This window comes from Leifsonia sp. CL147, assembly GCF_900114565.1.
GTDB lineage: Bacteria > Actinomycetota > Actinomycetes > Actinomycetales > Microbacteriaceae > Leifsonia.
Window position 1 is genome coordinate 55,051 of sequence record NZ_FOTM01000005.1, and the last position, 57,671, is coordinate 112,721.

48 protein-coding genes and 3 tRNA genes (2 of these 51 only partly in view) are annotated in these 57,671 nt (G+C 67.8%); 15 read left to right on the forward strand and 36 right to left on the reverse strand.

Annotated features, from left to right (window positions below):
* The 5 genes from BM287_RS06225 to BM287_RS06245 form a co-directional block, all read right to left on the reverse strand.
* On the reverse strand, nt 1–463 hold the 5' portion of the coding sequence (locus BM287_RS06225) for an SRPBCC family protein (RefSeq protein ID WP_090037029.1). It extends 11 nt beyond the left edge of the window; 463 of the gene's 474 nt are visible here — the first part of the coding sequence; the start codon lies at nt 461–463; the stop codon falls past the left edge of the window.
* A 113-nt stretch (nt 464–576) separates the two neighbouring features.
* Complete coding sequence (locus BM287_RS06230; protein ID WP_090037031.1) at nt 577–1,131, reverse strand: dihydrofolate reductase family protein; 555 nt, start codon at nt 1,129–1,131, stop codon at nt 577–579.
* Nucleotides 1,132–1,194: 63 nt separating this feature from the next.
* Nucleotides 1,195–2,133, reverse strand: coding sequence for an RNA polymerase subunit sigma-70 (locus BM287_RS06235; protein ID WP_090037033.1), 939 nt, complete (start codon nt 2,131–2,133; stop codon nt 1,195–1,197).
* Nucleotides 2,134–2,371: 238 nt separating this feature from the next.
* Nucleotides 2,372–2,734, reverse strand: coding sequence for a YciI family protein (locus BM287_RS06240; protein ID WP_090037035.1), 363 nt, complete (start codon nt 2,732–2,734; stop codon nt 2,372–2,374).
* Between the two features lie 93 nt (nt 2,735–2,827).
* Nucleotides 2,828–3,235, reverse strand: a complete 408-nt coding sequence (locus BM287_RS06245) for a RidA family protein (RefSeq protein WP_090037036.1) — start codon at nt 3,233–3,235, stop codon at nt 2,828–2,830.
* 323 nt (nt 3,236–3,558) lie between these two features.
* On the opposite strand from BM287_RS06245, the gene BM287_RS06250 reads away from it, so the two are divergent.
* Nucleotides 3,559–4,047 (forward strand): FBP domain-containing protein, encoded by a 489-nt coding sequence (locus BM287_RS06250; protein WP_090037038.1) that lies wholly within the window; start codon nt 3,559–3,561, stop codon nt 4,045–4,047.
* Nucleotides 4,048–4,071: 24 nt separating this feature from the next.
* Here BM287_RS06250 and BM287_RS06255 read toward each other — a convergent pair whose 3' ends face one another.
* From BM287_RS06255 to BM287_RS06280, 6 genes are all read right to left on the reverse strand, one after another.
* Nucleotides 4,072–4,914 (reverse strand): class II glutamine amidotransferase, encoded by an 843-nt coding sequence (locus BM287_RS06255; protein WP_090037040.1) that lies wholly within the window; start codon nt 4,912–4,914, stop codon nt 4,072–4,074.
* A 30-nt stretch (nt 4,915–4,944) separates the two neighbouring features.
* Nucleotides 4,945–5,376, reverse strand: coding sequence for a VOC family protein (locus tag BM287_RS06260; RefSeq protein ID WP_090037042.1), 432 nt, complete (start codon nt 5,374–5,376; stop codon nt 4,945–4,947).
* Nucleotides 5,377–5,488: 112 nt separating this feature from the next.
* Entirely contained in the window at nt 5,489–6,556 is a 1,068-nt protein-coding gene (locus tag BM287_RS06265; RefSeq protein ID WP_090037044.1) for a zinc-ribbon domain-containing protein, read from the reverse strand.
* Nucleotides 6,557–6,624: 68 nt separating this feature from the next.
* Nucleotides 6,625–7,377, reverse strand: coding sequence for a methyltransferase (locus tag BM287_RS06270; protein ID WP_090037046.1), 753 nt, complete (start codon nt 7,375–7,377; stop codon nt 6,625–6,627).
* Between the two features lie 105 nt (nt 7,378–7,482).
* Entirely contained in the window at nt 7,483–9,777 is a 2,295-nt protein-coding gene (locus BM287_RS06275) for a glycoside hydrolase family 3 C-terminal domain-containing protein (protein WP_090037048.1), read from the reverse strand.
* A 46-nt stretch (nt 9,778–9,823) separates the two neighbouring features.
* Nucleotides 9,824–11,152 carry an MFS transporter gene (locus BM287_RS06280; protein WP_090037050.1) on the reverse strand — a complete coding sequence of 443 codons (1,329 nt, stop codon included), beginning with the start codon at nt 11,150–11,152 and terminating at the stop codon, nt 9,824–9,826.
* A 98-nt stretch (nt 11,153–11,250) separates the two neighbouring features.
* Here BM287_RS06280 and BM287_RS06285 point away from each other — a divergent pair, with 98 nt between their 5' ends.
* A complete protein-coding gene (locus tag BM287_RS06285) occupies nt 11,251–11,844 on the forward strand; it encodes a TetR/AcrR family transcriptional regulator (RefSeq protein WP_090037052.1) in 594 nt (197 codons plus the stop codon).
* 291 nt (nt 11,845–12,135) lie between these two features.
* Here BM287_RS06285 and BM287_RS06290 read toward each other — a convergent pair.
* Nucleotides 12,136–12,208 (reverse strand) — tRNA-Val (locus BM287_RS06290).
* Nucleotides 12,209–12,337: 129 nt separating this feature from the next.
* Nucleotides 12,338–12,808 carry a peroxiredoxin gene (locus BM287_RS06295; RefSeq protein ID WP_090037053.1) on the reverse strand — a complete coding sequence of 157 codons (471 nt, stop codon included), beginning with the start codon at nt 12,806–12,808 and terminating at the stop codon, nt 12,338–12,340.
* A 199-nt stretch (nt 12,809–13,007) separates the two neighbouring features.
* Here BM287_RS06295 and aceE point away from each other — a divergent pair, with 199 nt between their 5' ends.
* The 6 genes from aceE (at nt 13,008) to BM287_RS06325 (ending at nt 20,648) form a co-directional block, all read left to right on the forward strand.
* The gene (gene aceE, locus BM287_RS06300; protein ID WP_090037055.1) at nt 13,008–15,734 is read left to right on the forward strand and encodes a pyruvate dehydrogenase (acetyl-transferring), homodimeric type; all 2,727 of its coding nucleotides are present in this window, start codon (nt 13,008–13,010) and stop codon (nt 15,732–15,734) included.
* 8 nt (nt 15,735–15,742) lie between these two features.
* Nucleotides 15,743–16,957: a PucR family transcriptional regulator gene (locus BM287_RS06305; RefSeq protein ID WP_090037057.1), complete on the forward strand. Its 1,215-nt coding sequence runs from the start codon at nt 15,743–15,745 to the stop codon at nt 16,955–16,957.
* A gap of 85 nt (nt 16,958–17,042) precedes the next feature.
* On the forward strand, nt 17,043–17,963 hold the full coding sequence (locus BM287_RS06310) for an ACP S-malonyltransferase (protein ID WP_090037059.1): 921 nt from the start codon (nt 17,043–17,045) through the stop codon (nt 17,961–17,963).
* A gap of 22 nt (nt 17,964–17,985) precedes the next feature.
* Nucleotides 17,986–18,990 (forward strand): beta-ketoacyl-ACP synthase III, encoded by a 1,005-nt coding sequence (locus tag BM287_RS06315; protein WP_090037061.1) that lies wholly within the window; start codon nt 17,986–17,988, stop codon nt 18,988–18,990.
* Between the two features lie 59 nt (nt 18,991–19,049).
* Nucleotides 19,050–19,301, forward strand: a complete 252-nt coding sequence (locus tag BM287_RS06320; protein WP_018190963.1) for an acyl carrier protein — start codon at nt 19,050–19,052, stop codon at nt 19,299–19,301.
* A 108-nt stretch (nt 19,302–19,409) separates the two neighbouring features.
* The gene (locus tag BM287_RS06325) at nt 19,410–20,648 is read left to right on the forward strand and encodes a beta-ketoacyl-[acyl-carrier-protein] synthase family protein (RefSeq protein WP_090037063.1); all 1,239 of its coding nucleotides are present in this window, start codon (nt 19,410–19,412) and stop codon (nt 20,646–20,648) included.
* A 131-nt stretch (nt 20,649–20,779) separates the two neighbouring features.
* Here the strand turns inward: BM287_RS06325 and BM287_RS06330 are convergent, their stop codons facing one another.
* Nucleotides 20,780–21,283, reverse strand: coding sequence for a DUF3145 domain-containing protein (locus tag BM287_RS06330; protein WP_090037064.1), 504 nt, complete (start codon nt 21,281–21,283; stop codon nt 20,780–20,782).
* A gap of 184 nt (nt 21,284–21,467) precedes the next feature.
* On the opposite strand from BM287_RS06330, the gene BM287_RS06335 reads away from it, so the two are divergent.
* Nucleotides 21,468–22,067 (forward strand): PadR family transcriptional regulator, encoded by a 600-nt coding sequence (locus BM287_RS06335; protein ID WP_090037066.1) that lies wholly within the window; start codon nt 21,468–21,470, stop codon nt 22,065–22,067.
* Between the two features lie 230 nt (nt 22,068–22,297).
* On the opposite strand, the gene BM287_RS06340 is transcribed toward BM287_RS06335, so the two are convergent.
* Together BM287_RS06340 and BM287_RS06345 are read right to left on the reverse strand one after the other, a co-directional pair.
* Complete coding sequence (locus BM287_RS06340; RefSeq protein ID WP_090037068.1) at nt 22,298–23,158, reverse strand: DUF1684 domain-containing protein; 861 nt, start codon at nt 23,156–23,158, stop codon at nt 22,298–22,300.
* Between the two features lie 67 nt (nt 23,159–23,225).
* Nucleotides 23,226–24,941, reverse strand: a complete 1,716-nt coding sequence (locus tag BM287_RS06345) for a bifunctional 3'-5' exonuclease/DNA polymerase (protein WP_090037070.1) — start codon at nt 24,939–24,941, stop codon at nt 23,226–23,228.
* Between the two features lie 111 nt (nt 24,942–25,052).
* Here BM287_RS06345 and BM287_RS06350 point away from each other — a divergent pair, with 111 nt between their 5' ends.
* Entirely contained in the window at nt 25,053–25,412 is a 360-nt protein-coding gene (locus BM287_RS06350) for a hypothetical protein (protein WP_090037072.1), read from the forward strand.
* 47 nt (nt 25,413–25,459) lie between these two features.
* Here the strand turns inward: BM287_RS06350 and BM287_RS06355 are convergent, their stop codons facing one another.
* Nucleotides 25,460–25,918, reverse strand: coding sequence for an NUDIX domain-containing protein (locus tag BM287_RS06355; protein ID WP_090037074.1), 459 nt, complete (start codon nt 25,916–25,918; stop codon nt 25,460–25,462).
* 76 nt (nt 25,919–25,994) lie between these two features.
* Between BM287_RS06355 and BM287_RS06360 the strand changes: the two genes are divergently transcribed.
* Nucleotides 25,995–26,474, forward strand: a complete 480-nt coding sequence (locus BM287_RS06360) for an NUDIX hydrolase (RefSeq protein WP_090037076.1) — start codon at nt 25,995–25,997, stop codon at nt 26,472–26,474.
* A gap of 64 nt (nt 26,475–26,538) precedes the next feature.
* Entirely contained in the window at nt 26,539–26,901 is a 363-nt protein-coding gene (locus BM287_RS06365; protein ID WP_090037078.1) for a hypothetical protein, read from the forward strand.
* 108 nt (nt 26,902–27,009) lie between these two features.
* Here BM287_RS06365 and BM287_RS06370 read toward each other — a convergent pair whose 3' ends face one another.
* The 10 genes from BM287_RS06370 to BM287_RS06415 all read right to left on the reverse strand — a co-directional run bounded on the left by BM287_RS06370 (nt 27,010) and on the right by BM287_RS06415 (nt 44,728).
* A complete protein-coding gene (locus BM287_RS06370; protein ID WP_090037080.1) occupies nt 27,010–27,555 on the reverse strand; it encodes a hypothetical protein in 546 nt (181 codons plus the stop codon).
* 33 nt (nt 27,556–27,588) lie between these two features.
* Entirely contained in the window at nt 27,589–29,814 is a 2,226-nt protein-coding gene (locus tag BM287_RS06375; RefSeq protein ID WP_090037082.1) for a glycosyltransferase, read from the reverse strand.
* A 109-nt stretch (nt 29,815–29,923) separates the two neighbouring features.
* On the reverse strand, nt 29,924–31,168 hold the full coding sequence (locus tag BM287_RS06380; protein WP_090037084.1) for an MATE family efflux transporter: 1,245 nt from the start codon (nt 31,166–31,168) through the stop codon (nt 29,924–29,926).
* Nucleotides 31,169–31,586: 418 nt separating this feature from the next.
* Complete coding sequence (locus BM287_RS06385; RefSeq protein WP_090037086.1) at nt 31,587–32,183, reverse strand: hypothetical protein; 597 nt, start codon at nt 32,181–32,183, stop codon at nt 31,587–31,589.
* Entirely contained in the window at nt 32,180–38,425 is a 6,246-nt protein-coding gene (locus BM287_RS18210; RefSeq protein WP_170857453.1) for a putative toxin, read from the reverse strand. The genes BM287_RS06385 and BM287_RS18210 overlap by 4 nt, the downstream gene beginning before the upstream one ends.
* 44 nt (nt 38,426–38,469) lie before the next feature.
* Complete coding sequence (locus BM287_RS06395; RefSeq protein ID WP_170857454.1) at nt 38,470–41,430, reverse strand: LamG-like jellyroll fold domain-containing protein; 2,961 nt, start codon at nt 41,428–41,430, stop codon at nt 38,470–38,472.
* A 540-nt stretch (nt 41,431–41,970) separates the two neighbouring features.
* Entirely contained in the window at nt 41,971–42,240 is a 270-nt protein-coding gene (locus BM287_RS06400) for a DUF4190 domain-containing protein (RefSeq protein WP_090037093.1), read from the reverse strand.
* Between the two features lie 82 nt (nt 42,241–42,322).
* Nucleotides 42,323–42,396, reverse strand: a tRNA-Ile gene (locus BM287_RS06405).
* Nucleotides 42,397–42,415: 19 nt separating this feature from the next.
* Nucleotides 42,416–43,669 carry a glycosyltransferase gene (locus tag BM287_RS06410; RefSeq protein WP_170857455.1) on the reverse strand — a complete coding sequence of 418 codons (1,254 nt, stop codon included), beginning with the start codon at nt 43,667–43,669 and terminating at the stop codon, nt 42,416–42,418.
* 93 nt (nt 43,670–43,762) lie between these two features.
* Nucleotides 43,763–44,728, reverse strand: a complete 966-nt coding sequence (locus tag BM287_RS06415; RefSeq protein WP_090037095.1) for a DMT family protein — start codon at nt 44,726–44,728, stop codon at nt 43,763–43,765.
* Between the two features lie 40 nt (nt 44,729–44,768).
* Here BM287_RS06415 and def point away from each other — a divergent pair, with 40 nt between their 5' ends.
* Nucleotides 44,769–45,335, forward strand: coding sequence for a peptide deformylase (gene def, locus BM287_RS06420; RefSeq protein ID WP_090037097.1), 567 nt, complete (start codon nt 44,769–44,771; stop codon nt 45,333–45,335).
* 7 nt (nt 45,336–45,342) lie between these two features.
* Here the strand turns inward: def and BM287_RS06425 are convergent, their stop codons facing one another.
* Together BM287_RS06425 and BM287_RS06430 are read right to left on the reverse strand one after the other, a co-directional pair.
* Nucleotides 45,343–46,218 carry a sensor histidine kinase gene (locus BM287_RS06425; protein ID WP_090037098.1) on the reverse strand — a complete coding sequence of 292 codons (876 nt, stop codon included), beginning with the start codon at nt 46,216–46,218 and terminating at the stop codon, nt 45,343–45,345.
* A 184-nt stretch (nt 46,219–46,402) separates the two neighbouring features.
* Nucleotides 46,403–46,714 carry an SHOCT domain-containing protein gene (locus BM287_RS06430; protein ID WP_090037101.1) on the reverse strand — a complete coding sequence of 104 codons (312 nt, stop codon included), beginning with the start codon at nt 46,712–46,714 and terminating at the stop codon, nt 46,403–46,405.
* Nucleotides 46,715–48,166: 1,452 nt separating this feature from the next.
* Between BM287_RS06430 and BM287_RS06440 the strand changes: the two genes are divergently transcribed.
* Both BM287_RS06440 and BM287_RS06445 read left to right on the forward strand, forming a co-directional pair.
* Nucleotides 48,167–49,429, forward strand: coding sequence for a sensor histidine kinase (locus BM287_RS06440; protein ID WP_090037105.1), 1,263 nt, complete (start codon nt 48,167–48,169; stop codon nt 49,427–49,429).
* Complete coding sequence (locus BM287_RS06445) at nt 49,426–50,088, forward strand: response regulator (RefSeq protein ID WP_090037316.1); 663 nt, start codon at nt 49,426–49,428, stop codon at nt 50,086–50,088. The genes BM287_RS06440 and BM287_RS06445 overlap by 4 nt, the downstream gene beginning before the upstream one ends.
* An 86-nt stretch (nt 50,089–50,174) precedes the next feature.
* Here the strand turns inward: BM287_RS06445 and BM287_RS06450 are convergent.
* The 7 genes from BM287_RS06450 to BM287_RS06480 form a co-directional block, all read right to left on the reverse strand.
* A tRNA-Asn gene (locus BM287_RS06450) sits at nt 50,175–50,247 on the reverse strand.
* A 79-nt stretch (nt 50,248–50,326) separates the two neighbouring features.
* Entirely contained in the window at nt 50,327–51,340 is a 1,014-nt protein-coding gene (locus BM287_RS06455; RefSeq protein ID WP_090037107.1) for a D-isomer specific 2-hydroxyacid dehydrogenase family protein, read from the reverse strand.
* Nucleotides 51,340–52,206, reverse strand: coding sequence for an ATP-binding cassette domain-containing protein (locus tag BM287_RS06460; RefSeq protein WP_090037109.1), 867 nt, complete (start codon nt 52,204–52,206; stop codon nt 51,340–51,342). The genes BM287_RS06455 and BM287_RS06460 overlap by 1 nt, the downstream gene beginning before the upstream one ends.
* Before the next feature lie 10 nt (nt 52,207–52,216).
* The gene (locus BM287_RS06465) at nt 52,217–53,905 is read right to left on the reverse strand and encodes an ABC transporter ATP-binding protein (RefSeq protein WP_090037111.1); all 1,689 of its coding nucleotides are present in this window, start codon (nt 53,903–53,905) and stop codon (nt 52,217–52,219) included.
* Nucleotides 53,902–54,975, reverse strand: coding sequence for an ABC transporter permease (locus BM287_RS06470; protein ID WP_090037113.1), 1,074 nt, complete (start codon nt 54,973–54,975; stop codon nt 53,902–53,904). Before BM287_RS06470 ends, BM287_RS06465 begins: the two co-directional genes overlap by 4 nt.
* A 1-nt stretch (nt 54,976) precedes the next feature.
* Complete coding sequence (locus BM287_RS06475; RefSeq protein WP_090037115.1) at nt 54,977–56,080, reverse strand: ABC transporter permease; 1,104 nt, start codon at nt 56,078–56,080, stop codon at nt 54,977–54,979.
* Nucleotides 56,081–56,174: 94 nt separating this feature from the next.
* Nucleotides 56,175–57,671 carry the 3' portion of an ABC transporter substrate-binding protein gene (locus tag BM287_RS06480; protein ID WP_090037118.1) on the reverse strand. Its footprint extends 129 nt past the window's final position, so the window shows 1,497 of its 1,626 coding nt (coding positions 130–1,626); the start codon falls outside the window, past its right edge — the gene reads right to left on this strand; it ends in the stop codon at nt 56,175–56,177.

Below are 57,671 nucleotides of genomic sequence, written 5' to 3' on the forward strand. Positions count from 1 at the left end.
GGAGCTCGTCGAGCTTCTCGTAGCCTTCCCGGACGCCGTACTCCATGCCGGATGCGATCATCGCCTCCAGCGCTTCCGCGGAGGTGAAGACCGACCGTCCCGCCAGGCGGGAACGGCCCCCGGGCAACGCCTCGAAGCGCATTCGGTCGAGGCTGACTTCGTTCAGCGCGCCGAGGTACTCGAAGGTCTGGATGATGAGCTCGTTGTCGACGATCGTGTGGAAGACGCCGCGGAATCCGAAGGACTGCCCGGCCGTGTCGCGCTGCTCGAAGCCGTACCCTCCCCCACTCCGGAAGTCCCAGCGGGTGATCTCCGTCTCCAGGGCTCGTGGACCGATCCACGTGGCGTAGAGGCCGGCGTCGGCATGAGCGCGGAAGAGCGCCTCCACCGGAGCGTCGAACTCCCTGGTGAGGTCGGCGTAGTTGGTGCCGGGAACGGCTTCGATGATGACCGGGTTGCCCATGATCGTCCTCAACAATCTGTTTACTCAACAATTCCGTTGGATACGACGATAGGCGGCTCGGTCCCCCGCGTCAAGCATCATCGCCGCCGCTCCCGGCCCGAAGCCCGCCGATGTCAGCCGCGCGGGTCCAGCACGCTCAGCACGGCCGGCCCGGACTGCTCCGCCGACCTCAGGCCGAACCGCGCGCCCGCACCGAACAGGCGGCGGCCCGACCCGACCGCGACGGGGAAAGTGAGCAGCCGGTACTCGTCCACTGCGTCCGCCTCGACCAGGGCAGGCAGCAACGATCCGCTGCCGATGACCGCGACATCCTTCGACGCGAGCGTCTCAGTGAGCCACCCCTGAAGAGTCCCGGCCACCGGCGTCGAGTTGGCCCAGGTGCCGCCCGGGAGCGGACGGCTGGTCACGACCGCCTTCCTCGCCCGGTTCATCAGCTGCGAGAACTCGTCGTCCCGCGTCGGCCACAGTGTGCTGAAGTGCTCCCAGCTCCGCCGGCCGAGCAGCAGCACCCCGGACTCCAGGATGCTCGCCAGGGAGAACTTGTCCCCGGCGATCGCCGCCGGTCCGAACTGCATCGCCCAGCCGCCGAACGGCGTGCCGTCGCTGCCGTCCGGGTCCTCGACTACACCATCCAGCGTGATGAACTGCGTCACGATCAGTCGTCCCATCTCCGTCTCCTTTGTTCGTGAAGGGGATCCTTCATCAGGACATACGGATGGGATGCGCCGAAATCATCGCAGAACGGATGCTGTGGACGCGAAAAGGTCGAACAGCCGCGCATCCTGGTACACGAGAACGTGCCCGATGGCGCCGGATGCGTCTCCATCGAGCAGGTGGACGGTGTGCGGCGTACGCCCATCGGGGGTGACCCGATACAGCAGGATGGCCGGCTGGCCGTTCGCCGAGACCGACGTCGTCGACCACCCCGTTCCGCGCCAGACGAACAGGTGCGCCATAAAGGCGGCGTACGAATCGCGCCCGATCGACCACTGCGGCACCGGCGGCATCTCGAAGACCACGTCGTCGGCGACCACCGAGGCGAGGGCAGCGGCGTCCGCCTCCTCGATCGCGCGGGCGTATCGTTCGACGACACCGTCGGCGACGGGATGCGCACGCTGCGTCCCGGCACGGATGGCCGCACGTGCGCGCTGGAGGGCCGAGTTCGCCGAGGGCACGGAAACCTCCAGCACGGCGGCCGCCTCCACCGCGGAGAGCCGCAGGATGTCGCGCAGCACGAACGCGCCGCGCTGCGCCGGCGACAGCGACTGCAGCATGGCGGTGACCGCGAGCCGCACCTCCTCGCGACGCTCGGCGACCGTTTCGGCCTCCGATCCGCCGGCCCAGCCGGTCGGTGCCGGCAGCAGCCACGGGACGTCGAAGGCCGGGACGAGCGGCGTGCCGACCTCCAGTCCGGGATCGCGCAGATCCCGCGGCAGAGGGCGGCGCGGAGTCTCGCGCAACCGGTCGACGCACACGTTCCGCGCGATGCGATAGGCCCACGTGGCGAAAGAGGCGCGGGCCGGGTCGAAGGTCGAACGAGCGCGCCAGACCCGCTCCATCACATCCTGCGCGGCATCCTCCGCCTCGAAGGGCGACCCGAGCAGCTGGTAGCAGAACGTCACCAGCCCGCGCCGGATGCGGGAGAGCTCCCCCTCGTCGAATTCCGCCATGCGGCGAGCCTAGCCACGCCCGGCGACATTCCGTCCGGCCTCCCCGTCAATTCTTGACGGTTTCTGTCCTCATAATTGAGGACAAGCGTCCGGATCGCTAACGTAGAGGGCGCCCGGGGATGCCGGCCCTACGCGGAAACGAATTCCTAGCGAAGACGTCTCAACCCGACGCGGACGGAACGGCATCCCGGGAAGCTCTCCCCGTGCCGTCCCGCCCGCCGCCGGCTCCGCTACCGGCTCATGCGGCGCTGTGGTCGACCAACGGCTGGACCTGGACCCCGCTGTGATCGTGGCGGGCCTCCGCAAGCCCTGAGGCGAGCTCGACGGCAGCCGCCTGATCGGGCACGTCGATGACATAGAACCCGCCGACCACTTCCTTCGCCTCGGTGAACGGACCGTCCACCGTCGTCGGCTCGCCGTCGGTTCCGCGGCGGACGGTGACCGCCGTCCCGGGGCCCTGCAGCTCGCCCGAGGCGATGATCGAGTCCTCCGCTTTCGCCCAGAACTCACGGTGCGCGGCATCGATCTCCGCGCGCTCCTGCTGGGACATCTCGCGCCAGCGCTTCTCGTCGCCGTAGATCAGGATCATGAATCGGCTCATCGTGCACATCCTCCCGTTGTGTGGATCATCTCGTGTGAATGCGTCGAACGAAGGCGCCCGATTTCGACACGGCCGCAGTGGCCAGCCGGAATTTCAGCGTGGAACCGCGGCCACAGCGTCGATCTCGACGAGGGCGCCCGGTCGCGCGGGCGCCACTGCGAGCACGGTCACCGCGGTGCGCCGGTCGCCCCAAACGGTCCGAGTCGCCGCGTAGGCGGCGGTCGGATCGATGCCGGGAGTCAGGTGGATGTTCAGCTTGACCACCTGCTCCGGCCCACTGCCCGCTGCCGCGAGCACGGCCAGGAGGTTCCGCAGCGCCTGCTCGGTCTGCGCCTCCAGACCCTCGAGAAGCGCGCCCTCCGCATCCACCCCGTTCTGGCCGCCCACGAAGAGCGCCGGGCCCTCGGGGAGGATCATTCCCTGGGCGAAGGCCGGGCTGCGATACAGCTCCGGTGGGTCGATCTGGGTCGGCAGGGGCGTGTTCGTGTTCGATTCGGTCATGGTGCAATTTTGGTGCGGACCACCGACATCCGACGGACATGCCGGGACCGTCGGTACCATGGAGCTGTGAACCCGCTCATCTCGCAGCCCACGGCTCCGCGCTCCGCGGCCGGGCGTCTGGAGGTCGCCGGCGCCCTCTGCGCCGGCGCGAGATAGCGCTGACCCTTCTCGGCGATTCCGCGCCTCTGCGCGCTTCCGTGCGCCGCTGCGCGCTTCCGTGCGCCGCTGCGCGCGCTCCGTCGCTTCGGCGTGCCCGGCGACGGCCTTCCCGGACGGATCCCGTCCGGGTACTGAACCGATTCTCGACAGTCAGGCGTTCATCCATGCTTTCCATGACCGAGCAACAACTCCGCTCCTCCTTCGTCAACGCGTCCCAGCGCGAGCGCAAGGAGCTCACCCTCCCCGACCTGGCGCAGGTGCGCTGGGACGACATCGACTATCTCGGCTGGCGCGACCGCAAGCTCCCCACCGTGGGTTACGTCGTCGCCGAGATCGACGGCGCGCCCGTCGGCGTGCTGCTGCGCCAGGCGGACGGGCGCGCCCGCTCCCGTCCGCAGTGCTCGTGGTGCGAGGACGTGCACCTGCCCAACGACGTCCTCTTCTTCATCGCGAAACGCGCCGGCACGGCGGGTCGCAACGGCAACACTCTCGGCACGCTGGTCTGCGCCGAGTTCCAGTGCTCGGCGAATGTGCGCAAGCGGCCGCCGACGGCGTATGTCGGCTTCGATGTCGAGGCGGCGCGACTCCGGCGGATCGAAACGCTCCGCGAGCACGTCGACGCCTTCGTGCGCAAGGTGCTGGACGGAGACTGAGCCCTGCGCGAGGCGGCCTGCCGGTCAGGCCGCCTCGCTCAGGAACGGCTCATGCCGGTAGCCGTCGTCGTCCAGGATCGCCACCGTCGACTCCGGCACCTCGAGGAAGGCGCCCGGCATGTCGTTGAGCGGCTCCGAGACGACGACTTTCGCGTGGTCGCCGAAGAGGTCGAACTGCGCCGCATCCGGGAACATCTCCCGCAGCTCCGGGACGGCGACGGAGTGGAACAGCGTCCGGCTCTGATGCGAGGTGGAGTAGCGGAACGCCCACAGCGTGCGCCCGTCCGACAGGGCGAACGTGCCCTGCACCGGGAACCGGATCCCCTTGCGTTCACCCATCCCCTCGACGAAGCGGATCGCCTTCGCCATCCCCTCGACCGGGTCATCGCGCAGGCCGAAGGTGAGTGCCAGGTAGAAGAGCACCTCCGAATCCGTGGTGCCGTGGATGAGCGGGAAGAGCGACTCGTCCACGGCCATCGCGAGGTCGCGCTTCAGCTGGACGAACCCGTTGAGGAAGCCGTTGTGCATGAACATCCAGTTCTCGTACCGGAACGGGTGGCAGTTCGTCTGCTGGATGGGCGGTCCGGCCGCGGCGCGAACGTGGCCGAAGAACAACGGGCTGGCGATCGCGTCCGTCAGCTCCCTCAGGTTCTCGTCGTGCCAGGCCGGCTCGATGCTGTGGAACAGCGCGGGTGTGCTTCCCGTCGAACGATCCGCCGGATACCAGCCGAAGCCGAAGCCGTCGCCGTTCACGGTCTCCGCCCCCAACGGCGAGTTCAGGGACTGGGCCACGAGCGAGTGCTGCGCGTCCAGAATCAGATAGGCGGGCTTCAGGGGCTCTCCCGAGTATGCGAGCCAACGGCACATGACGACCTCCCCGCATCGGCGCCGGTCGCGCTACTCCGCCGCCGCCTCCGGTTTCGCCCCGGCGATGTTCACCAGCCATTGGATCCCGAACCGGTCGATCGCCATACCGAAGCTGTCGCCCCACGGCGCCTTGGCGAGCGGTTCGACGACCGTTCCGCCCTCGGTGAGCTTCTCGTAGTAGCCCGTGAGCTCCGCCTCGTCGTCGCCGCTGAGAGAGATGCTGATGTTGCTGCCCGCGTTCAGCTCCATGTGTGCCGGGACGTCTGCGGCCATGATCGTGAAGCCGCCCGGGGTGGTCAGCTGCGAGTGCATGATCAGGTCGTTGTCGGCCGGATCCTGCGCCATCTGGAACTCGGCGAACGTGCTGCGCTGCACCTCCCCGCCGAACACGGACTGGTAGAACTCCATGGCTTCCCGCGCCTGGGTGCGGAAGTTGAGGTACGGGTTCAGGATCGACGGCATGATGTCCTCCTCAGGAGAGTTGGTGGATTGCTCGTTCGCGGCCCAGCGTAGCCACCGGCCGAGTGGATGTGCCAGAGGCCATACGCCCGGAAATGTCGGCGAAGCGGTCTCGTCAGCGCAGGTAGGCGGCGACGAAGAGCTCGCCGCGGATCTCCCCCAGTCGTGCGACGATCCGGTCCACCAGCGTGTCCGTGATGCTGCCGGCCGTCAGATCGTACGGTCCGATCGGCTGCAGCTTGCCGCAGCGCACGCGCACGACCTCCCAGCCGACCGCCCTCAGCAGGCGGTCCTTGCGTAGATCCGACGCCTCGCGGGGGCCGACGTGCTCGAGCCCGTGACGCCCCGTCGTGTCGTACTCGAGGGCGACGTTCAGCTCGGGAAAGAGGATGTCCGGCCACACCTCCAGGTGCGAATGGAACGGTTTGGCGACGCGCACCGCGTTCATCCCGAAGTCGAACTCGAAGCGCAGGCCCAGACGCCGCTTCAGCTCCGGCTCCGCCGCGGAAGCAGGCGCGGGAGCCCAGCGGCTGACGAACGCCTCCCCCACCGCGACGGCGTCGGCGCCTCCGCGGGCATGCCGGCAGATCGGGCACCGCCTTCCGCCGAGGATGCGCTCGATGCTCGCCTGATAGGCGGGGTGGCCCGCCTCGCACTGCCAGGAGTGCTTCGCCGCCGTGCCGTTGTCGGCGGACACCGCCACCCGGGACCCCGGCGCCGCCATGGTGACCAGCTGTTCGCGCGTGAGCGGCTCGCGGTCGAGGCGGCGGCAGAGGTAGCACCGGTCGTCGTCCGGCTCGCTCTCGATCCGCCGCGGATCGCGGGCATGACCGCAGACGTGCACGCCGGCGTCCGGAACCGCGGTCCGCACCGGACGCGGCGCCGCCGCCTCGGCGCACTCGGGACACCACGCGGACCGTCGCCGCGTCCCGCCGGGTCGCGACCGCTGCTCCTCGGGCGTCGCGACGAAGCGGTGCCCGGAGTCGCACTCCCACACCAGGTACACGTCGGCGGCCGGCGGAACCTGGGTCAGCGTGATCCCGTGGTTGAGGTCGGGATGGTACTGCCGGATCAGCACCGGGTACCGCTCCCAGTCGCTCCGGTACCGGCCGACGGGGTACGGCACCGCGACGCCCTTCGACCACTGGCGGCGCGCCCACCACTGCTCGACGTTCTCCGGCACCTGCGCATCCCTTCGCTCTCCGCCAGCGTAGGCACGACCACCGTCACTCGTCGCGCATCCTGCGCGGGTCAGAGCACGAAGGGAAGGAGCGCCCGGCGCTCCGGCGGGTAGTCCGGGAAGGTGGACCGATACCACCGATGGTTGGCGACCGCCCGCGGGCCCAGGTTCGCGATCGTGTACAGCGCGAACGCCGTCCCGGCCAGCGACCACGTCGCGATCGCCCATCCCGTCCACTCGATCATCTCGCCGAGGTAGTTCGGGCTCGAGACGTAGCGGAATCCGCCGCCGTTCGGGATGCGGTACCCGCCTCCCGCGCGCCTCAGCCGCCGCAGCGTCCGGTCCGACCGCGCGTTGAGCGTGAGGCCGCCCGCGAAGAGGGCCACGCCGATCCAGAACCGCGGATCGGCCACCCAGGCGACCGGATACGACCCGTATTCCGAGATCCAGCGCGCGTTCACCCACGCGTTCAGGGTGTTGAAGGCGATCGCGAGCGCCATGACGAGCACCGGCATGCGCGATCCCGACCGCATCAGGAACGGATACACGAACGCGCGATAGACGTAGTGCACCAGCCAGAGCGCCAGGAACACGAGCGGAACGAGTTGCGCCCGGCGCGAGCCGAGAAGGAAGAACGCGACGAACAGAACGGGGGCCGGCGCCTCCATCACGATCCAGCCCACACGTGCCGGGACGGTCGGTCCCCACCCCACGCGGCCGTGCCGCCCGCCGTAGGGCGCGACCACGAACAGCAGGGCGACGAACGTCACCAAGGCCAACGCCAGCTCGGCGTAGACGAACCAGCGGTACGCTCCCTCGGGCATGCGGCCCAGGCTAGCCGCCGCCCGCCGCCCAGCCGTCGACGACTGGTCCCGACACGCCGTCACGTCCGCAGTCGAAACGGCGTGCCGGGACCAGTGGATGCGGTCCTACGACTGCGCGTTGGCCGCCGCGAGCAGTCCGTCGATCATCTCGGGTGTCACGCCCTCGCCGGCCATCATGCCGATGCGTCCGATCGGGAACGAGCCCATCATCCGTTCCATCGAGACGCCCTCCGGCATGATCGACGCAGCGCCCTCCATCATCTCCCCCATGCCGGCCAGCGCGCCCTGCAGCATCGGCCCGGCCACCGGATTCGCGAGCACCTCCGCGAGCGACGAATCGCGCGTCAGCGGGAGCCGCAGCTCGTCGCCGTCGATCGAGACCGTCGCGGACGACCGCAGATCACGGCTCGACGACCCCACCTCGATCCGGTAGTCGCCTCCCTCGACGACCCACCGCTCGGCGGTCACATGCCAGTACGCCAGGTCCTCGCGGCGCACGGTGACGACGACCTCGCGCGCTTCGCCGGCCGCGAGCTCCACCGAGGCGAACCCCTTGAGCTCGCGCGGCGCGCGCTGCACGCGCGATCCCGGCAGCGAGGTGTACACCTGGACGACCTCGCGCCCGGCCCGTCCACCGCTGTTGGTGACCGTGACGCGCACCTCGAGGTCGCCGTCCGCCGAAATGGATGCGCCGGCCGCGCCGTACCCGAACGTCGTGTACGAGAGGCCATGGCCGAACGGGTACTCCACCTCCAGACGCCGCGCGTCGTACCAGCGGTATCCGACGAACAGACCCTCCCCGTACCGGACGTGCCCCTCCTCGCCCGGGAAGTTGAGGAAGGCGGGCGTGTCCTCGATCCGGCGCGGGACGGTCTCCGTGAGCTTGCCCGACGGGTTCGCGGCACCGAACAGCACGTCCGCCGTCGCCGACCCTCCGGCCTGGCCGAGCAGCCAACCCTCGACGATCGCGGGAACGCGACCCGCGAAGGGCAGGGTGACGACGCCGCCGTTCGAGAGCACCACGACGGTCCGCGGGTTCGCCTGGACCACCGCGTCGATCAGCGCCACCTGGTCGGCCGGGAGGTCGATGTCGTCGCGGTCGTAGCCTTCCGACTCGAGCCGCGCCGGAAGCCCCGCGAACACGACCGCGACCTCGGCGGAGGCCGCGGCCTCGACGGCCTCGCGCTGCAGTCGCGCGGTCTCGGACGGGTCGGCGTCGACCGCGAGCGAGAACCCCGGCGCGTAGGTCACGTCCTGCGCAACGTCCCGGATGGCCGTGAGCGCGTCATCCAACCGGGTCGGCCGGATCATGGACGAACCGGCGCCCTGGTACCGCGGCTTCTGGGCGAACGCACCGATCACGGCGATCCGCTGCCCGGACGCGAGCGGCAGCACGGGCTCGGAGCCGTCCGCCGCGGCATCGTTCTTCAGCAGCACGATGGAGCGCGCCGCCGCTTCGCGGGCGAGTGCGTGGTGCGCCTCCACGTCCAGCGGACCCTCGATACGCGCAGTCGCCGCCCAGCGGGTCGCGAGCGTCGCGATCCGCCGGGCCGACGCATCCAGGAGCGCCGCATCCAGAGAGCCGTCGGCGACAGCGGCGACGACCTCCCGATCGGTCCGGCCGCCGGTGCCGGGCATCTCGAGATCGAGTCCCGCGCTCAGTGCCGCGACCCGGTCGCCGACCGCTCCCCAGTCCGAGACGACCAGCCCTTCGAAGCCCCATTCGTCGCGCAGCACGTCCGTGAGCAGCCAGCGGTTCTGCGAGGCCGGCACGCCGTTGATCCGGTTGTACGAGCACATGACCGTGTACGGCTGGGCGTCCTCGACGACACGCTGGAATCCGCGCAGGTAGATCTCACGCAGCGGACGCGGGTCGATGTCGGACGAGGAGCGCATCCGGTCGTCCTCCTGGTTGTTGGCCGCGAAGTGCTTCAGCGACGCACCGACGCCCTGCGACTGGATGCCGCGCACGAGCGCCGCGCCGAGCACGCCGGAGACGATCGGGTCCTCGCTGAGGTACTCGAAGTTGCGTCCGCACAGCGGAGAGCGCTTGATGTTGATGCCGGGACCGAGGAGGACCGCGACGTCCTCGATGGACGACTCCACGCCGAGGGCCGCACCGACCCGCTCGACCAGCTCCACATCCCAGGAGGAGCCCAGTGCGACGGCGGGAGGGAAGCAGGTCGCCGGGATGCTGTCGCCAATGCCCAGGTGGTCGCCCTCGTCCTCCCTCTGCTTCCGCAGGCCGTGGGGCCCGTCCGTGAGCATGACGGACGGGATGCCCGCCCGCTCCACTGCTTTCGTGCGCCAGAAGCTCGCGCCGCTGGTCAGCGACGCCTTCTCCTCGACCGTGAGTCCCGAGATGGCGTCGGCGACCTCCGCCGTGATCGTGTCGGTCATGTGTTTCCTTACTGTCATTCGACGATGTGGTGGATGGATGGTCGGTTCAGCGCGTCGCCTTGATGGGCCACACGGCCAATGCCCCCAGGATGCCCAGGACGATCCCGATGGGGAAGAGCCCCGCGTATCCGAAGCTGAGGACGATGGCGCCGGCGACTCCCGGAGCGAGGGTCTGCGGGAGGGTCGCGGCGATGTTGACGATGCCGAGGTCCTTGGCGAACGACTTCGCCGACGGCAGCACCTGACTCATGAGCGCGGTGTCGACGGCCTGGAACATCCCGAATCCGAACCCGGAGACGATCGTCATCACGACCCAGGCCGTCAGGTCGTGCCACATCCACGGCAGGAGGAACGCGAGTCCGACCACGGCCGCGGACGCGAACACGAACGGCTTGCGGCGGCCGAAGCGGTCGGACAACGGTCCCGAGACGATCGTGGAGACGAGGATGCCGACCAGGCTGAGCAGGCCCAGGATCGGGATCACCTGCTCGGGATGCGCGACGTGGAAGTAGTCGGTCAGCAGGTAGAGCTGGAATCCCGTGACCGCGAAGTAGCCGGTGTAGAGCAGCAGCCGGCCGGTGAACGCCCAGAAGAAGTCCGGGTAGCGGACGGGATTGACCCAGAAGGTCTTGAGGAACTGGACGAAGGTGAAGGGGTCGCGCTCGATCCTCGCACTGGAGTGATCCGGGTTGGTGAGCAGGAACAGGCTCAGGACGATCACGGCGAACACGGCGAAGAAGATGTAGCCGGCAGCGACGTTGTCGAAGAACCGCGACCCGACGATGGTGCCGCCCAGGGCGCCCACCATCAGGCCGATCCCCATGAGGGCGGCGAAGGTGCCGCGGCGCTTGAGCGGGACGCGGTCGGGCATCACCGCGGTGAGTGGTCCCTGCGCGAAGTTGTACGAGATCTGCACCAGAGTCCAGGCGATGATCAGCCCGACCAGGGAGTTCGCGAACGCGAGGCCGACGAGCGACAGTCCGCCTACCAGCGAGCCGATGAGGATCCAGGGAGCCCGGCGCCCGAACCTCGATCGCGTCCGGTCCGAGAGCTGACCGGCGATCGGCTGCGCGACCATGGCCGAGAACGCCCCGATCGTTGCGACGATCGTCAAATTGACGACATGGTCGCGCTGGCCGAAGAGCAGCGTGATCTGCTGCGGCAGGAGGATGCCGGGCACCGCTCCCCAGATCAGGTAGATGCCGATGTTCGCCGGGATGATCCATCCCATCAGGCGCCGGAGGCCCTTCGGTGGCGCGGGCGGATCGTCGCTGCCCGAGGCGGTGCCGACGAAGGTGTTCGTCGTGATCGCGTCGATCGGGTCGTCGGGTCCGGTCATCGGATCGCCCGTGGGCACGGAGGTGTCTGACGTCATTGTCGAAGGGTTCCTCTCACCATCCACCGTGGACAGTGGCAAAACCTTACGTCATTCGGTTTTCAGAAATCAAGCGGCGTTCGGTTTATCCTCGGGGCATGGCACGACGAGGGTCCTATGCGAAGGGCGTGGCGAAGCGGGACGAGATCCTGGAGGCCGCGCTGGAAGTGATCGCGCGCGAGGGATACCGCGGCGCGTCCGTGAAGGAACTCGCCGAGGCGGTCGGACTCAGCCAGGCGGGCCTGCTGCACTACTTCGACAGCAAGGACGAGCTGTTCACGGCGATCCTCCGCAAGCGCGACGAGGTGGACTCGCGCCGGTTCGGTGCGATGGACGACGACGCCCCCCTGGAGCGCATCCGCGACGGCTTCGTGGATGTCGTGCGCCACAATGCCGAGGTCCCCGGCCTGGTGCAGCTGTTCTCCCGGCTCGCCGTCGAGGCCGGCGACCCGGAGCACCCCGCCCACGCCTACTTCGTGGAGCGGACGGACTCCCTCCGCCGCACCTTCGCCGACGCCCTCGAGCGTCAGCAGCAGGAGGGACGCATCACCGGCCGCGTGCCCGCCGAGACGCTCGCGCGCATCGTGCAGGCCCTGGCCGACGGCCTCCAGCTGCAGTGGATGCAGGACCCGAGCGTCGACATGCCGGCGACCGTCGCCTCCCTCTTCGACCTGCTCGCCCGCGAAGCCTGACGCCCGCGTTGGGGTGGCGACATTCGTCACGAATGTGCGCCTACCCGCGGGCCTGCGCGACATTCGTCACGAATGTGCGCCTACCCGCGGGCCTGCGCGACATTCGTCACGAATGTGCGGCTACGCACGCCCTAACGCAACATTCGTCACGAATGTGCGGCTACCCGCGCCCTAACGCAACATTCGTCACGAATGTGCGCCTACCCGCGCCCCAAGGCAACATTCGTCACGAATGTGCGCCTACGCACGCCCCAACGCAACATTCGTCACGAATGTGCGCGAGCTGAGGGGTGGGCCCTGCCGGGATCGAACCGACGACATCCACGGTGTAAACGTGGCGCTCTACCAGCTGAGCTAAAGGCCCGGGATGCGCACTAGCTTAGCCGGTCGGAATCGGAGGGGATCCGGCGCGGCGCGCCGCCGCGGGCGGGAAGCGGAGGAGGAAGCGCCGGCGAGAGCGACGAAGCTCCTCCGTTTCCGCCGGCCGGGCGGGTCAGACGTGGGCGGGCAGGCGGTCCAGGGCCGCGCGGTACGCCTCGATGGAGCGGGCCTCACCCGGCGCCGTGATGAAGGAGGAGCGGATGATGCCGCGCTCGTCGATGAGGAAGGTGGCCCGGTTGGCGAAGCCCTTCTCGGGGAGGAACACGCCGTACTCCTTCGCGATCTCGCCATGCGGCCAGAAATCGGCCAGCAAGGAGAACGTGTAGCCCTCCTGCTCCGCCCAGGCCCGCAGCGAGTACTTGGAGTCGACGGAGATCCCCAGCAGTTCGACGCGGTGGTCCTCGAACAGCGCCAGGTTGTCCCGCAGCGCACACAGCTCGCCGGTGCAGGTGCCCGAGAAGGCGAGCGGGAAGAAGACCAGCGCGACCGCTTTGCGGCCGCGGAAGTCGCTCAGCCGCACGGTCTCGCCGTACTGGTTGAGCAGCTCGAAATCGGGAGCCTGAGTGTCGTTCTCGAGGGCCATGGTTCGTCCTTTCACGCCGGCGCGGCGTGGCTCGACGCAGGCACGAGCACACAGCCTAGACCCGCACCGCCGGCATGCCAAGCGACGTCAGCAACGGCCGTGGAGTGCGGCTAGGCTGGACGATGGTGCCCGCGCTTGTCGAGACCCGACAGCGCTCCGGCCAGTCCACGATCCATCCGACACAAGAAAGAGGTCGAGGGTGACTGTAAACGACCAGGACCCGTACTCGATGAATAACATCGATTCGGACCCGGAGGAGACCGCCGAATGGCGGGAATCCCTCGACCAACTGGTTGCGGCCCATGGCCATGAGCGTGCTCGCGAGATCATGCTCAGCCTGCTCAAGCGCTCCAAAGAACTGCACGTCGGCGTCCCGATGGTCCCGACGACGGACTACATCAACACGATCTCCCCGGAGAACGAGCCCGACTTCCCGGGCGATGAGGAGATCGAGCGCCGCTACCGCGCCTGGATCCGGTGGAACGCCGCCGTCATGGTGCACCGTTCCCAGCGTCCCGGCATCGCCGTCGGCGGCCACCTCTCCAGCTACGCCTCCAGCGCGACGCTGTTCGAGGTCGGCTTCAACCACTTCTTCCGCGGCCAGGACCACCCGGGCGGCGGCGACCAGATCTTCTTCCAGGGCCACGCCTCCCCCGGCGTCTACGCCCGCGCCTTCCTCGAGGGCCGCCTGAGCGCGGACCAGCTCGACGGCTTCCGGCAGGAGAAGTCGCACGCCGGCGGCGGGCTCTCCAGCTACCCGCACCCGCGGCTCATGCCGGACTTCTGGCAGTTCCCGACGGTGTCGATGGGCCTCGGCCCGATCAACGCCATCTACCAGGCCCAGCTCAACAAGTACCTCACCAACCGCGGCATCAAGGACGCCTCCGACCAGCACGTCTGGGCGTTCCTCGGCGACGGCGAGATGGATGAGGTCGAGTCGCGCGGCCAGCTGCAGGTGGCGGCCAACGAGAAGCTCGACAACCTCACCTTCGTCATCAACGCGAACCTCCAGCGCCTCGACGGGCCGGTGCGCGGCAACGGCAAGATCATCCAGGAGCTCGAGAGCTTCTTCCGCGGAGCCGGCTGGAACGTCATCAAGGTGATCTGGGGCCGGGAGTGGGACGACCTGCTCGCCCGCGACACCGAGGGCGCCCTGGTGAACGTCATGAACCAGACGCCGGACGGCGACTACCAGACCTACAAGACCGAGAGCGGCGCCTACGTCCGCGAGAACTTCTTCGGACGCGACCCGCGTGCCCTGGAGCTCGTGAAGGACTTCACCGACGACCAGGTCTGGAACCTCAAGCGCGGCGGCCACGATTACCGCAAGGTGTATGCCGCCTTCAAGGCCGCCGTCGAGCACACCGGCCAGCCGACCGTCATCATCGCCAAGACCATCAAGGGCTACGGTCTCGGGCCGTCGTTCGAGGGCCGCAACGCGACCCACCAGATGAAGAAGATGACGCTGGACAACCTCAAGGCGTTCCGCGACGCCATGCGCATCCCGGTCTCGGATGCGACGCTCGAGGAGAACCCGTACCTCCCGCCGTACTACAACCCGGGCGCCGAGGACGAGACGATCCGCTACCTGCACGAGCGCCGCCGAGACCTCGGCGGCTACGTGCCAGAGCGCCGTACCAAGTACACGGAGCTCAACCTCCCGGAGGACTCCGCGTACGCGATCTCGAAGAAAGGCTCGGGCACCCAGGAGGTCGCCACCACCATGGCGTTCGTCCGCCTGCTGAAGGACCTGCTGCGCTCGAAGGACTTCGGACACCGCATCGTCCCGATCATCCCGGACGAGGCCCGCACCTTCGGTATGGATGCGTTCTTCCCGAACGCGAAGATCTACAACCCGAACGGCCAGCACTACACCTCGGTCGACCGCGAGCTGCTCCTGGCCTACAAGGAGAGCCCGCAGGGCCAGATCATCCACGTGGGCATCAACGAGGCGGGCGCGGTCGCCGCCTTCACCAACGTGGGCACCTCGTACTCGACGCAGGGCGAACCGCTCATCCCGGTCTACGTCTTCTACTCGATGTTCGGCTTCCAGCGCACCGGCGACGCCCTGTGGGCCGCGGGCGACCAGATGGCGCGCGGCTTCCTCATCGGAGCGACGGCCGGACGCACGACGCTGACCGGTGAGGGCCTCCAGCACGCGGACGGCCACTCGCCGCTCCTCGCCTCGACCAACCCGGCGGTCGTCTCGTACGATCCCGCGTACGGCTACGAGATCGGGCACATCGTCCGCGCCGGCCTCGATCGGATGTACGGCGGGACGCATCCCGACCCGAACGTCATGTACTACCTCACCGTGTACAACGAGCCGATGGTCCAGCCCGCCGAGCCGGAGCAGGTGGATGTGGACGGCATCGTCCACGGCATCCACCGGGTGAGCAGCTCGGACGTGGCCGGCCCGAAGGCCCAGCTGCTCGCGTCCGGCGTCGCCGTTCCGTGGGCCCTCGAGGCGCAGCATCTGCTCGCGCAGGACTGGGGCGTGTCCGCCGACGTCTGGAGCGTCACGTCGTGGGGCGAGCTGCGTCGCGACGGGCTGAAGGCGCAGGAGCACAACTTCCTCTACCCGCAGCAGGAGAAGCAGGTCCCGTACCTGACGCGCAAGCTGCAGGATGCGGACGGGCCGTTCGTCGCCGTCACCGACTACGAGCACGCCGTGCCGGACCAGATCCGGCAGTTCGTCCCGGGTGAGTACGCCACGCTCGGCGCCGACGGCTTCGGCTTCTCGGACACCCGCCCGGCGGCGCGCCGGTTCTTCAAGATCGACGGCCCGTCGCTCGTCGTCCGCACCCTCGAGCTGCTCGCAGACCGGGGTCAAGTGGACCCGAACGCGCCGGCCTGGGCGATCGAGAAGTACCTGCTGCACGATGTCAATGCGGGGACCACGGGCAGCGCGGGCGGCGAGTCCTAACGCCCGCCGTGCCCGCCCGACCGGTGGAGAGGACGAAGCCCGAGACGCTCGCGTGGCTGCGCAAGATCTCGGGTGAGCTGGCCACGACCACGCTCAAGAGGCTCGAAGACACCCTCCCGTGGTACCGCGACATGCCACCGGGCCGGCGCAGCGCCGTCGGCCTGGTGGCGCAGGCGGGCATCTCGTCGTTCATCTCGTGGTACGACGACCCGCGCTCGACGCCCTGGATCGCCGCCGATGTGTTCGGTGCCGCCCCGCGGGAGCTGCTGCGCAGCGTCAGCCTGCAGCAGACCCTCCAGCTCATCAAGATCACCGTCGAGGTCGTCGAAGAGCGCGTGAAGTCCGCGGGCGGGGAGGATCTCCGCGAGGCGATCCTCCTCTATTCGCGTGAGATCGCCTTCGCCGCGGCGGACGTCTACGCCCGCGCCGCCGAGGCCAGGGGCCTCTGGGACGCGAGGCTGGAGGCGCTGGTCGTCGACAGCATCCTCACCGGCGAGTACGACGACGAGCTGCCCAGCCGCATCGCCGCGCTCGGCTGGCACGGCCACGGCGAGGTGAGCGTCCTCGTCGGCACCGCCCCGAAGATGCTCGACGTCGACCAGCTGCGCCGCATCGCACGGCACATGTCGGCCGATGTGCTGATCGGCGTGCAGGGCAGCCGTCTGGTGCTGGTGATCGGCCGCGCCTGGCCCAGCACCAGCGCGCCGGAGGATGCGATCGGGACGGCGCCGCTCGTCCCGTTCCTCGAGATCGCGCAGCAGCTGGAACCCGGCTTCGGCCCCGGTCACCTGGTGCTCGGCCACGAAGTGCCGAGCCTGGTGGATGCGTCCAAGAGCGCGAAGGCCGCCCTCGCCGGGTTCGCGGTGGCGAAGGCGTGGCGCAACTGCCCGCGTCCGGTGCACGCCGACGACCTGCTCCCCGAGCGCGCGCTCGCGGGCGACGGCCTCGCGCGGGCCACGCTGATCAGCCGCATCTACCGACCGCTGCAGGCCTACTCGGCCGAGCTGCTCACCACGCTGTGGTGCTACCTCGACAACGGCCGCTCGCTGGAGGCCACCGCGCGGGAGCTGTTCGTGCACCCCAACACCGTCCGGTACCGCTTGAAACGCGTCTCCGAGGTGATCGGCTGGGATGCGACCGGCGCGCGCGAAGCGCTCATCCTGCAGGCCGCTCTCATCGTCGGCTCCATCAACGAACCCGATTCGCAACGCCGCGGCGGCTGAGTTGTAGACAACCGCACAGCATTCCCGAAAGACTTCGTACCGAATCGACACATCCGCGTTGCGGAAGATTGGCAGACTGGAAACCGTGATCGTCATCGTGTGCCCGGGCCAGGGATCCCAGACCCCCGGCTTCCTCGGCCCCTGGCTCTCCGAGTCCTCGTTCCGCGATCAGCTCAGCGGCATCTCGGAGGCGGTCGGCATCGACCTGGTCGCCCACGGCACGGTGAGCGACGCCGACACCATCCGGGACACCGCAGTGGCCCAGCCGCTGATCGTCTCCGCAGGCCTGCTGACACTGTCGGCGCTGCTCGCGGACGGGCGTCGCGACCGGATCGGCGGCATCGCCGGCCACTCGGTCGGCGAACTCACCGCCGCGGCAGGGGCCGGAGTCCTCAGCGCCACGGATGCCGTCGCCTTCGTGCGCGAGCGGGGCGTGGCCATGGCCCGCGCCGCGGCCGAGGCGCAGACCGGCATGAGCGCCGTGATCGGCGCGGACGAGACCGAGCTGCTCGCACGCCTCGACGAGCTCGGCCTCTCCCCCGCCAACTTCAACGGCGCCGGCCAGATCGTGGTCGCAGGGGCGGTGGATGCGCTCGCGCAGCTGGCCGAGAACCCGCCGGCTCGGGCGCGCGTCATCCCGCTGCAGGTCGCCGGCGCCTTCCATACGCGGTATATGGCGTCCGCCGTGCCGGTCCTGGACGAGTTCGCGGCCACCCTCCCGACGAACGACCCGACGCTTCGGCTCTGGACGAACAAGGACGGCTCCGAGGTCAGCGACGGCGCCGAGTTCCTGCGCCTGCTGGTCGGCCAGGTCTCCTCGCCGGTGCGCTGGGACCTGGACATGAAGGCCTTCGAGGAGGCCGGCGTCACCGGTCTCATCGAGCTCGCGCCGGCCGGCGCGCTCGTCGGCCTCGCCAAGCGCGGGCTGAAGGGCGTCCCCACCGTCGCCATCAAGACCCCCGACGACCTGCCCGCCGCCTTCGACCTCATCGACCAGGCCGCCTGAGCTGCAAGGAGCACTCCCGACGATGACACACCCCACCCTGCAGCAGTCGCACGGCCCGCAGTACACGCGCATCCTCTCGATCGGAGCGGCGCGCGGGGACCTCGTCGTCCCGAACGACGACCTCGTCGGCCCGATCAACTCCTCCGACGAGTGGATCCGCCAGCGCACGGGCATCGTCACGCGCACGCGGGCGAGCAGCGACATCCTCGCCGTGGATCTCGCCACCGACGCCTCACGCGAGGCGATCCAGAAGTCCGGCGTCGACCCGAAGCTCATCGACCTGGTCATCATCGCCACGATCTCCAACGTGCAGCAGACGCCCTCCATGGCTGCCGTCGTCGCCGACCGGGTCGGCGCCAACCCGGCCGCCGCCTACGACATGAACGCCGCCTGTGCCGGCTACGCCTACGGCATCGCACAGGCCGACGCGCTGATCCGTTCGGGCGCCGCCCACTACGCCCTCGTCGTCGGCGCCGAGAAGCTCTCGGACGTCGTCGATCCGACCGACCGCACGATCTCGTTCCTGCTCGGCGACGGCGCCGGCGCGGTCGTGGTCGGCCCGAGCGACTACCCCGGCATCGCCAAGACGGTGTGGGGATCCGACGGCTCCAAGGCGGACGCGGTCGGGATGGACAACACGCTGATCGAATACCGCGACGCGGGAAAGCCGTGGCCGACCCTCCGCCAGGAGGGTCAGACCGTCTTCCGCTGGGCGGTGTGGGAGATGGCCAAGGTCGCCAAGCAGGCTCTGGATGAGGCGGGCGTCTCCCCCGACCAGCTCGCGGCGTTCATCCCGCACCAGGCCAACATGCGGATCGTCGACGAGTTCGCCAAGCAGCTGAAGCTGCCGGAGACCGTGGCGATCGCCCGCGACATCGAGACGACGGGGAACACCTCCGCCGCCTCCATCCCCCTCGCGACCCACCGCCTGCTCCAGGAACGCCCGGAGCTCAGCGGCGGACTGGCGCTGCAGATCGGCTTCGGCGCCGGTCTGGTGTTCGGCGCCCAAGTTGTCGTGCTGCCCTAGACTGTTCCACGGTCAAAACGACACCCCTCACGGCCACACCCCTCAAGGAGAGAAAAACCATGGCATTGTCCACCGAAGAAGTTCTTGCCGGCCTGGCCGAGCTCATCAACGACGAGACCGGCATCGCGACCGACACGGTTGAGCTGGACAAGTCGTTCACCGACGACCTCGACATCGACTCGATCTCGATGATGACCATCGTGGTCAACGCCGAGGACAAGTTCGACGTCAAGATCCCCGACGAAGAGGTCAAGAACCTCAAGACGGTCGGCGACGCGGTGGAGTTCATCGTCAAGGCACAGAACGCGTAAGGCCCCCGAGCCGAGAAACTTCCGCGCGGGCGGCGCACGTCTGAAGTCGCCGCCCGCGTGTTGCGCTCCAGCGAGAGCGTGTTCGTCCCCTTCACGGAGAGATGTCGTATGAGACCCAAGAAGATCGTCGTCACCGGCATGGGCGCTTCGTCGCCCCTCGGCGGCACCGCCCCCGAGAGCTGGACCGCGCTGCTCGCCGGAGTCTCCGGCACCCGGACCCTCGAGCACGAATGGGTCGCCAAGTACGAACTGCCGGTCACCTTCGCCGCCGAGGCCAAGGTGCGCCCGGAGGAGGTCCTCGAGCGGCCCGTCGCGAAGCGGCTGGACCCGTCCAGCCAGTTCGCGCTGATCTCCGCCATGGAGGCGTGGGAGGACGCGGGGCGGCCGGATGTTCCCTCCGAGCGTCTCGGAGTCGACTACGCCACCGGCATCGGCGGCGTGTGGACTCTGCTGGATGCGTGGGACACCCTGCGCGAGCGCGGCCCACGGCGCGTGCTCCCCATGACCGTTCCGATGCTCATGCCGAACGCGGCCTCCGCCGCCGTGTCGATGCACTTCGAGGCCCGCGCGTTCGCGCGCACGGTCGCCTCCGCCTGCGCGTCGAGCACCGAGTCGCTCGTGAACGCCTACCAGCACCTGCAGGCCGGCCTCGCCGACGTCGTGATCGCGGGCGGCACGGAGTCGGCCATCCACCCCATCACCGTCGCATCGTTCTCGTCGATGCAGGCGCTCTCGCGTCGCAACGACGCACCCGAGACGGCCTCCCGACCCTACAGTGTCGACCGCGACGGGTTCGTCATGGGCGAAGGCGCGGCCAGTCTCGTGCTCGAAACCGAGGAGCACGCACTCGCGCGCGGCGCCCGCATCTACGCCGAGCTCGCCGGCGGCGGCGTCACCGCCGACTCGTACCACATCACGGCGAACGACCCCGAGGGACGCGGAGCCAGCCGCGCCGTCCACCTCGCCCTCGACCGGGCGGGCGCCTCCCCCGACGATGTCACCCACATCAACGCGCACGCGACGAGCACGCCGGTCGGCGACCCGTCGGAGTACGTCGCCCTGCGCGAGGTGTTCGGCGAGCGGGTGCACACGATCCCGGTCTCGGCGACCAAGGCGTCCACCGGTCACCTGCTGGGCGGCACCGGAGCTCTGGAGGCGGTGTTCAGCATCCTCGCGATCCGCGACCGCGTCGCTCCGCCCACGATCAACATCACCGAGATGGATCCGGCCATCCCGCTGCAGGTGGTCGGCGAGCCCCAGCCGCTCGGCGATGAACCGCAGCTCGTCATCAGCAACTCCTTCGGTTTCGGCGGCCACAATGCGGTCGCCGCGTTCCGCAGCTACTGAGGCGCAGCAGTCCTCGGCGGCGGCAAGAGCCGTGCCGTAGCAGAAGGCCCCGGTCGTATGACCGGGGCCTTCTGCGTGTCACCGCGTGCGGGCGGCCCAGCCGGGCCCGTCGCGGGAGTCGGGTGCGGGCGTCAGCCGACGTTGTGCAGCCAGATGACCGAGGTGTCGTCGTGGGCGTGGCGGAACGGCTCCAGCTCGTCGTCCCAGGCCTGCCCGAGCGCGAGCCGCAGCTCGCGGTGCAGCTCCAGCGCGTTGCCTCCGGCGATCTCCATGGCGTAGCGGATGCGGTCCTCCGGCACGACCATGTTGCCCGCCGTGTCCACCTGGGCGAAGAAGATCCCGAGGTCGGGAGTGTGCATCCACCGGCCGCCGTCGGTGCCGTGGCCGGCGTCCTCGGTGACCTCGTAGCGCAGGTGCTCCCAGCCGCGCAGTGCGGACGCGAGGCGCGCGCCAGTGCCCGGGGGGCCATCCCAGAAGAACTCGGTGCGCTGCGAGCCCTTCAGCACCGGCTGTGCCTCCCAGGTGAAGTTCACGGCTCGTCCGAGAGCGCGACCTGCAGCCCACTCGATGTGGGGGCAGAGCGCGCTCGGCGAGGAGTGCACGTAGAGCGCTCCTCGAGCTGCGTGTGCCGACATGGTTCTCCTCCGTTCGTTGGTGCGTCTTCCCCTACGACCAGGAACGGATGAGTACTGCGGCGTATGAAATTGGATGCGCTCACGCGCTTGCCACGATTATGCCCGAGAACCGCGGGGAGTTACAAGATTGTGATTCGGCGATTCGCTCGCCCTGCGAACGGCAGGACGGAATAGCATACCGAGTATGTCGGTGCAGAACGGATTCCTTGCGCTCCTCACCCAGGGCGGGGCCTACGGCTCGCAGCTGCAGAGCGAGTTCCTCTGCCGGGCGGCGCACCGGCGACAGCTCAACCCGGGGCAGGTCTACTCGACGCTCGATCGGATGATCGACCAGGGCCTCGTCGCCTCCGCCGGGGCGACGGACGACGGCCTCCCGCTGTACGAGCTGACGCCGGCCGGACGGGATGCGGCGGCCGCGTGGCTGAGTCACGGTCCCGTGGACAGCCGGCCCGACTGGGACGAGATGCAGGACCAGGTGCTCATCGCCGCCTCCCTCGATGGTCGCAAGGCCCTCGCGATCGTGGACGACTACCGCGCGGCGTTCGAGGAGAAGATCCGCTACCTGAGGCACGAAGCGGACTCCCGGGCCCTCCTCGCCGCGAACCGTGCTGCGGAGTTGGGTGCGAAGGCCGCCATCGAATGGCTGGACGAGGTCGCCGCGATGCTCCGCGCCCATCCGACGGCCCTGGTGAAGCCGCGCTCCCCCGAGCGCCCGCGCCGCGGCCGGAAGCCCGCCGCTGAGTCTGCCGCCGATCCCGCCCCTGCTCCCGCCCCTCGGGACTGACGCGATTCGTCACGAATCGCCGCTTTCCGGCGCTCAGAGTGACCATTCGTCACGAATCGCCGATTGCCCACTGGCGACTCCAAATCGACATTCGTGACGAATCACGGCTTTCCGGCGCTCAGAGTGACCATTCGTCACGAATCACGGCTTTCCGGCGCTCAGCGTGACCATTCGTCACGAATCACTGCTTTCCGGCGCTCAGAGTGACCATTCGTCACGAATGTGCCGGGTCAGTGGAGGAGCTCGCCCTGCTTGTCGAGGACGTTCTTCTCGCCCGCCTCGATCGGCACCGAGAAGCGGTTCTGCGCCGGAGGCAGCGGGCAGTTGAAGTTGTAGCTGAACGCGCACGGCGGCAGCACCGCGAGGTTGAAGTCGAGGGTCACGGTTCCGTCGTCGTTGGGCACGACGAAGAGGAACCGGCCCACCGAGTACGTGCTGTCCCCGTTGGTGCTGTCCGAGAACACCAGCTGGAGCGCGCGGCCCGCCTTGAACGCGGCGAGGTTGTAGTCGACCCCGTCCTTGGTGAACGTGATCTCGCCGGGGATGACCATGTCGCGCGTCGCGCCGTCGTCCTTGAGGTGCTCGAAGCCGACCGTCTTCCCGCCCTCGATCGGGCTGAAGGCCGCCGTGATGATCCACTCGGGGTTGAACGGGAACGCGTCGATGGAGCCGAACTCCTGGATGGCGTCGGAGTTCGCATCCCACACCCGCAGCGCGTAGTCGCCGTCCTCACTGGCGATGACGAAGCCCGTCACCGTGTCGCTGAACCGGATGGCGCCCGGGTTCGGATCGTTCTTGCCGCGAACGATCGCGGAGCCGTCGACGAGCACCTCGTCCACGAAGATGTTGTCGGTCGCCTGCGCGGTGACCTTGAGGCCGGACTGTCCCTTCGGCAGCGGCGACCACAGGCCCGGCACACCCCACACCGGCTGCTCGGACTCCGGGTCGCCGGTGATCCACTGCGTGTTGACGAGAGCGAGGTTGCCCTGAGGCGCGGTGACCGCCTGTTCGCGGCGGGCGCGATAGCGCGCGAGCACGGCATCCGGGTCGGTGCGGTCGGCGTGTTCGCGTGCGGTGGCGGTGTCGGTCATGGTCTCCATCCTCGGTCAGGTACCCCGTCACAACCAACTCCGACACTCGGGCATTCCGCCCGGGACCTCATTTGGCGTCGGCATAGCTGTCCACGACAGCCGCGGTCACCGGGAACTCGACCGGAAACCCTCCGAAGAGCAGCCGGCCGGCCTTCCCGGCGGCGGCGTGAACGGCGGCCACCACCTCCTCCGCGTACTGCTCGGGGGTGTGGACGATGACCTCGTCGTGCAGAAAGTACACGAGATGCGGCGCGTCCGTCAGCACCGCCCCCGGCACCAGGGCCGTGAGCCGGTTGCGCAGCTCGGCCATCCAGCAGAGCGCCCATTCGGCGGCGCTCGCCTGCACGACGAAGTTGCGCGTGAACCGGCCCCAGTCGCGGGCCTGGCTGCGCGCGCGGCGCTCGTCCGCCTCCGTCGAGTCGGGGCCGGATGCCGCCGCCTGCGCCGCGTCCCAGGCCGGTCCCGGAAGCGGCGAGCTCCGCCCCAGCCGGGAGGTGACCTTCTCGCCGCGCTCGCCGGCGCGGGCGGCGTCCTCCACCAGCCGGATGGCGGCCGGGAAGGCGCGGGTGAGCCGCGGCATCAGGCGGCCGCTCTCCCCCGTCGTCGCGCCGTACATCGCGCCGAGCATCGCCACCTTGGCGTGCGCGCGCTCGTCGACGGCTCCGGACGCCACGATGCCCTCGTAGAGGTCCTTCCCGCGGCCCGCTGCGGCCATGGCCTCGTCGCCGGAGAGCGCCGTGAGGATGCGCGGCTCCAGTTGAGCCGCATCCGCCACGACGAGCTTCCAGCCCGGGTCGGCCACGACGGCGCTCCGGACCTGCTTCGGCAGCTGCAACGCGCCGCCTCCGCGCGTGGCCCACCGACCGGTCACCACACCGCCGGGGATGTAGTCCGGGCGGAAGCGGCCGTCCCGGATCCAGGCGTCGAGCCACGCCCATCCATTCGCCGTGAGCAGGCGCGACAGCTTCTTGTAGCGCAGCAGGGGCTCGATGACGGGATGCTCGAGCTTCCGGAGCTCCCAGGACCGGGTGGAGACCGCCATCACGCCCGCACGCTGCAGGGCCTTGAGGACCTCGGGCGGGCTGTCCGGGTTCAGGTCGGGTGCATCCAGGTGTTCGCGGAGCTCGCGCGTGAGCGCCTCGAGCACCGCGGGCCTGCCATATGCGGGGCGCGGGCCGAGAAGCTCGGTGAGGAGCTCGTCGTGGCGGTCCGCGCGGTACGGCAGCCCGGCGTGCTGGAGCTCTGCGGCGATGAGTGCGCCGGCGGATTCCGCGGCGAGCAGGAGGCGCAGGCGTCCGGGATCGGCGCTCGCCGCGATCGCCTCCTCCTGGGCGAGGAGTTCCGTGCGAGCGGATGGGCGTCCGGCGGCCAGCGCGTCCGCGGGCTGCTCGAGGTCGAAGAGAGCGGTGTGAGCGGTGGGCGATTGCTCCAGCTCCGGCTGGAGGGCCACATCCCAGGGGCCCGGCTCGGCGGTCGCCAGCCGGGTGCGGGCCGTCAGAGTGGAGTTGCGGAGGATGACGTGGCACAGCCGCAGGTCGACGCAGCGCTCGACCCGCACGCCGGCGGCCAGGAATGCGGGATACCACGCGCTCGTGTCGTCCCACACCCAGCGCGGGCGCTCATCGCCGGCCTCCTGGGCCTCCACGAATGCGGGCAGGTCGTCGAGGTCGATGTCCGCTGAGCGCTCGGCGGGAGGTTCGGCATCCGCCTCGGCGAAGCGGCTCGGATCGAGCCAGGTCGCCCGAACGACACCGCGGTCGGGCCGCTCGAGCAGGATGTGCACCCTCCTATTGTCAGTGCTGCCGCTGACACCCGAATTGGATGCTTGCGCAGCGCATCCCGGTGCTCGACAATGCGATCAACGACGATGCCGACCCGAAAGGCATGATCGACGATGACTGTATACCTGCACGACAGTCGGGGCGCGTGGATCGCGTTCCGCACCGACCCCGGAGCCCGGGATGTGTTCAATCCCGAGGGCGACTGGATCGGCTGGCTCCCCTGGGGCGACGACGACGTCGTCACCCCGGACGGCGAGTACCTGGGAACCATCCGCGGCGACCGGCTCTTCGCAGAGAGCAGCTGGCGGTACCGGGGAGATCCCGGCTACCCCGGCGCTCCCGCCTACCCCGGCGCCGCTGCGTATCCCGGCGCCGCCCCCTACACGGGCCTCCCCGGCGGCTACGACGACGTCCCCACTGCGCTCCTCCGGCCGCCCGTCCCACTATCGAGTACGCAAAGACTGCACGTTTAGGCGCCCAAAAGCGCAAGTCTTCGTGTACTCGATGGCGGGGGCGTGGGTCAGTCGGAGAGGGCCGTGAGGCGCGCCCTGAGTTGCGGCCACGAGGCGGCGAAGCCGGGGTGCAGCGGGAGTCCGGTGACCTCCGGAACGGCGACCCAGCGCAGCTCGATGCTCTCGACGTCCGCCATGTGCGGCTCGAAGGGACGGATGGCCTGCGCCACCACGGTGGTGTACGACCAGAAGCCGAGATCGAGCACGCTCTCGAACAGCACCCGCACGTCCTCGGGCGGGACGGCCGCCTCCTCCGCCGCCTCCCGCAGAGCGCCCTGCACGGCGGTCTCGTCGGCATGGCGGGCGCCGCCCGGCAGTCCCCACGTCCCCCCGAAATGGCTCCAGTCGGCGCGATGCTGCAGCAGGACGCCGCGGCGCAGGTCGTGGACGAGCAGCCCGGCCGCGCCGAACCGGCCCCAGAACCGCTGGCCGTCCGGCCCTTCCACCCACGCATCTCCCGAGTCCACAGCTCCACGTTAGTCGCCGATCGAGGGCTCCTGTGCGGAGGTGACGCCCGGCGTCGTGAGGTGGCAGTCTGGGGCCATGCCCGTCCGCAGCGCCGCCCTGCTCCTGTACCGCCGCCGTGCCGAGGTCGAGGTGTGGATCGCCCACATGGGCGGCCCGTTCTGGGCGCGGAAGGACGAGGGCGCCTGGTCGTTGCCGAAGGGACTCGTGGAGTCGGACGACCTCGGCGACGAGCTGGTCGCCGCGCAGCGGGAGTTCGCCGAGGAGATCGGCACCGACGCCCCGGATGCGGACTACGTGCCGCTCGGCGAGTTCCGCGGATCAGGGAAGACCATCGTCGTCTTCGCCGCCGAGACCGAGTTCGAGCCGGATGCGGTGCAGAGCAACACCTTCGAGCTGGAGTGGCCCCCGCGATCGGGGCGGATGCAGCAGTTTCCCGAGATCGACGACGCCCGCTGGTTCACCGTGGATGAGGCCCGCACGAAGCTGACGAAGGCACAGCGGCCCATTGCGGACGCGCTGGTCGCACACCTCGCGGAGAACACGGAAACCCACTAGCGCGCACAGCGGTCCAGCGCCGTATGGTTGGCCTCACCGGGGGGTGGAACCCGAAGGAGGGACTGTGGCGAAGAGCAAAGCCGAGAAGGCGGCGGAGAAGGCGCTGGACTCGGCGCGAGTCGCGGTCGGCGAAGCCGAGAAGGCCGTCAAGAAGCTCGACAAGAAGACCCGCCGAGAGGCGAAGGACCTGGCGGACCGGCTGCAGCGAGCGGCGAAGGACGCGAAGAAGGCCGTTCAGAGGGCCAAGAAGACCGCAGCGGATGCCCGCGTGTCGGCGAAGCAGCCGATGGACCAGGTGGATGCGCCCGCGTCGAGCACGGGCATCCCCACGTTCCGGGAACTGCGCGACCGAGCGAAGGACCGCGGCATTCAAGGCTATTCACGGATGAACAAGGCCCAGCTGCTGCACGCGCTGGGCGAGGGCTGACGCCGGCGCGGACGGGATCGGCGTCCGCGCCGGCAGCTGAGGGGCTTGGATCGTCGGCGCTTGGCTCGTCGGTGCTTGGCTCGTCGGCGCCGGACTCGGCGCCCGGTGTCAGGGGCGCGGGCCGGTGCCGTCGTCGAAGCGCGGCGCATCATGCCCGGCCGCGTGTCGTGGCGCGCCGTCGGGGGTCGTGGTCGCGTCCGGCGCCGTCGTCCCGGCCGCCGTGGTCCCGGCCGCCGTCGTCCCGCCCGGCGTAGCCGTGGTTCCCGGCGTTGCCGCAGTCCCATCGCGCGGACCGTCGTCGATCCGATTGCCGTGCCGGTCGGTCCGGACATCCGGGTCGACGTCGTCGGCCTTGCGCCGCGCCTCCTCCGACTCGGATCGCGCGGCAGCGGCGGCGGACTCGCGATCCCCCGCCTCGCGTCGCAGTCGCTCCGCATCCACTTCGGCCTGCTTGGCGTCCGCGGCGGCACGTGCGGCCTTCGCTTCGCGTTCGCGCGCCTCGAGCTCGGATTGAGCGGCCGTCTGCCGCATCTCCTCCGCGCGGTGGCGGTCCGCTTCACGCTTGCGGTTGCGGCCCACCGTGAGGGCGAGGATCACGACCACGACGATCACGACCACCACGACGATGAGAACAATCCATCCGGTTGTGTTCATGCCGCCTCACGGTACCCCTGACGCCCGGAATCGCTAGGGGATTGAACCATCGCGCTGACGGACGGGGCCCGTGTGCAGGGGGACGACCCAGTGCTCGTCGCTGTAGTCGTCCTTGTAGACAGCGAGCCGGGTGAACCCGACGACAGAGCGCCAGGCATCCCCGAAGCGGAACCGGCTGGACCCGGATTCGTGACCTTCGCTCAGCACGACGGGAACCTCGACGACCCGGATTCCCTGCTGCTCAGCGGCCAGGACCAACTCGGTCGTCCACATCAACCCCGACTCGCGGGAGACCATCGCGAGGGAACGACACCAGTCACCGTCAGCCCAGATCGTGCCCTGGCTGTCGCCCACCTTCGACTGCAGCAGTGCTTCTCTCAGGAATCGGAAGATACGCGACTGCACCGCGCGGCGCCAGGAACGGCGGACGCGTGAATCCGGATGGGCCTTCGAGCCGATCGCGACCGTCACATTCGCCGGAAGGCGCTCGAACTGTTCGAGGTCGGACAACCCGAACGGCAGATCGTCGGCCGTCAGCAGCACGCGTCGTCCCCTGCTGCTCAGCACTCCGGTGCGGAGCGCCTCACCCAGCCCCGGCTCGGACCGGCACAGCACGAGCGCCGCGGGTGCCGTCCAGCTGTCCTTCGCGGCTTCCAGCAGCTCCCACGTATCGTCCGTGGACCCGTTCTCGGCGACGATGATCTCGTCCTCGGCGGTGAGCACCCCGGCCAGCGTCGTGAGGGTGTCGCCGAGCACGGCGGACCCATTCCGCGTCGGCACGATCACGCTCAGCCCTACCGAAGACTCTGTCCGCGGCGCTGACGGAAGCGCACGAGTACTCAGCCGGCTTCGCTCGGATGCCCGCACGTGTGCGGGCATGGAGGTCAGGGACCACACAAGCCCTCCGAGCGCGATGGCGACGAGGATGCTCAAGCTGGCAGTGAGCTCCGAGTAGTAGTACAGGAACGGCATCACGAGCACCGGCGGGATGAGACCGAGCAGGATGGTCGGGACCGTGACAGCGAGTGCCGCGCCGAGATGCCTTCGCTGCGGAGCCCGCCGCATGAGCGCCAGCACGAGCCCGACGAGAATGAAGGCCAGCATGGCGCCGAAGTGCTTCACCACGTAGAGGAACTTCTCGAAGTACAGCTTTGCAGCGGTGAGGGGATGCGCGCTCACCTCATCGAGGTAGAGCTTCTTGATGATCAAGTCGTACTGGTCGCTAGCGATGACCACCTTCGGATCGATCGCCCAGGCCTTGTCCCAGGCGAACTCGTCGGACCACTCGATGCCGAAGGGCGACCGCTGCCCGGTGATCGGCTGCGGATATGCCAGACCCAGGTAAAGCGGGTGCCACGTGCCGTGCGACGCCGGCAGTGCCGCCATGCTCTGACCTGTGGTGGCGCTGCGCGCGGCGTTGAGCCCGGACATGGTGACGTTCTGCAGGCCGAAAGTCAGGGTTATCGCGGTCAACGCAGCGCCAATCCCTACCAGCCAACGCCATTTCTTGTGGGTGTGAAGCCACCACAGCACCCCGACCGCGGCCGCGATGCCCATCCCGGAGAGAGACCGGGCCAGGTCGCCGACGGCGGCGAGCACGATGATGCCGCAGCTCACCGCGATCAGCGCACCGATCCGCAGGCGGAACGTGCAGAACAGCACGATCAGGGACAGCGAAAGGAAGGCGATGGAGGCGGCGATCCCGTAGAGCGCATAGACACGGGTCGTGCTCACAGAGTCCGAGAGACCGTATTCGGTGCCCGCGAGGATCGTGCCGTTGTTCAGGAGCCACATCAGGGGCGGGAGCAGCACCACCGCATACCCGGCACGCGCGCGCTTGAAGATTCGCGCAACCGCAGTGGGCAGCCAGAGGAGCGGAAGGGCGACAAGGAGGGCTTCCGCAAGGCCGAGACCCGGATAGGGCGAGCCGGAATGCGTGACGACACCCATGAGACTGGCGATGATGTACGCGCCGGGGTCGTCGTCCCAGGCCGCGGACACCCACGGGCCGGGGCCTGCCACCTGCGTGTACTTCGAACCCGAGTTCACCGCTTTGATCAACAACGTGCCGGTCTGCCGGAAGGCGTCGTACGTCGCCTGCAGCTCGTGGGCCCGTGCCGAATGCCAGGGCAGGGCCGGCATGTTGATGACGACGACGAACGAGAGGACGCTGAGCACGACCCCGACAAGGATGAGGAAAATGCTGGTGGACCGAGGCCACAAGCGGTTCGCCGCGGCGGAGCGAATGCGGTCGGACATGCGTGTTGCGTGATCCTCGTGATGGTCGTGGCCGAACGGGCGGTTTCGGGCGGTCGACAGTAGCGCCGTGCGCTCTCGCGGGAGTCTATCAGCGCCGCCCGCCGCCGGTTCATTCACGCGGCGACGACCCGACGAGTCCAGGGCGTGCCGCCGAAGCGTCCGCGCGGCGCGTCCGTCGGAGCTCCACCACGATGCCGATCACGACCAGAGTTGCTGCGATGACGCAGGTGCAGGCCACGATCGCCGCGACCGACTGGTGCACCCAGAACGAGACCACGACGACTTGCACGACGAGCGCGCACGCCGTCAGGATGCCGAGGGACCGTCCGCGCGAGGAGAAGCCGGCGTAGAGGATCACCTGGAGGATCGCGAACAGACTGCCCTCGAGAGCGAACAGCCAGGCGAGCGCGGCGAATCCAGCGTATTTGTCACCGCCGATCAACCACACGAGCGGGCCTCCCAGAACGGCGGTACCGATCGTCGCGACCGCACCGATTGCGGCCGACGCGCCGACCGCGAGCTCGAACGCGTGCCGTAAGGTGCCTGCCGACATCTTCGGGAAGAACACCGTGATCACCGCGTACGGGAGGAAGAAGGCGATCTTGGCGACCAGCGATCCGAGCGCGTATTCTCCTGACGCCTCCCCGTCGAGAAAGATGCGGGCGAGGAGCAGGTCGGTGTTCGAGAGGGCGTAGAGGGCCACGAGGGATCCCGTGGTCGCAGCGAACTCCCGACCCAACTGCGCGGTGAGCCGCCGACCGGGGCGGGAGGGACCGGCGATGAGGATCGCCACCACCGTTCCCGCTGCGCTTCCGGCAAGGATCCCCAGGCAGGCGGACGTCACCTCGGGCCGGATGGCAAGCGCCACCACGCCGCCCGCTGCCCGGAGGCAGCCGATCGCCGCGTAGGCGAAGCCGTAATGCCGGTGACGTTCATCGCCCTGGACAAGCCCCAGCGCACCGAATCCCGTCACAGAGGCGGCGACGGCCAGGAAGGTGAGGACCACGGCGGCGAGAGGGACATCGAGCAGGACCGCCAGCGGCCACGAGACGACGAGTCCGCCGACCGCGATCACAGCAGTGAGCCGCACGCCGAGGCCGACGATCGCGGCGCGCTCCTCCTCAGCGCCCGTGCCGCTCGCTGCGATCCGGCGGGCGGCGACCGCCTGCACGCCGAGTGCGAGCGTACCGCCGATGATCGAGATGCTCAGCAGAGCGCCGAGCGCACCGTACTGGGGCACGTTCATCCAGCGCGCGGCGAACATCGAAAGGAGGTACGACGCGCCGTTCGCCAGCATGGTGGCCGCACCGACGAGCAGAATACCGCCCGCGATCGCGCGCCGGGAGTCATTCACCCGAGGACTCTACCAGCGCAAGGAACTGCCTTCGATTTGGCTGGGCGCTCCTACGTACGATGGACGGGACTTGAACCCGCGCCCACAACTACTGGCCCCAACACGCCGTCTCGCCGGCGGCGCAAACAGCGTGCTGGGACCCCTCTATCTCTATGTCGGGCCTACTCGATCGCTATCTGGGCGACGAGGTGTGCGTACTGGTGCGTCGTTGGGCGATTTCGAGCTTCTTCATCTCCGATGGAAGCAAACTGACGGTGTGCAAGGTGTTCAATATCTCGCGGTAGCTACTCACTACGGTGCCCCGATCGCCTTGCTTCCAAGCGAGTTCGGCCTTCCCTCGCAAGTATGAGGCGAGGATACCTTCCGTGAATTATCCGCCCACGCTTGGTTGTACTGCCGATGGGCTCCACGGCAAGGGTTACCGCCGGAGTAGAGCCGTAGCCTCCTTTCCATACAGCGGGTCACTTCGCAGTTCTTCGAGTATGTCGCGGCCCCGCTGACCGCCGAGTCGCTTTATTGGCCCTAGAAAATGGATTCGCGTATCACTCTTGGAGCCCTCGCCGAGAAGGTCGATCAGCGCAGGTAAGTGCTCAACGGTCGCCGAAGCGGCAAGTGCAACGGCCAATCCTTTCTCTTCGCCGCGCCCTTGAGCGGCCAGGTAGAGGGTTCTCAGCCTGTCCCAGGCGAATGCGGCGGGCTTGACAGCGAGCGCGCGCCCGAGGCTTTCCATCACCATGTCGGGATACCCGCCCTTTTCGAGATGTTTGAGCAGCACTGGAAGGGCCGCAGGATACGGGACTGCGGTATTGACCAGGTCCCATACCGAGTTCACGTCAACGCCGACGCCGCGGAGATCAGAGACAATGGGCTGCTCAGCTTTCCTGAGTTCAGCCACTCGGGCTTGCCTGACCGCCTCCGCAGCCTGGATTCTTCGTTGGTAATTAGGATCGTTCTGTAACTGGTTGATCAGCTCGGTGGCGCCGATGGGGCCACGCCCACTTTTACGATCGGTCATGGAATAAACCTTAGATTGACTTCTCCGCTCATTACGGCCGCTTTCAACGGTCCGGACAGAGTGGTTTCGCTCTCTCCTCCGCGCACGTACAAATCAAACCGACGGCCATTCGCTTGGGCGTAGGCAAGTGAATCCTTCAACTGCTGAGTGAAAGCTTGATATTGTACATTCTTAACTTCCGATACGGCCTCATCGTTTAGGCCGTCGAAGATCCGCTTGCGCCCGTCGATTACCTCGGAGACTTTTGGGCCGATATCGTAGCTTGCGCGGACAGCTGCCTCACCCGCCTGCCCAATGCGCACTGGTCCGGCACCCCCCGCCGCGCCGTTGAGGCCTTCATCACTCTTAAGGGTCTCGACCTCGGCTTGCCAGTTCTCCGATTCGGCAGCATAGAGCTCCGAGCAAGCTTCAGCCTCCACCTCCGTTCCTTCGCAAGCCTCAGCGGCCGCTCCGGCAACGAATGTGGCCATCAGAGTGAGCTCGTCAGCTGGCACTGGATTGTCCCACGCTGGGATTTCCCCCTTTGCAGGGGCTGGGCAGGCCATGTAACTGACCGAGCACGCATACTCCGTGCTGCTCGATTCCATGCTTCCCGCTCCAGGAGAAGCTTGACCGGTGTCGCCTCCATCGCTCGACCCGATCGCTGAGCTGCCGAGTCCGCCGGAGGTGGAGGGGTTGGTGTTGCCGGAACCGTCGTTCCCGTTCGCTGGCGGTGGCGTGCCGCCACAGGCGAAGTAGCTCCAGGTGGTTTCGCTGGTGCACGGGTCCAACCCGCTCGGGTCAGCAAGGGTGATCGGACTGTTAGAGCTGTACGAGTAGCCGTTGTTCTGTCCGGGGTCGAATGGTGAAAGCACGGAGTCTACGGAGAGGAATTTTCCGATGACTGAGTCATAGGAACGGGCTCCGAGTTGGGTGAGTGACGCGAATGGGTTGGTTGCCGCATTCAGGTAGCCGTTTCCGCTTGACCATGTGGCTGCCGTCCCGCGGCTGTTTCCGTTGGGGTCCGTATATCGCTGGGTGAGGGCACCGGAGGTGGCGTCGATTTCGAGATAGACCGTCCCGTTGTTATCCGTTGCTGTGAACAACATGGAGGATCCGGTTACCCCGGCCTTCGTTGTGCGTTCGGCGACCGTGTGACCAGCTGCGTCGTAGTCACGGACAGCGGTCGATGTTGAGCTTCCCGGCGCAAGATGCAGCTGAGTCTCACCGATGAAAAGAGTCGAACCTGTGGTGGAGTCGGTTTGCAAAAACAGATGACCGTCCGGCGTGTAGACGTTGCTTTGGGTAACTCCTGCCACGGTGATGGAGGCGAGGCGCCCGAGGGAGTCCCAAGCCATCGTCTGCCCTGGACGGGAGGTGGTGTTCCCCGCTGGGTCGTACCGGTATGAGCTTGTGCCCGCGCCCGCTCCGGTGGTTGCGATGGTGCTGACCGCGTGCGGTTGGGTGGCTCCTGCCACCGGATAGCCGTAGGTGCTTGCGCTAGTCGCTGTACCGCCACTGGTGTGATTGGTCGTCTGGGTACGGTTTCCCGTGACGTCGTCGATTCCGTAACTCGTCCAATACGGGGCGGGGCCACCGAGGGTGGTGGAGGCTCCGGGCCCGGCAGGGTCACAGGTGTTGTTCGCAGGCGTCCACGCCTGGGTTAGGTTGCGGAGGGTGTCGTATTGGTAGCACTGGGTGTCGGTAGCACTGGTGCCCTTGTTCTGCGCTTCGGTGATGTCACCGGCCGAATTGCGGGTGTAGGTAAGTGTTGCCGGGGTGCTGATGGTGCTGCCGTTGGTCTCGGTTTCGACTTTGCCGGCGAGGGCTCCGGTGGCGGGGTCGTATCCGAAGCTGCTGGCCAGGGCGACGGTGTTGCCGCGCGTGATGGAGCCGACCTGCCCGACGTTGGTGTAGTTGATGATGCCGTAGGTATTGGTTCCGGAGAGGCTGCTGAGGTTGCCGAGACTGTCGTAGCCGTATCGGAGGCCTTCGATGCCGAGGCCTCCCATTGCCGGGATGACTTTGGTCTTGAGGGTTTCGTCCCGGTTGTACTGAAGGGTGAAGCTGTAGCTGGTGCCGCCGAAGGCCGGAGCGGCAGCAGGAATACTGACGGTTTGCCCGGTGGGCTGGTAGCCGCTGTCGTACCCGGTGTAGCTAGTGGTGTAGGCGGCGCCCGGGACCGTGGGGGTGGAGCCGGTGTAGGTGGTTGCGCTGGAGATCTGTCCGAGAGCTCCGGTCACTCCGTCGTAGGTCCATTTGGACTGGATGGCTCCAGCAGGGCTGCCGGTGTAGACCGCTGTCTTCCGGTTGAGCGTGTCGTACGTGTAGGCCAGGACAACGCCTCGAGCGTCGGTGCTCGTTACGAGATTCCCGCCTGCGTCGTACTTTGTGGTGGTTGTGCCGGTGTCGGGGTCGGTGGCGCTGGTCTGGTTGCCCAAGAGGTCGTAATTCCAGGTCCAGGTGTTGCCGTCCTGGTCTCTCATCGTGGCGAGTTTGCCGAGCGTGTCGTAACTGTAGGTGGTCGTGATCGTCGGCGCTGTGGCACTGATGCTGCTGGCCTGGTACTGCACCAACGAGGTGCGTTGACCCAGGGAGTTGCTGAACGTGGTGGTGGGGGTCCCGCCGGACGGTGGATTGACGTCAGTCCGATCACTTCCCGGATAGGACGATGTGGTGCGGAACTTCTCGGCGCCGTAGGAGAGGGTCAGCTGCGCGGTCAGGCGCCCGCTGGGGTCGTACTGGGTAGCTGTTGCCGAGGGGATGTTGGATACGTTGTTCGGTACGAAAAGCGTGCCGGACGGGGTGACATCGGCAGTCCAGTACGGGTTATCGACCAGTGTCTGGTTGCCCTGAGTGTCGTATCCGTAATCGGTGACCGTTGTCTTTCCGGCGACGTTCGGTGCCTGGTTCTGGATCAGCTGGCCGAGCCCGTCGTAGAGGCTGTACGTTGTCACCTTTGAGGTCGCTTTCAGCGTTGTCGTGGTCACAAACGATGGAACGGTCTGGGAAAGGGTATAGCTGTGGGCGCTGTTCGGATCGGCCGGATTGGCGGTCTTGCTGTTGCCCGGCAACCAGACCGCCGTGCGCCGGCCGAGCGGGTCGTAGGTAAGGTCTGTGATCTTGGCGTTCTGATCCGACACCTCGACGGGGACGTTCCACGTCGGCTGATACGTCGTACTCGTCTTCCAAGTGACGGGAGCTGTGGTGTTCGTCACAACAGCGCTCGTGAGGCTGCCGGGCTCTGCCGCACCGGCCGCAGGGGTGTATGCGGTCGTCGTCGTGTGACTTAACGCATCCGTGGAGGAGACAACTCGGCCCATGGCGTCGAATGCGCTCTTCGTCATGACGGTGTACTGCGGCTGGTTGGATCCGTCGTAGCTGGTGGCAGTACCACTCTCGGTGACGTCACCCAGAGTCGGAGAGGCGCCGTACCCGAGAGAGTCGAACGCGGTACGGGTTTCGCTCGCGACGTTCGCCGGCGTGAAGGCCGTTGCACACGTCGCGCTCACGTTCCGTGTGTGTGAGACCAACCCGATGAGCCACGCACTCGTGTTGTTGACGTAATCGCTGGTGACACATGATGCGGGTGCGCTGTCGCTGTGCGTGGTTTCGACGGTGGTGGGGTATCCGTAGGTCGGATCGTGAGTGGTCGTGGTCGTCGTTGTCACGCTCCCGCCGGTGCTCAGCGGGGTGGAAGCCGTCGTGACGTGGTCACCGGTCATGTATGCAGTGCCGAAGCTGTCGCTCGCCGTCTGACCGGAGACCCAGAGGCCGGCGTTCGTCGTATCGGAGACGACTTGCCCGCCGGAGCCGTTGCTGACCTTCGTTTCGTAGGCATTTCCGGCGAACCACAGATCGTCCGGGATGCTGGTGCCTGTGACCATGACACTCTTCGTGCCGCCCGAGGCGCCGGCACGGTCGCCGTTGAGTCCCTGGTAAAAGGTGTAGTCGGTGCGCTTCTCAGCGGAGGGCGCGTTCGGGTCGCCGGAGAGGACGGTCACCTGGTTGAATCCGGCGAATCGGGACCATGTCCGCTCCTTGCTGGGAACCAGTGGGGACGTCTCATAACGCCACGCGGGCGTGCCGTACGTGTACGTCGTGATCTGGTTTGCGACGTTCGGCGTACCCGTTACCGGGCTTGCCTGCACCTGAGTGACGACGTATTTGTGGAACAGGTCCATCTGCGGCTGGTTGCCGGGCGGCGCCCACTCTTCGGGGAAGCAGCGCCGATTGTTGCTCCAGGGGTTGGCCAAGATGCTGGGGCCGTCAGAAGGCTGGCAGTCCGTCCCGGAGTACTGGACGTTGATCGACCCGCCGAGACTGGTGACAACCCCACTCAGCCGGTACTTGTAGAGCGCCGAGAACGTCAGCGTCATCACACGGTTCTGCATCGGCGTGCCCGAGAACAGGGTCGGCGGCTCCGTGGCCGTGCCACCGACGTACCCCGTGTGATCGACGCGTGTAAGCCACAGCGAGTGCGCTCCCCCATCGCCCGGGTCTGGGAACGAGTGGGAGAGAGCCCAGGAGTCGACTTTCGTCGCCACGCCGGCAGACCACGAGGTTGTGGTGATGCTGGCGAGTGTGGATACGGTCCAGAAGCTCGGCGAAAGCAGTCCGGTGCAGCTTCCGCTCGTGCAGTTCTGGTCGAAGGGCACGTCCGGATAGTCCGCCGGATGCGCTGGAGCGGTCGCGAAACCTGCCGACGGCTCGCTGGTGCAGTTCGCGTGGCTGGCGTCGTCGCAACGCCCATAGGCGTCGTAGCCGAAGCTCACCGTGGCAGACGCTGCATTCGCATCGGTGACGTGGTTGACATTCATCCCGTAATCGATGTGATCGAGCTCCCCGCCACGCATGTAGAGGGTGGGGGTCGTTCCCTGCCGCGAGTAGATGTTGTTCTGCGCGTTGTAGTAGTAGACCTCGGCGTTGCCGTGGACATCGACGACCTCGTCGAGGTTCCAGCGCCACGCCTGCATGCAGAAGGCGGTGCTGTTGCACGGTTCACCCGGGTCGTTGCCGAAGACGGGCACAGTCCAGGTGGACTGGGACGCGGACCGCGAACCGAAGAAGTATCGAGTGCCGTCGGTGGTGGTGACCACCCAGCAGTCGACATCCCACGTCCCGTTGCTGCCACAGTTCGGGCTGCCCGCTGCGTGCTGAATCCGTGTGCCATCATCGGATTGCAGACGCCACTGCCCCGTGGTGCCGATCTGCGTGAGTTGTCCGGCATGCCCGGCGATGGAGAGGGTGGCGTTGTCCGCCTTCCAGCAGAGATCCCCAGAGTTTGCGATCGGCCCGGTCGGTCCATCGTCCAAAGCGCAGGGAACATAGTTGCGCTGAATGAAACCGCCGGCAGTAAGGCTCCACCCCTCACCTACAGCAGAGGGCTGATTGTTGGTAGCGCCCGTCTCACCATCCACCGATTGGGAGTCGTAGCTGAGAGCGACTTTCGGTTGCGGGCCGGCGGCGACAGGCACAGTACGGATCGGATACGACCAGGAGAAGTCACCCGTCTGTGTCGAAACGTCCCATTCGGCCGCAGTGTTAAGGGGCGTCGCGGTGTAGTCGCCGGACCCGGCCGACGACGCACCCGATGCCTGCGCGGTCATCATCATTGGGGTGCTCGAGGCTTGGGGCGTCAAGAGCACGCTGTTCTTCGTTTCCGTAGCGGCTAGGGGTTTGGCGGCAGCGGCAACGGACTTCTGTGACGTTGCTTCCGAAGCCGGGACTTGCACCCATCGCAGACGGCTGGCGTAGTCCCCGCCATAGAGCGAGGCCAGGACATTCGTCGGGATCTGAACGGCGACAGGACCCGCTGACCTCGAGCCGTCTGTGCGCTGGATCTCGATAGCGATCGGTGAGCCGGTTCGCTTCTTCGCATCCTGCGGACTCAGCACCGAGGCGTGGACCTTTTCAGGTCCGCTAGTGCCTGCAGCCGAAGCCGAGCCGGCCTTCGCGGAGGCATGGCTGAGCTTGACGGCGGATCCTCCGACCGATTGCCAGTCCCCATCGATCGTCGCCTTCGAAGTGGCTCCGATCGATGAACTCTTCGTCAGGTTCGGGTCGCCGTTCCCCGCGGTGAGGGGCTTGACCGTGATCGGCTTGGACCTTGTGGAGGATGAGGGGCTGGGTGCCGCTGTTGTGCTCGCGTGTCCAGGTACGGGTGGCAGTTGCGACAATTGCGTTTGCGATGTCTGAGCTGCCTGAGCCGCAACAGGCTGCAACAGGGATGCGCTCAGAGCGCCGGCCACCAGAAGCGTCACGGCGATACGAGAACGTGAACGTGTAAACCGCATCGTCGAGCTCCTCACTGCGGGTCCTGGTAGTTGGTGATGTTGGTGAGCTGTGCCGACGTAGGGACGCCGGGAAGCACGACGAGGTCAGACACGTTGCCGACCCAAGGCGTAGCGATCTGCCCGGTGCTCAATACCTTGGAGCCCAGTGTGATGGGCGCCGAAGACCCGGGGTCTCCCGCCGGGTCGACGAATGCTGCCGCAGCGATGGAAGTCTGGTCGCGGTAAACCCGGATCTGAGAGTTGTTCGCGTCCCACACCCCGGTCAGATGTACCCAGGTGTTGGCGGGGAGGAGGTTCTGCGATGCCGTCGCGCTTGCACATCCCGTAGCGGCGACTCCCGACGCCTGGCTGGTTACGCAGAACTCCGCGACCTGACCGTTGGTTCGGAGTTCGAATCCGGGCCCGTTCGCCGTGCCAGTCTGCGAGACCAACGTGTGGATACCGGTCAGGTCGGTTGCTTTTGCCCAGAGCCCGACGGCGAACGATTGTGCGGAGTCCGTTACTGCTGCAGTCGTGTTGATCGTCGACGTAAGCGATGCGCCGCTCAGGCTGAGGACATAACCGAAGCCGGTCTGTCCACTGGATATGTCACTGTCGGTTGCAGTTGCCCCAGCTCCGGCAGGTACGAGAAGATCGGCGGCCTTCACCTGCCCAGCGTCGTGAATGGCGAACGGCACCTGAGGCGGCGGAGGCGCATACGCGTAATCCGGTTCAGTGATCCACCCGTGGCCCGTACCCGGACTTACGTAGCCGAGATTGGTTTCGGTAAAGTCTGCGTTCGCGAACCCGATCTCCGGCACGCTCGGAGCATTGTTCGTGGGGACCGTGGCCGCGTAGTTTCCAACTGCGTCGACCGCAAGCACCTCGACGGTCATGTTCGCGCTCGAGACAGGGAAATGGATCGTCGTTGGCGACGAGGTCGAGCACACGTATCCGACGACGGTGCCATCGGCCAAGGTCGTCATGGGTTGGGCGCAGGTCTTCTGATTGGGCAGGAACTGTCCCGTCGGCGGAAGACCCGGAGCGGCACTGCCCTGGTTCGCGGTCCAATACATCCAGCCAGCGACACGGCTCGAGGCGCTTCCCCCGAAGCTCACTGTCGCGGTGCCCTGGGAACCCATCGCTCCTCCCGATGTCACAACCGTCGATGGCGCATCGAAGTTGCTTGACAACACTTGGAAGTAGCAGTCGATCGAGTGCGGGCCCGTGGCTAATCCGTCGGAGGGCACAAGGTAGTACTTATATATGTGCCCGTCGAGCAGCGGCTGTGGACCGTTCGTCTGTCCCCAGTTCGCGAGTTGGGGGCCGTAGTTCAGGCTGACTGTTCCCGCGCTGTTCGGCGTGAGCCACTGCGCGTAAAAGGATTGCGCCGTGGCGCCGGTCATGTCGTTGATATAGAGCAGCGCCTGCAAGCTCGCCTGGCTTGCGGCGTCGGGATCGGTGATCGTCCCGAACATCGGTACGGCCGACAGCCCGCTTGTGGCGTTCACCCCCCTCGTGGAGACAAGGATGGGATTCGTCTTCGAAGATCCCGCGCAGGATCGAACATTGCCTGCTCCATAGTCGAGATGCAGGTTGGTGGGCTGGTTCGGTGGAGTGTTGTACTGGGTGAGCAGGCTCGCATTCCACTGGTAGTGCTTTCGCGTCAGCGAGTTGCTCTCATCTGCGACGCGCAGTCCGAGGGTGAGGCTGGGAAGCGAGTTGGCGGCCGCATACACCGCGCCCTGCGTGACATTCCATCCCACGGTCGCCGGATTCGGTGCGCACGGCCCCCCATTCGCGTCGCCCTGCTGATCAAGGAGCTGAGCCCACGCGCCTGGTTCCGTATTCCACGTGAATCCGGTTGCGGTGGAGGCGTAGCGCCAGGCCTGGACCAGTGTCGTATCGCACGAGTTCGAGTACGTCTGATAGATGTTCAGGTACGAGGAGTTGATCTGCTTCCCCTCGAGCACGCCAGTGTCGAACTGGAAGAACGCGCGAGACAGGTAGCCGACGCCACCCTGGATCCCGTATCCGACGCTGTCCTCCGGCGGGTCGAAGTACGACTGCGTCGGATAAGCGCGGTCGTCATACCAGTCCGCGATCAGGTGCGAGCTGTAGCCGCTCCAGGCCGGGTCGACATAGAGCGGGTAGGTCAAACCCGCCGTGGCCGTGACATTGCTGACATCCAGCGAGACCGACGATGTGTCTGCTTGAAATGCAAGCCCGCGCGGCTCGGAGCCGGCGCTGCTATCAGCGCTCGCTCCCGGCGCTGAGGAATCCCACCACAGCGGCGTCGCCGAGCTGACAACCGCTGCGGACGGCGTCGTTGCCAGCAAGCTACGGGTCTTGGTCTGCACTGTCGGCGTCGCACCTCCAACGGTGAACTTCACCGTTGCGAGCCGCGGGTCGGCAGCGGCAGAAGGCGACTTGATCACCAAGACCTCGGACATGCCGAGTTGGGTTGCAGCGACCCGGAGGTCCACATCCGGGAAGACGTTCTGGTAGACCGCGCTGGAACCATCCAGTTTGGGCGTCGGCAAAGTCCCGTAGGGCCAGGACTCCGTCATCCAGCTGCCGTCGGTAGAGAGCACTTGGGCCAGCGAGTTGTTCCCTCCGGTTGAAAACCGCACCGGGGACGCAGCCGCGGCCGGCGCCTCCCAGCCGTTCTGGAGGGAAAGAGTCGTGTCCTCCGGGACCCAGTCGCCATTCTTCTGGACCCGCTCCGGTACCACGTCCGACTCGGCTTGAAAGCCGCCATCGGGAAGTGCGTTCACAATCGCCGTTGGTGAGGTCTCCGAATCGACCCGCACCTTGTGAGCGAATTGCACCGCGATGGCGTGTGCCGCATCTTCGGTGGAAGCGGAGGCCGCATCCGTGATCCCGGAACCAGTGTCTGCTGCCGACGCCGGCAGTGACACAAACAACGACGCTGTCAGGGCAACAACCGTGCCGATGCATAGGTTTAGACGAGCGCGGCTCAGCAGTCGCACGATTCCTCCGATTGGTCCCCCGCCGGCCCCCGTGACCAACATCCGGAATCTAGGGCCTCCAGGTGCCCCTGTGAAAACTTTCAAGAAACGGACTTCCGCGGAATCCCGGGGAGTCCACCCCCTGTATTGGGGGTGACAAGGTCAAGGACTCGAGTCCCGCGGATGGCAAATCGGGTCACAGAAGAGAGCAGAGCGGAGCGTGGGAAGGGTCGATGGTGCATCCACCCGAGCTGAGCGCGCGCAGCGGCGTTGAGGTCAAAATGGAGGATCCAAACTCGGTCTGCATCGACGTGGTGGTTCGGCTCGGAGCGTGCCTCGTGTGTGACGTCTTCGGCGGATTATCGGGTGTTGCGACGTCGGGCGCGCGGTGAGGCGTTGGTGGTCGCGTAGGCCATGTCGCGGGCGGATCGCTGGTGTCCTGATTCAGCCTCTTCCGGTCCCCGTTGACTGAAAGGCTTTCCCGCCCGACACGAATCAATAGCCGCTATCCGGGTTTCGGCGTGAACGGGAGCGGCCGGCCTCTCCTTCGGACCCGAGCGGTCAGCCCGCTGAGGAGATGTGGGAGAAGGCTTGGAGAAACAGGCTGAGCCAGACGATGAAGAAGACCACCCCGAAGAGGGTGAACAGCGAGCCGATGAGGACGGCTGCGCGCGCCAGCCCTCGGCCGCCCTCTCCGCTCGTGCGGGTCTGCTGAAGGCCGATGATTCCGAGCACGATGCCGGCAATGGGAACCATGAAGGCAGCGATGAACCCGACGAGAGCGATGGTATTGATCTTCTGGGTCGGTGCTGGAAGCTGAGGGGTGGTCACGCGTCATTTCTACCGCATGCGACGGTCGAAGCGCTCTCTCGCGTCCGGATGTCTACACCAGTTGGACGCTATGAGTTCGTCGTAGGGCGGACGGGACTTGAACCCGTGACCGAGGAATTATGAGTTCCCTGCTCTGACCAGCTGAGCTACCGCCCCGATCGCGCGCCGGTTCCCGTCACTCGGGAGCGGGCACGCTGGGGGCCGCATCCGTCACCGGGTCGGCCACCGGCTCACCACGATACAGGCTTTCGAAGGTGCTGATCGTGGTCTGGATGTCGTGGGCGGCGACGATCCGGAGGGAGCCGTGCTTGAGCACGTCGAGCTCCTCCTGCGGCATCGTGAGAACGCGCTCCAGCTTGTCCGCGAGGTCCTGCGCGTCACCGGGACGGAACAGGTATCCGTTCTCGCCGTCGTGCACGAGGTGCGGCAGGGCCATCGCATCCGCGGCGACGACCGGGAGGGCGGAGGCCATGGCCTCCATAGTGGCGATGGATTGCAGTTCGGCGATCGACGGCATCGCGAACACCGTTGCACGGCTGTACGCCTCGCGCAGCTGCTGGTCGCTGACGTAGCCGAGGAACTCGACGCGGTCCGTGATCCCCGTCGTCTCCGCCATCGTCTGCAGGTTCTTCAGCTGGTCGCCGCCGCCGACGATCTGGAGGTGGGCATCCAGGGTGGCCGGCAGCAGCTTCATCGCCTTGAGGAGCACGTCGATGTGCTTCTCACCGGTGATCCGGCCGACGAAGAGGATGCGGTTCGCCGTGCGGGGCGTGAAGTCGGGGGTGTAGTTGTGGGCGTCGATGCCGCACGAGACCGCGTGGATGTCACGGAGGCCGGTCGAGCGCTCCAGGAACTCGGCCGCCTTGCGGGTCGGCGTGGTGACGGCCTCGGCGCGGTCGAAGGTGGGGCGGGCGTCCGCCCAGGCGAGCTTGACGAAGGTCTTCTGCAGGAACTTCGGCAGGAGGGTGAACTCCACGACGTTCTCGGCCATCACGTGGTTCGTGGCCACGATGCGGATCCCGCGCTTCTCGGCCTCCGCGGCGAGGCCCCGGCCGACGACGATGTGCGATTGGATGTGGACCACATCCGGCTTCACCTGGTCGAGGACCCGGCGGGCGTTCGCTTTGCTGGTCCACGGGAGCGCGAACCTCAGCCAGTCATGGGGATACCAGCGCCAGCTGCGCAGGCGGTGCACGGTCATCTTCTGACCCTGGTGCTCCTCGACCCACGTTCCGTGCCTGCGGCTGGCCGCGGGCGCGACGATGTGCACGTCGTGCCCGTGCTCCACGAGTCCGGCGGCGAGGCGCTCCGCGAAGCGGGCGGCTCCGTTGACGTCGGGGGCGAACGTGTCGCACCCCATCACGATGGTCAGCGGCTGCTTGGCCGCGGGCGCAGAGGACGTGGGATGCGGTCCGCTCGAATCAGGCACGTGGTTCGTTCCCTACGGTCGGGGGCTTCGGAAGGCGAATCCGGCGACGGTTTCGCGGTCCGGGCGTTGGTGGTGCCCGGTCGATTCAACGGCCTAGTCTAAGCCGCTTTCCCGCACGACGTCCGTAATACGGTCAGCCACCGGCGCGTCCGATGCCGTCTGCGGGTGGTGTTTGGCCAGCTGGAAGACCCCGAGGATGGCCACGAGGCCGGTCAGCGCGAAGCCCAGCATGGCCCACCAGGGCGCGCCGGCGGCTTCATCGAGCACCACGATCCCGATGGTGACGGCCACCAGCGGGTCGATAACGGTGAGCCCCGCGATGACCAGATCGGGAGGTCCGGACGAGTACGCGTTCTGGACGAAGTAGGCGCCCAGAACGGCCGCAGCGAGCAGTGCGACGATGGCGGCGACGAGCAGCCAGTCCCACTCCTGGTTGGAGATGCGCGCGATCGCGACCTTCGCGAGCGTCGCCACGAAGCCGTACAAGACGCCCGCGCCGACGATGTACATGATCGCCTTGAACCGATGCCGGAAGAACCCGAAGAGGACCCCGAAGGCCACCAGGACGACGGCGAGCACGATGAGGATGATGACGAGCGCCTGGCTGGAGACCGGCAGGTCGCGGGCGAAGACGGCGGCCAGGAGCACGAACGCGCCGACGCCGCTCACGCACAGGGTGACCGCGATCACGGACTGGTGGTTGAGCTTCACGCCGCTGACCCGGGCGTTGAGGATGCTGGTGATGACGAGCCCGACCACGCCGAGCGGCTGGACGAGGATGATCGGCGACAGCTTGAGGCTGACCAGCTGGAAGACGATGGCAAGCCCCAGCAGCAGGGTCCCGATCACCCAGGAGGGCCGCGCGAGCAGCAGGCCGAGCTGGCGCCCGCTCAGTCCGCTCTCAGAGTGTCCGGCCGTGGACTCCACCTTGGCGACGCCGTGGTGCTGGAGCTGGGCGCCGACGGACAGGAAGCAGGCACCGACGAGCGCGACCGGAATGCCCAGAAGCTGGCTGGGCTGATACGACAGGTCGAACGCGTGCATCAGTTCCGTACCCACTCCACGACCCTACAAGGAATGCTCCCGATAGTCTTGCCGAATGGCCGTCCTCCCGATTCGGATCACCGGTGACCCCGTCCTGCACTCCCCCGCCCGTCCCGTCGGCGAGATCGACGACGACGTGCGGACCCTGATAGCGGACATGTTCGAGACGATGGACGAGGCCCCCGGCGTCGGCCTCGCCGCCCCGCAGGTCGGTGTCCCGCTGCGGTTGTTCGTCTACGGCTGGACGGATGACGACGACGTGCAGCATCGTGGTGCCGCCATCAACCCGACGCTGTGGCAGAGTCCGCTGACCGTGGACGAGCTGGACGAGGACTCGGAGTCGGAGGGCTGCCTCTCGTTCCCGGGCGAGCGGTTCCCGCTGCGCCGGGCCGAGCGCGTCATCCTGCAGGCGACCGATCTCGATGGCGCCGGGTTCGAGGTGCGCGCGGACGGCTGGCTGGCGCGGATCTTCCAGCACGAGTACGACCACCTCGACGGCGTGCTGTACGTGGACCGGCTCGCGCATCCCTTCGGGAAGGCCGCGCAGAAGGCGCAGCGCAAGAACAGCTGGGGAGTCCCCGGGTTGAGCTGGCTTCCAGGACGCGACCACCTGGAGGACTGACGCCGACTCAGCGGCGCAGGTCGACCCCGTGGACCCCGTTGTGATGACGGAGCGCCGGGAAGACGGCTGAGAGGGTGAAGCCGATCCCCGCGACCGTCTGCGCGTTCAGCGTGCCGCCGAAGAGGGACGCGCGCTCGCGCATCTCGATGATCCCAGCACCCTCGTAGTGCTCGGTGAGCGCCCGGACGTCGTCGGCGACACCGTACGCGGTGGCCTGGTCGACGCCCTCGCGGTCGAGACCCAGCCGGCGTGCGGCCGCGCGGATGCCGTCGTCCTCGACGCTCACCTGGAGGCCGTCGGGAGTCCACGAGAAGGCGACGGCCGCATTCGTACCGGCGCTGCCGTGCTTGAGCGCGTTCTCCAGACTCGTCTGCAGGATGCGGAACACCGCGAGTTCTGCGCCAGGGCGCAGGTCGAAGCGCTCCCCGGTCTCGCGGAAGGTGACCGCGAGCCCGGCATCCCGCATCACGCGGAACAGATCGCGCGCCGAGTGGAGGCTGGGCTGCGGAAGGGACGCGTTCTGCGCCTCCCGCGCGACCGCCTGCAGGCGGCGGAGGTCGGCGAGGGCGTCACGGGCGGAGGTCTCGAGCACGCCCGCCGTGCGGAGAGCCGCCGCGGGATCCGCATCCGCGGCATAGCGGACGGCCTCCGCCTGGGTGACCAACCGCGAGACGGACTGGATGGCCACATCCCCGAGATCGCCGACGATGCGGAACCTGCCCGCCTGTTCGGCGAGGTCGAGCTCGCGGTCGATGCGGTCCCACTCCGACTCCTGCCGCGTGTCGCGGAGGCGGATGAGCCGGCTGCGCTCCCACAGCCAGAGGCCGAGGAAGACGAGCGTGGCGAGCCCCAGCGCGGCGGCGACCAGCGCGATGACGTCCATCTTCCGTCCCTTCCGCCGCACGGCTGCGCGACCCGGTCGATCCTATCGGGCTGCATGGCACGCCGACGGGGCGGCGGCTCCACGTCTGTGGAGAACTCCGCCGCCCCCTCGGCTGTGCACGATTCGTGCGTTCCTGGCCGCCTTCCGTCCGCGATGTCCGGCGTGCCAGTTCCGTCCCAGTGCCTCAGGCGCTGTCGCGGTTGGCGCGCAGCACCTCCAGCCGGGCCCGGTACTCCTGCTCGTCGATGTCGCCGTTCGCGTACCGCTGCGCGAGGGTCTGTTCGGCGGAGCGGGTGCTGCCATGAGGCCCCCAGCCGCCGTACCCGCCGCGAGCGATTGCCGCCCGGCGCCAGCGCCGCCCGAAGAAGCCGAAGATCAGTACGAAGACGAGGATCCAGAAGATCGGGATGAAGATCCACCACCAGCCGACGAACGGCGCGCCGTAACCGAAAGCGCACGGCGCTGCTGCGACGGCGGTGGCCAGTGAGCTGAGCATGATGTGTGTCCAATCCGTGAGTGGCCCACGCCTGTCGCGGACCGTCACGGACAGCCTCGTCCGCAGGCGCATCGCGCGAATCCGCCGCCGGGAGCGATTGCGCGTACTCCCCCGGGAGCATGCGGGCCGCGTATCCCGATAGCACTTCGCTGTGAATGAGCCACTGGTCGACCTACTCGGGCGGGCATGAAAGGTGTAATCACAGTTGACAAGTGGAAGGCGGAATGAGAGGTTTTGCTTGTCGAGAGAACTGCCCACGCGGTTCGCTCATCCGGCTGGGACTGCCAACGCGGTGCCCGGATTGTTGACTCGACAGCATTGCGCGAGGCCCGACAAGAGTCGGGCCTCGTTGCTATTAACAGATCAGGGGCCCGAGTTGTATCTGCTTTTCGTTGACGAGTCCGGTACGCATGGGGGAGCGGACCCTTTTGTACTGGGTGGCATCGCCATCCACGAAGACGACGCAGCAGTTCTACAGGCTCACTTGGACAAGCTCGTCATCAAGCATCTGGGCCGTGTGCCCGTCAATCTTGAAGAGTACGAGATACACGCGCATGAACTACGCAACGCAAAGAAGCCGAAGGTTCCTGGTGGACGATCCAGTATTTGGTCGAACGTGCCACGCAGCGTTCGCGCAGCACTTCTCGCAGACGCATACGACCTTTTGGCAGATTTCAGAGGGTCGAACTCAGAACTGGGGCCCGCGCTCTTCGGAGTCGCGGTTGAGAAGAACTTCCATTCTGAGTGGTCTGTCCTCGAGCATGAGCGATTCGCCTACGAAGTGCTTCTGGGCAAGTTCGACGTCATGTTGAAAACACTCCGCGTGCGACGGAAGCAGCCAAACCGCGGTCTTGTAATACATGATCGTCGCGTCGTGGCCGAACAAGACATTCAAAGCTGGACGTCGTCATGGAGATCCACGGCCGAGCGGATCGGACAGCTTCGAAATCTGGCTGATGTTCCCTTGTTCACCGATTCGCGAGCCACGCGACTGATCCAGGCCGCAGACATCATCTCGTACGCTGTCTTCAGGAGCTACGCGAGTCGAGACTCCACGATGTTTGATCGAATCTGGCCTGCGTTTCACCCGGAGAACGGTGTGACTCACGGGTGCGTTCATTACACGCCCTCATACGGGCAGGGATCATGCGAGTGTCGACCCTGTGAGCAGCGTCTTTCGGCGGAGGCCGTGAAGTCGGTCGCCCGTCCGCGCCGGAGGACTGAACGACGACAATGAAGTAATTGCTTGCGGACTGCGACGAACGTACGACCGGCAACAGTCAGGTCAAGGGTCCGGCTCCCTCAATGCAATGTGTTGGCCCGGATGCCTCTTCCTGCTCTTTCGTCCCTCAATGCCAGTTGATCCCGTACTACTACCGAAGTACCGGGGCTCCGCTACAAGACTCCCCCGGGAGCATGCGGGCCGCGTAGGGGCGTAGCTAGCATGAGGAGATGCCCTGGAACGCGCCACCCGATCCAGGCGGCGGCGCGCCCGCGCATCCCGAGCACACGCACGTGGCGTCCAGTGCCGGCGACTGGCCCGGTCCGCCGTGGGCGCGCCGCGGGCGTCCACGGGGCGCTCGCTGGTTCGTCGTGATCGTCGCGGCCCTCTTCCAGCTCCCGGGGCTCGTGTTCGCCTGGCATGACTCCGCCCACGATCCGGTGACCCTCGCCTTCGTCCTGCTCGCCTTCGCGGCCTCCTTCCTGCTCCTGCTGGCGAGAACGCATCCCGGTGCGACCGTCGTCGCGATCGCCGTGCTGACCGGGCCGGCGATCGCCGTGACCTCAGGGCCGCCGTTCGCGGCTGTGCCCCTCGCGTTCGCCGTCGTCAGCGCTGTCGTGCACGGCGCGCGCATCTGGGCCTGGTGGACGATCGCCGGTTTCGCCCTCGCGGTTCCGGCCGCCGATTACCTGTTGCGCGGACAGCCGGGGGCGCTCATCCGGCCCCTGATCGTGGCCCTGGTGCTGTGCCTCCTCCTCGGGCTCGGAGAAGGCATGCGCAACCGGCGGGAGCGCTACCGCGAGGTCGCACGAGCGGTCGCCGCCCGGCGCGAGTCCGCCGCAGAGGCGGAACGCCTGCGCATCGCGCGCGAACTGCACGACGTGCTCGCCCACTCCTTGTCGCAGATCAGCGTGCAGGCGGGGGTCGGCCTCCACCTCTTCGATTCCCGCCCGGAGAAGGCGCGCGAAAGCCTGGAGGCGATCAGGTCGACCAGCAGCCAGGCGCTGGAGGAGGTGCGCGGCGTGCTCGGCTTCCTGCGTGGATCCGACGGCTACGCGGCGCGCTCCCCCGAGCCGGATCTCGCGCGCATCCCCGTCCTCGTGGAGACGTATCGCAAGGCGGGACTGCAGGTCTCCTACGAGCCGGAGCTGCACTCGACGCCGTCCGCGGCGGCGCAGCTGGCGCTCTACCGGATCGTGCAGGAATCGCTCACCAATGTGGGGCGGCACGCCCAGGCGACGAAGGTGACCATCCGTCTGGCCGAAAGCGAAGGCTCGTTCGTGCTCACGATCCAGGACGACGGACGCGGCCTGCCGGAGGGCGTCTCGGCCGCAGACGCGAGCGCGGGCGGAGCGACGGGAAAGGGGATGCTCGGGATGCGCGAACGCGCCGAGCTGCTCGGCGGCACTTTCGAGGTACGAACGCCCGAGGGCGGCGGCGTGACCGTGGAGGCGCGCATCCCGGCTGCGCCGCGATCCGGGGGCACGTGGTGATCCGGGTCCTGCTCGCGGACGACCAAGTACTGGTCAGGGCCGGCTTCCGCGCTTTGCTGGAGGCGGAGGACGACATCGAGATCGTCGGGGAGGCCGGGACCGGCCGGGCGAGCGTCGACCTGGTGCGGAAGACGCATCCCGATGTCGTGCTGATGGACATCCGGATGCCGGACGGCGACGGACTGTGGGCGACGGGAGAGATCGTCGCCGACCCCGGGCTCGCCGGGACGCGGATCGTCATCGTGACGACCTTCGAGCTGGACGAGTACGTCGCACAGGCGATCATCGCCGGGGCGAGCGGGTTCCTGGTGAAGGACACCGAGCCGGTCGAGCTCATCCGCGCCGTCCGTGTCGTGGCCGCCGGGGATGCGCTGCTCTCCCCCGGCGTCACCCGGCGCCTGATCGAGCGGGTCTCGGGCGGCCTCCGGCCGGCGCCGGACTCCACACTGCTCGAGCAGCTCACCGAGCGTGAGCGCGAGGTGCTGGCGCTCGTCGCGCACGGCCTCACCAACACGGAGATCGGCGAACGGCTCTACCTCAGCCCTCTCACCGCGAAGACCCACGTCTCGCGGATCATGACGAAGCTGGATGCGCGCGACCGTGTGCATCTCGTCGTCCTCGCCTACGAGACCGGCCTCGTGCAGCCGGGGTGGCAGTAGGGCGTCCGCGCGCGCCCGTCCGCGCGCACGTTGACGCGCACACGCAGAAACCCCCGGCCTTCCGCAGAAGACCGGGGGTTTCGAAGCTCCCCGACTTGGACTCGAACCAAGAACCTGCCGGTTAACAGCCGGCTGCTCTGCCAATTGAGCTATCGAGGAATGCTTGATCAGCGAAGCTACTCTAGCAAGCTTCGAGCGTGCTCGGGAAATCCGGCCGGCATCCCGCGCGCGTCGCCACTCAGTAGCCCGCGACCGGGTCCACGACTCCCACGAATCGGCCATCGCCGAGGAACGCCTGCACGTTCAGGCGGATGCGCTCGGCCAGGAGCGGAGCCGTCATCTCGGGGGTGTCCGCCTGGTGCGGGGTGAGGAGCACGCGAGGCTCATCCCATAGCGGATGACCGTCCGGCAGCGGTTCCGGGTCGGTCACGTCGAGACCCGCGCCCGCCAGAGCGCCCGAACGCAGGGCGTCGAGCAGCGCGTCGGTGTCCACCAGTCCGCCGCGGGCGATGTTCACCAGGTAGGCGGTCGGCTTCATCGCAGAGAACTCCTCCGGGCCGAAGAGGTGCCGCGTGCTTCCGGTCAGTGCAGCGGCCACCACCACGAGGTCGGCGGAGGGCAGCACGGTCGTGAGCTGATCGGCGGTCACCGTGCGAGCGGCACCCTCGACCGGTTCGGACGAGCGCCGCACGATGGTCACACGCACGCCGAACGGCTCCAGCAGGCGCATCAGTTCCCGGGCGATCCCGCCGGCGCCGACGATCACGACGTCCAGTCCGTACAGCGACCGCCCCTCCTGCTCGCTCGCCCAGGAGCGCGCCCGCACCCGCTTCGGGATCACCCGCAGCAAAGCGAGGCTCAGCACCAGCGCATGCTCGGCCACAGGCTGCGCGTAGGCGCCCTTCGCGCTCGTCCAGACCAGCCCGGGGCGGTCCTCCGAAGCGATGACGCCGGCGAACGCATCCACGCCGGCGAACGGGAGCTGCACCCAGCCGATGCCCGGATGCGCCTCGAGCACCGGCGGGAAGGCGGCCGCATCCTTATTGGACAGCCACACCACCCCGCGAGTGCGGTCCGAGAGCGGCTCGACGGTCCCCCCTGCCGCTTCGACCGCCTGGACGAGCGGCTGCTCGGGCTCGGGCAGCACGGCGATCGGGCCGGGCTCGGGCCGCTGCTCCGTTGGCACGGCCGCGACCGGGTCGGCCAGGACGGCTCGATGGCGCGGAGAGCCCGCGTCTGCGGAATCGGACATCAGATCTCCTTCGTGCTCTTCGGCTGCGCGCGCTGCGGACGCCGCTCCGTGCGCTGCTGCGGCGGCTTCAGGGCGCGTGCGAGGCCGGCGACGAACGGATGCGTCGGGTCGGCGAGGACGTCCTCGATCGGACCGAACCCGACAGGGCGGCCGGCGTGCAGCACCAGCGAGGTGTCCGTCGCCCGGCGCAGGACCGCGAGGTCGTGGCTGACGATCACCGCCGAGAACTCGGGATGCTCGCGCAACTGGGCGAGCAGGTCGATCACCGCATCGCGCACCGTGGCGTCGATGCCCGCGGTCGGCTCGTCGGCGATCAGGATGCTCGGGCCGAGCACGAGCGCCCGCGCGAGCGCCACCCGCTGCCGCTGGCCCGAACTCAGCTGGTACGGGTACTTGTTGAGCACGCTCAGCGGCAGGTGCACCGTGTCCAGCATGGTCGCGGCCCGCTCCCCGGCGAGGCGCCGGGAGTAGTGCTCGTCCCGCTCGAAGATGGGCAGGGTCACGTTGTCCTGCACGCTGAGCGTCGGCTCCAGGGTCGCAGCCGCCTCCTGCGGCAGGTAGCCGACGTGGAAGGTCACCTCGGCGAGGTCGCGCTTGCGCGCCTTCCGCAGCGGATGCCCGAGCACCGACGCCTCTCCCCCGGTGATCCGCGGACCCGGCTCGGATGCGCGCGCCGGGAGCACCCGGCCCGCCAGCACCTGGGCGAGCGTGCTCTTGCCCGAGCCCGTCTCGCCGAGCACCCCGAGGACCTGCCCGTGCTCCAGCCGGAAATCGATGCCGCGCAGGGCGACACACGACGCACTGGGGCCCCGCGCGGGGTATTCGACGGATAGGTCGCTGACGACGATGGCGGGCTCGGAACTCACACCCTCGACCCTAGGCGCTCTGCGACTGGAGGCGGTGCAGCGCCTCCCGCCGGTCGGCCTGTTCGATCGGATCCGGCACCGGGAGGGACGCCAGCAGCCGCTGCGTGTACGGCTCGCGCGGGCTGCCGAGCACCTCGGCGCCGGTACCCTCCTCCACCAGCTTGCCGCGGTGCAGCACGGCGATGCGATCGGCCAGTAGGTCGACCACGGCCAGGTCGTGACTGATGAACAGCGAAGCGAACCCGAACTCCCTCTGCAGCTCGGCGAACAGTTCCAGCACGCGGGCCTGCACCGAGACGTCGAGGGCGGAGGTGGGCTCGTCGGCGATGAGCAGCGTCGGCTCCAGAGCGAGCGCGCGCGCCAGACTGGCCCGCTGCCGCTGACCGCCGGACAGCTCGTGCGGGTACCGGTCGCCGTAGGCACGCGGCAGCTGCACCGCCTCCAGCAGCTCGTCCACCCGGCGGCGTGCCACGGCGGCCGACGATGCGCGTCCGTGCACGACCAGTGGCTCCGCCACGCATTCCGCGACCGTGAGCAGCGGGTTGAAGCTCGACGCCGGGTCCTGGAAGACGAAACCGAGGTCGCTGCGCACCTTGCGGAACTGGCGCTCGCGCATCCCGTTCATCTCGAGCCCCAGGACCTGGAGGGACCCGCCGCTGACCCGGTTCAGACCGGCGATGGCCCGGCCGATCGTGGTCTTACCCGACCCGGACTCGCCCACCAGACCCAGCACTTCGCCCGGCCCGATGTCGAACGACACCCCGTCGACGGCGACGAACCCGGGGCGGCCGAGCCGGCCGGGGTACTGGATGCGCAGGTCGCGCGCCTGCACCACGGGTGCTGCGAGCGGGCGCTCGGCCCGGGCGATCGCGCGATCCTGCGTCGCCGCGAGACCCTGACCGATCTTCGGAACCGCGGCCAGGAGCTTGCGGGTGTACTCCGCCTGCGGGGCCGCGAACAGCGTGCGCACCTCGGCCTGCTCCACCAGCTTGCCCTGGTACATCACCGCCACGCGGTCGGCCAGGTCGGCGACGACGCCCATGTTGTGCGTGATGAGCACGATGGCGGCGCCGAACTCGTCACGGCAGCGGCGCAGCAGGTCGAGGATCTCGGCCTGCACCGTCACGTCGAGCGCCGTCGTCGGTTCGTCGGCCACGATGAGTCCGGGATTCAGCACCAGCGCCATCGCGATGACGATGCGCTGCTTCTGGCCGCCCGAGAACTGGTGCGGGTAGTACTTGACCCGCTTCTCCGGCTCCGGGATGCCGACGCGGTCGAGGATCTCGATGGCCTTCGCCCGCGCCTCCTTCCTCGACAGTCTCCCGTGCGCGCGCAGGCCCTCGGCGATCTGCCAGCCGACCGGATACACCGGGTTCAGTGCCGTCGACGGCTCCTGGAAGACCATGGCGACGTCGGTGCCGCGCACCTGACGCAGTCGGCGCTTGTCGATGGAGATGACATCCGCCTCGCTGGCGCCGTCGCGGCTGCGCAGGATGACGGCCCCGGACGCGGTCGCGGTCTCGGGAAGCAGGCCCAGGATGGTCTTGGCCGTCACCGTCTTGCCCGAGCCGGACTCGCCGACGATGGCGAGCACCTCGCCCGGCGCGACGGTCAGGCTCACGCCGTCGACCGCTTTCACGGCACCCGCGTCGGTGGAGAACGAGACCGAGAGGTCCTCGATCTGGACGACGTCGCTCATGGACGCACCTCGATTCCCTCATCGTCGAACGATCCGCCCGGTTCCAGTCCGTCGACACCACCGGGACCGGCGGCGAGGACGCCGCCGGGGACGACGGATGTCTCGGCGACCTCGCCCGACGCCGCCGCGGCCCGCCGACGACCGCGCAGGCGCGGGTCGGCCAGATCGTTCAGGCTCTCGCCGACCAGCGTGATGCCGAGCACGACCAGCACGATCGCGAGACCCGGGTAGATCGAGGTCCACCAGATCCCGCTCGTGACGTCGTCCACGGCCTTGTTGAGATCGAAGCCCCACTCGGCGGCGGCGGTCGGCTCGATGCCGAAGCCGAGGAACCCGAGGCCGGCCAGCGTGAGGATCGCCTCCGACGAGTTGAGCGTGAAGATCAGCGGCAGCGTCCGTGTGGAGTTGCGCAGGACATGACGGAACATGATCCGCGCGTTGCTCGCTCCGACGACCTTCGCCGACTCGACATACGCTTCGGCCTTGATCCGTACCGCCTCCGAGCGGATGACGCGGAAGTACTGCGGGATGTACACCACAGTGATCGAGATCGCCGCCGCCAGGATGCCGCCCCAGAGGCTCGACTGCCCGCCGCTGATCGCGATGGCCATCACGATCGCCAGCAGCAGGGACGGGAACGCGTAGATCGCGTCGCAGACGACGACCAGCACGCGGTCGAGCCAGCCGCCGAAGTAGCCGGAGATCAGGCCGAGGAACACCCCGAGGAAGATCGACAGGATCACGGCGACGACGATCACGAGGATCGCGGTCTGCGTCCCCCAGATCACCCGCGAGAACACGTCGTAGCCGCCGGAGGTCGTTCCCCAGATGTGAGCGCCGCTCGGCGCCTGCGTGGTCCCGAAGGCCGTGCCGTCGGCGTTCTTCAGCTGGGCGAAGCCGTACGGCGCGATCAGCGGGGCGAAGATCGCGACCAGGAGGAACAGGACGGTGAGCACGAGGCCCGCGACGAGCATCCCGCGCTGCAGCCCGACGCTCTGCCGGAGCTGGTGGACGACGGGAATCCGGTCCAGGAGCGGGCGCTTCCGGGAGGTGAGTGACGGGGAGGTCATCTCAGTACCTCACTCTCGGGTCGATGAACGCCGCGATCACGTCGACCACGAAGTTCGTGAGGGTCACGATCACGGCGAGCAGGACGACCATGCCCTGGACGGCGACGAAGTCCCGCGCCTGCAGGTAGTGCACGAGCTGGAACCCGAGGCCCTTCCACTCGAAGGTCGTCTCGGTGAGCACGGCGCCGCCGAGCAGCAGGGCGATCTGGAGACCGATGACGGTGATGATCGGGATGAGCGCCGGCCGGTAGGCGTGCTTGCGCAGCAGCCGCGACTCCCGCACGCCGCGCGAGCGCGCCGCATCCACGTAGTCGGTCGACAGCGTCCCGATCACGTTCGTGCGCACCAGGCGGAGGAAGACGCCGGCCGTCAGCAGGCCCAGGGCCAGGGCCGGGAGGATGGCGTGGCTGAGCACGTCCCCGACGACAGCCGGATCACCGGTCTGGAAGGCGTCGATCAGATAGATGCCGGTCTTGCCGTCGAGGGTCTGCATCTCCAGCTCCGAGCCGGTGGACGCACGACCGGAGACTGGGAGCCAGCCCAGCCAGATCGCGAAGACGAGCTTGAGGACGAGGCCGACGAAGAACACGGGCGTCGCGTAGCAGAGGATCGCGAAGACGCGGAGGGCCGCATCCTGCCCCTTGTCCCGGAAGTAGGCCGCGACCATGCCGAGCGGGATACCGACGATGAAGGCGACGATGAGGGCGTAGAACGCCAGCTCGACCGTCGCAGCGCCGTACGTCAGCAGCACGTGGGTGACCGGCTGGTGGTCGGTGAAGGTGGTCCCGAAGTCGCCGCGGAGAAGCTGACCCAGGTACTCGAAGTACTGGACGAGGATGGGGCGGTCGTAGCCCGCCTCGTGCACCCTCTGCGCGAGCTGCGCCGGAGGCAGCTTGCCGCCGAGCGCGGCGGTGATGGGGTCGCCCGTCGAGCGCATCAGGAAGAAGACGACGGTGACGAGGATGAAGATCGTGGGGATGATGAGAAGCGCACGGATCAGGACGTAGCGGCCGAGGCCGCCCCCGGATCGTCGCTTCGTCGTCGTGTGCGCAGGGTCGGGGAGGCCGGCGGTCCCCGCTCCCGGCGTGCTCACAGTCGCTGTCATGGAAGCCAATCGTGGTGGTTCGTGGAAAGGGGGCGGCCCGCTGCGAGAGCGAGCCACCCCCCGGTCGGCTCAGAGCTGGTGGCTCCGCGCCGGATTACTTCGAGAGAACCGCGTAACGGAACTTGAAGGAGGCGTCGAGGGTCTTCTCGGTGCCCTTCACATTCTTGCCGACGATGGCGACCTGCGAGCCCTGCAGCAGCGGCAGGGTGCTCAGGTCGGCGGCCACCTTGGCCTGGATCTCCTCGATCAGCTTGGTGCGCTCGGCCTTGTCGGTCGTGCCCACCTGCTTCGTGATCAGGCCCTGGACCTCCGGGTTGTCGTAGTGGTTCGCGAGGAAGTTGTCCTTGCTGAAGAACGGCGACAGGTAGTTGTCCGCGTCGGAGTAGTCCGGGAACCAGCCCAGCTGGTATGCCGGGTAGACATCCGCGGTGCGGTCCTTCGAGTACTGCACCCACTCGGTCGACTGCAGGTTCACCTTGAACAGGCCACCGGTCTCCAGCTGCGACTTCACCTGGGCGTACTCGTCACCGGAGGACGGGCCGTAGTGGTCCGGGTTGTACTGCAGGTTCAGGGAGACCGGGGTGGTCACTCCAGCGGCCTGCAGGGCAGCCTTCGCCTTGTCCAGGCTCGGTCCGCCGTTCCCGTCGCCGTAGAGGTCCTTCAGCACCGTGGTGGCGCCGGTGAGGCCGTTCGGGACGAACGAGTACAGCGGGGTGTACGTGTCCTTGTAGACCTGCTTGGCGATCGCCGCTCGGTCGACCAGGTCCGCCGCCGCCTGACGAACGGCGAGGGCCTTCTTGGGGTCGGCGTCGGGGGTCTTGGAACCGAACGGCTGGGTGTTGAAGTTGAACACGATGTAGCGGATCTCGCCACCCGGTCCCTTGACGACCTTGACGTTCTTGTTCGTCTGCAGGTTCTCGATGTCGGTGGCCGACAGCTGACGCCACGCGACGTCGATCGCGCCCTTCTGGATGTCCAGCTTCAGATTCGAGGCCTGGGCGTAGTACTTCACGTTGATCTTGGCCGTCGCCGGCTTGCCGAGGAGGCCCTGGTAGCCGTCGTACGCCTTGTACGCGATCAGGTTGTTGAAGTCGTAGGACGTGATGTCGTACTGTCCGGCGAAGGCGTGACCCTTGACGATGGTGTTGTCCGGAGTGACCTTGTCCGCGGAGAAGACCTGCTCGTCCACGATGGGACCGGCGGGGCTGGAGAGCACCTGCGGGAAGGTCTGGTCGTTCGGGACCTTCAGCTTGAACACGACGGTCGTCTTGTCCGGCGTCGACACGCTGTCGAGGTTCGCGAGCAGCGACGCGGGGCCGTTGGGATCGTTGATCTTGAGCTGGCGGTCGAAGGTGAACTTCACGTCCGAGGAGGTGAGGTCGTGGCCGTTGGCGAACTTGAGGCCGGGCTTGAGCTTGACCGTGTACTCGGTCGGGCTGGTGAAGCTGGCGCTCTCGGCGATGTCCGGCTTGACGTCGGGGCTGCCGTACGGGGTGTTCATGAGGAACGGGTAGACCTGGTTCATCACCGCGAACGAACCGTTGTCGTAGGAGCCGGCCGGGTCGATCGAGGTGATCTTGTCCGTCGTGCC

Coding starts and splice junctions, on each gene's coding strand:
- BM287_RS06430 (WP_090037101.1), bottom strand. CDS start 46,714: ATGCTCAGCTCACTGGCCACCGCCGTCGCAGCAGCGCCGTGCGCTTTC.
- BM287_RS06255 (WP_090037040.1), bottom strand. CDS start 4,914: ATGTGCCGTTGGCTCGCATACTCGGGAGAGCCCCTGAAGCCCGCCTAT.
- BM287_RS06440 (WP_090037105.1), top strand. CDS start 48,167: ATGCCCTGGAACGCGCCACCCGATCCAGGCGGCGGCGCGCCCGCGCAT.
- BM287_RS06240 (WP_090037035.1), bottom strand. CDS start 2,734: ATGAGCCGATTCATGATCCTGATCTACGGCGACGAGAAGCGCTGGCGC.
- BM287_RS06370 (WP_090037080.1), bottom strand. CDS start 27,555: ATGAACACAACCGGATGGATTGTTCTCATCGTCGTGGTGGTCGTGATC.
- BM287_RS06340 (WP_090037068.1), bottom strand. CDS start 23,158: ATGACCGACACCGCCACCGCACGCGAACACGCCGACCGCACCGACCCG.
- BM287_RS06295 (WP_090037053.1), bottom strand. CDS start 12,808: ATGGCCCTCGAGAACGACACTCAGGCTCCCGATTTCGAGCTGCTCAAC.
- def (WP_090037097.1), top strand. CDS start 44,769: ATGGCCGTCCTCCCGATTCGGATCACCGGTGACCCCGTCCTGCACTCC.
- BM287_RS06335 (WP_090037066.1), top strand. CDS start 21,468: ATGTCGGTGCAGAACGGATTCCTTGCGCTCCTCACCCAGGGCGGGGCC.
- BM287_RS06425 (WP_090037098.1), bottom strand. CDS start 46,218: ATGGACGTCATCGCGCTGGTCGCCGCCGCGCTGGGGCTCGCCACGCTC.
- BM287_RS06235 (WP_090037033.1), bottom strand. CDS start 2,133: ATGGCGGAATTCGACGAGGGGGAGCTCTCCCGCATCCGGCGCGGGCTG.
- BM287_RS06350 (WP_090037072.1), top strand. CDS start 25,053: ATGACTGTATACCTGCACGACAGTCGGGGCGCGTGGATCGCGTTCCGC.
- BM287_RS06280 (WP_090037050.1), bottom strand. CDS start 11,152: ATGACGTCAGACACCTCCGTGCCCACGGGCGATCCGATGACCGGACCC.
- BM287_RS06250 (WP_090037038.1), top strand. CDS start 3,559: ATGCTTTCCATGACCGAGCAACAACTCCGCTCCTCCTTCGTCAACGCG.
- BM287_RS06285 (WP_090037052.1), top strand. CDS start 11,251: ATGGCACGACGAGGGTCCTATGCGAAGGGCGTGGCGAAGCGGGACGAG.
- BM287_RS06270 (WP_090037046.1), bottom strand. CDS start 7,377: ATGCCCGAGGGAGCGTACCGCTGGTTCGTCTACGCCGAGCTGGCGTTG.
- BM287_RS06385 (WP_090037086.1), bottom strand. CDS start 32,183: ATGACCGATCGTAAAAGTGGGCGTGGCCCCATCGGCGCCACCGAGCTG.
- BM287_RS06375 (WP_090037082.1), bottom strand. CDS start 29,814: ATGTCCGACCGCATTCGCTCCGCCGCGGCGAACCGCTTGTGGCCTCGG.
- BM287_RS06330 (WP_090037064.1), bottom strand. CDS start 21,283: ATGTCGGCACACGCAGCTCGAGGAGCGCTCTACGTGCACTCCTCGCCG.
- BM287_RS06470 (WP_090037113.1), bottom strand. CDS start 54,975: ATGACCTCCCCGTCACTCACCTCCCGGAAGCGCCCGCTCCTGGACCGG.
- BM287_RS06315 (WP_090037061.1), top strand. CDS start 17,986: ATGACACACCCCACCCTGCAGCAGTCGCACGGCCCGCAGTACACGCGC.
- BM287_RS06260 (WP_090037042.1), bottom strand. CDS start 5,376: ATGCCGTCGATCCTGAACCCGTACCTCAACTTCCGCACCCAGGCGCGG.
- BM287_RS06465 (WP_090037111.1), bottom strand. CDS start 53,905: ATGAGCGACGTCGTCCAGATCGAGGACCTCTCGGTCTCGTTCTCCACC.
- BM287_RS06360 (WP_090037076.1), top strand. CDS start 25,995: ATGCCCGTCCGCAGCGCCGCCCTGCTCCTGTACCGCCGCCGTGCCGAG.
- BM287_RS06325 (WP_090037063.1), top strand. CDS start 19,410: ATGAGACCCAAGAAGATCGTCGTCACCGGCATGGGCGCTTCGTCGCCC.
- BM287_RS06245 (WP_090037036.1), bottom strand. CDS start 3,235: ATGACCGAATCGAACACGAACACGCCCCTGCCGACCCAGATCGACCCA.
- BM287_RS06320 (WP_018190963.1), top strand. CDS start 19,050: ATGGCATTGTCCACCGAAGAAGTTCTTGCCGGCCTGGCCGAGCTCATC.
- BM287_RS06455 (WP_090037107.1), bottom strand. CDS start 51,340: ATGTCCGATTCCGCAGACGCGGGCTCTCCGCGCCATCGAGCCGTCCTG.
- BM287_RS06475 (WP_090037115.1), bottom strand. CDS start 56,080: ATGACAGCGACTGTGAGCACGCCGGGAGCGGGGACCGCCGGCCTCCCC.
- BM287_RS06275 (WP_090037048.1), bottom strand. CDS start 9,777: ATGACCGACACGATCACGGCGGAGGTCGCCGACGCCATCTCGGGACTC.
- BM287_RS06230 (WP_090037031.1), bottom strand. CDS start 1,131: ATGGGACGACTGATCGTGACGCAGTTCATCACGCTGGATGGTGTAGTC.